This window comes from Idiomarina aminovorans (assembly GCF_023155095.1).
GTDB lineage: Bacteria > Pseudomonadota > Gammaproteobacteria > Enterobacterales > Alteromonadaceae > Idiomarina > Idiomarina aminovorans.
The window spans coordinates 461,374-514,719 of sequence record NZ_JAKNDA010000001.1 but is presented as its reverse complement, the minus strand read 5'-3'; the positions used below and the strand labels follow the sequence as shown (position 1 = coordinate 514,719).

Annotated in this window: 71 protein-coding genes (2 of these 71 cut by a window edge); 21 read left to right on the top strand and 50 right to left on the bottom strand. The window is 47.2% G+C overall.

Annotation, left to right across the window (positions count from 1 at the left end; all coding sequences use genetic code 11):
• From L8G48_RS02620 to L8G48_RS02480, 29 genes are all read right to left on the bottom strand, one after another.
• On the bottom strand, positions 1–354 hold the 5' portion of the coding sequence (locus L8G48_RS02620; protein WP_248263059.1) for a hypothetical protein. It extends 141 nt beyond the left edge of the window; only the first 354 of its 495 coding nucleotides appear in the window; its start codon is at positions 352–354; the stop codon falls past the left edge of the window.
• Positions 318–803 carry a type II toxin-antitoxin system HicB family antitoxin gene (locus tag L8G48_RS02615; protein ID WP_248263058.1) on the bottom strand — a complete coding sequence of 162 codons (486 nt, stop codon included), beginning with the start codon at positions 801–803 and terminating at the stop codon, positions 318–320. Before L8G48_RS02615 ends, L8G48_RS02620 begins: the two co-directional genes overlap by 37 nt.
• A complete protein-coding gene (locus tag L8G48_RS02610; RefSeq protein WP_248263057.1) occupies positions 800–1,057 on the bottom strand; it encodes a type II toxin-antitoxin system HicA family toxin in 258 nt (85 codons plus the stop codon). Before L8G48_RS02610 ends, L8G48_RS02615 begins: the two co-directional genes overlap by 4 nt.
• Before the next feature lie 106 nt (positions 1,058–1,163).
• The gene (locus L8G48_RS02605) at positions 1,164–3,812 is read right to left on the bottom strand and encodes a coiled-coil domain-containing protein (protein ID WP_248263056.1); all 2,649 of its coding nucleotides are present in this window, start codon (positions 3,810–3,812) and stop codon (positions 1,164–1,166) included.
• A 1-nt stretch (position 3,813) separates the two neighbouring features.
• Positions 3,814–4,101, bottom strand: coding sequence for a hypothetical protein (locus L8G48_RS02600; protein ID WP_248263055.1), 288 nt, complete (start codon positions 4,099–4,101; stop codon positions 3,814–3,816).
• Positions 4,102–4,172: 71 nt separating this feature from the next.
• Entirely contained in the window at positions 4,173–4,502 is a 330-nt protein-coding gene (locus L8G48_RS02595) for a hypothetical protein (protein WP_248263054.1), read from the bottom strand.
• A gap of 11 nt (positions 4,503–4,513) precedes the next feature.
• Positions 4,514–5,440: a hypothetical protein gene (locus L8G48_RS02590; RefSeq protein ID WP_248263053.1), complete on the bottom strand. Its 927-nt coding sequence runs from the start codon at positions 5,438–5,440 to the stop codon at positions 4,514–4,516.
• Complete coding sequence (locus tag L8G48_RS02585; protein ID WP_248263052.1) at positions 5,437–5,601, bottom strand: HI1506-related protein; 165 nt, start codon at positions 5,599–5,601, stop codon at positions 5,437–5,439. Before L8G48_RS02585 ends, L8G48_RS02590 begins: the two co-directional genes overlap by 4 nt.
• On the bottom strand, positions 5,598–6,038 hold the full coding sequence (locus tag L8G48_RS02580) for a phage tail terminator protein (protein WP_248263051.1): 441 nt from the start codon (positions 6,036–6,038) through the stop codon (positions 5,598–5,600). The genes L8G48_RS02585 and L8G48_RS02580 overlap by 4 nt, the downstream gene beginning before the upstream one ends.
• Entirely contained in the window at positions 6,028–6,552 is a 525-nt protein-coding gene (locus tag L8G48_RS02575; RefSeq protein WP_248263050.1) for a phage virion morphogenesis family protein, read from the bottom strand. The genes L8G48_RS02580 and L8G48_RS02575 overlap by 11 nt, the downstream gene beginning before the upstream one ends.
• Positions 6,553–6,966, bottom strand: a complete 414-nt coding sequence (locus L8G48_RS02570; protein ID WP_248263049.1) for a gp436 family protein — start codon at positions 6,964–6,966, stop codon at positions 6,553–6,555.
• A complete protein-coding gene (locus tag L8G48_RS02565) occupies positions 6,966–7,247 on the bottom strand; it encodes a Rho termination factor N-terminal domain-containing protein (protein WP_248263048.1) in 282 nt (93 codons plus the stop codon). Before L8G48_RS02565 ends, L8G48_RS02570 begins: the two co-directional genes overlap by 1 nt.
• Positions 7,248–7,279: 32 nt before the next feature.
• Positions 7,280–8,200, bottom strand: coding sequence for a hypothetical protein (locus L8G48_RS02560; RefSeq protein WP_248263047.1), 921 nt, complete (start codon positions 8,198–8,200; stop codon positions 7,280–7,282).
• 14 nt (positions 8,201–8,214) lie between these two features.
• Positions 8,215–8,574, bottom strand: coding sequence for a capsid cement protein (locus L8G48_RS02555; RefSeq protein ID WP_248263046.1), 360 nt, complete (start codon positions 8,572–8,574; stop codon positions 8,215–8,217).
• 6 nt (positions 8,575–8,580) lie between these two features.
• Positions 8,581–9,729, bottom strand: coding sequence for a phage protease (locus L8G48_RS02550; RefSeq protein WP_248263045.1), 1,149 nt, complete (start codon positions 9,727–9,729; stop codon positions 8,581–8,583).
• A 73-nt stretch (positions 9,730–9,802) separates the two neighbouring features.
• Positions 9,803–10,357, bottom strand: coding sequence for a hypothetical protein (locus L8G48_RS02545; protein ID WP_248263044.1), 555 nt, complete (start codon positions 10,355–10,357; stop codon positions 9,803–9,805).
• Positions 10,358–10,368: 11 nt separating this feature from the next.
• Positions 10,369–11,085 (bottom strand): phage head morphogenesis protein, encoded by a 717-nt coding sequence (locus L8G48_RS02540; protein WP_248263043.1) that lies wholly within the window; start codon positions 11,083–11,085, stop codon positions 10,369–10,371.
• Positions 11,086–11,088: 3 nt separating this feature from the next.
• Entirely contained in the window at positions 11,089–12,573 is a 1,485-nt protein-coding gene (locus tag L8G48_RS02535) for a DUF935 domain-containing protein (RefSeq protein WP_248263042.1), read from the bottom strand.
• Positions 12,573–14,159, bottom strand: coding sequence for a phage terminase large subunit (terL, locus tag L8G48_RS02530; RefSeq protein WP_248263041.1), 1,587 nt, complete (start codon positions 14,157–14,159; stop codon positions 12,573–12,575). Before terL ends, L8G48_RS02535 begins: the two co-directional genes overlap by 1 nt.
• Positions 14,159–14,659, bottom strand: coding sequence for a hypothetical protein (locus L8G48_RS02525; RefSeq protein ID WP_248263040.1), 501 nt, complete (start codon positions 14,657–14,659; stop codon positions 14,159–14,161). The genes terL and L8G48_RS02525 overlap by 1 nt, the downstream gene beginning before the upstream one ends.
• 15 nt (positions 14,660–14,674) lie before the next feature.
• A complete protein-coding gene (locus tag L8G48_RS02520) occupies positions 14,675–15,169 on the bottom strand; it encodes a hypothetical protein (RefSeq protein ID WP_248263039.1) in 495 nt (164 codons plus the stop codon).
• On the bottom strand, positions 15,166–15,582 hold the full coding sequence (locus L8G48_RS02515) for a M15 family metallopeptidase (protein WP_248263038.1): 417 nt from the start codon (positions 15,580–15,582) through the stop codon (positions 15,166–15,168). The genes L8G48_RS02520 and L8G48_RS02515 overlap by 4 nt, the downstream gene beginning before the upstream one ends.
• Complete coding sequence (locus tag L8G48_RS02510; protein WP_248263037.1) at positions 15,582–16,265, bottom strand: hypothetical protein; 684 nt, start codon at positions 16,263–16,265, stop codon at positions 15,582–15,584. Before L8G48_RS02510 ends, L8G48_RS02515 begins: the two co-directional genes overlap by 1 nt.
• Positions 16,258–16,611, bottom strand: coding sequence for a Mor transcription activator family protein (locus L8G48_RS02505; protein ID WP_248263036.1), 354 nt, complete (start codon positions 16,609–16,611; stop codon positions 16,258–16,260). The genes L8G48_RS02510 and L8G48_RS02505 overlap by 8 nt, the downstream gene beginning before the upstream one ends.
• 21 nt (positions 16,612–16,632) lie before the next feature.
• Positions 16,633–17,001: a RusA family crossover junction endodeoxyribonuclease gene (locus L8G48_RS02500; protein WP_248263035.1), complete on the bottom strand. Its 369-nt coding sequence runs from the start codon at positions 16,999–17,001 to the stop codon at positions 16,633–16,635.
• Positions 16,988–17,173, bottom strand: coding sequence for a carbon storage regulator CsrA (gene csrA / locus L8G48_RS02495; RefSeq protein ID WP_248263034.1), 186 nt, complete (start codon positions 17,171–17,173; stop codon positions 16,988–16,990). The genes L8G48_RS02500 and csrA overlap by 14 nt, the downstream gene beginning before the upstream one ends.
• Positions 17,174–17,350: 177 nt before the next feature.
• A complete protein-coding gene (locus tag L8G48_RS02490) occupies positions 17,351–17,986 on the bottom strand; it encodes a replication protein P (protein ID WP_248263033.1) in 636 nt (211 codons plus the stop codon).
• Positions 17,967–18,728: a hypothetical protein gene (locus L8G48_RS02485; protein WP_248263032.1), complete on the bottom strand. Its 762-nt coding sequence runs from the start codon at positions 18,726–18,728 to the stop codon at positions 17,967–17,969. The genes L8G48_RS02490 and L8G48_RS02485 overlap by 20 nt, the downstream gene beginning before the upstream one ends.
• Before the next feature lie 113 nt (positions 18,729–18,841).
• Entirely contained in the window at positions 18,842–19,444 is a 603-nt protein-coding gene (locus L8G48_RS02480) for a DUF8585 domain-containing protein (protein WP_248263031.1), read from the bottom strand.
• Positions 19,445–19,602: 158 nt separating this feature from the next.
• On the opposite strand from L8G48_RS02480, the gene L8G48_RS02475 reads away from it, so the two are divergent.
• The 5 genes from L8G48_RS02475 (at position 19,603) to L8G48_RS02455 (ending at position 23,510) form a co-directional block, all read left to right on the top strand.
• Positions 19,603–20,301: a helix-turn-helix domain-containing protein gene (locus L8G48_RS02475; protein ID WP_348983632.1), complete on the top strand. Its 699-nt coding sequence runs from the start codon at positions 19,603–19,605 to the stop codon at positions 20,299–20,301.
• 77 nt (positions 20,302–20,378) lie between these two features.
• On the top strand, positions 20,379–21,290 hold the full coding sequence (locus L8G48_RS02470) for a DUF6731 family protein (RefSeq protein ID WP_248263029.1): 912 nt from the start codon (positions 20,379–20,381) through the stop codon (positions 21,288–21,290).
• 1,255 nt (positions 21,291–22,545) lie between these two features.
• Positions 22,546–22,749 carry a hypothetical protein gene (locus L8G48_RS02465; protein WP_248263028.1) on the top strand — a complete coding sequence of 68 codons (204 nt, stop codon included), beginning with the start codon at positions 22,546–22,548 and terminating at the stop codon, positions 22,747–22,749.
• 108 nt (positions 22,750–22,857) lie between these two features.
• On the top strand, positions 22,858–23,130 hold the full coding sequence (locus L8G48_RS02460; RefSeq protein WP_248263027.1) for a hypothetical protein: 273 nt from the start codon (positions 22,858–22,860) through the stop codon (positions 23,128–23,130).
• Positions 23,127–23,510, top strand: a complete 384-nt coding sequence (locus L8G48_RS02455; RefSeq protein ID WP_248263026.1) for a hypothetical protein — start codon at positions 23,127–23,129, stop codon at positions 23,508–23,510. Before L8G48_RS02460 ends, L8G48_RS02455 begins: the two co-directional genes overlap by 4 nt.
• An 88-nt stretch (positions 23,511–23,598) precedes the next feature.
• On the opposite strand, the gene L8G48_RS02450 is transcribed toward L8G48_RS02455, so the two are convergent.
• Positions 23,599–24,342: a YajG family lipoprotein gene (locus L8G48_RS02450; protein ID WP_248263025.1), complete on the bottom strand. Its 744-nt coding sequence runs from the start codon at positions 24,340–24,342 to the stop codon at positions 23,599–23,601.
• The gene (locus L8G48_RS02445) at positions 24,311–24,622 is read right to left on the bottom strand and encodes a hypothetical protein (protein ID WP_248263024.1); all 312 of its coding nucleotides are present in this window, start codon (positions 24,620–24,622) and stop codon (positions 24,311–24,313) included. The genes L8G48_RS02450 and L8G48_RS02445 overlap by 32 nt, the downstream gene beginning before the upstream one ends.
• A 530-nt stretch (positions 24,623–25,152) precedes the next feature.
• Between L8G48_RS02445 and L8G48_RS02440 the strand changes: the two genes are divergently transcribed.
• The 9 genes from L8G48_RS02440 to L8G48_RS02400 are packed head-to-tail and all read left to right on the top strand — an operon-like array spanning position 25,153 to position 30,295.
• Positions 25,153–25,446: a hypothetical protein gene (locus L8G48_RS02440; RefSeq protein WP_248263023.1), complete on the top strand. Its 294-nt coding sequence runs from the start codon at positions 25,153–25,155 to the stop codon at positions 25,444–25,446.
• The gene (locus L8G48_RS02435) at positions 25,443–26,345 is read left to right on the top strand and encodes a RecT family recombinase (protein ID WP_248263022.1); all 903 of its coding nucleotides are present in this window, start codon (positions 25,443–25,445) and stop codon (positions 26,343–26,345) included. The genes L8G48_RS02440 and L8G48_RS02435 overlap by 4 nt, the downstream gene beginning before the upstream one ends.
• A 2-nt stretch (positions 26,346–26,347) precedes the next feature.
• A complete protein-coding gene (locus tag L8G48_RS02430; protein WP_248263021.1) occupies positions 26,348–28,042 on the top strand; it encodes a YqaJ viral recombinase family protein in 1,695 nt (564 codons plus the stop codon).
• A gap of 10 nt (positions 28,043–28,052) precedes the next feature.
• Positions 28,053–28,289, top strand: a complete 237-nt coding sequence (locus tag L8G48_RS02425) for a hypothetical protein (protein WP_248263020.1) — start codon at positions 28,053–28,055, stop codon at positions 28,287–28,289.
• Complete coding sequence (locus L8G48_RS02420) at positions 28,282–29,085, top strand: HNH endonuclease signature motif containing protein (protein WP_248263019.1); 804 nt, start codon at positions 28,282–28,284, stop codon at positions 29,083–29,085. Before L8G48_RS02425 ends, L8G48_RS02420 begins: the two co-directional genes overlap by 8 nt.
• The gene (locus L8G48_RS02415) at positions 29,082–29,348 is read left to right on the top strand and encodes a PapB/FocB family fimbrial expression transcriptional regulator (RefSeq protein ID WP_248263018.1); all 267 of its coding nucleotides are present in this window, start codon (positions 29,082–29,084) and stop codon (positions 29,346–29,348) included. The genes L8G48_RS02420 and L8G48_RS02415 overlap by 4 nt, the downstream gene beginning before the upstream one ends.
• A gap of 19 nt (positions 29,349–29,367) precedes the next feature.
• On the top strand, positions 29,368–29,571 hold the full coding sequence (locus L8G48_RS02410; protein WP_248263017.1) for a TraR/DksA C4-type zinc finger protein: 204 nt from the start codon (positions 29,368–29,370) through the stop codon (positions 29,569–29,571).
• A complete protein-coding gene (gene ssb, locus L8G48_RS02405; protein WP_248263016.1) occupies positions 29,571–30,074 on the top strand; it encodes a single-stranded DNA-binding protein in 504 nt (167 codons plus the stop codon). Before L8G48_RS02410 ends, ssb begins: the two co-directional genes overlap by 1 nt.
• Positions 30,075–30,094: 20 nt before the next feature.
• Positions 30,095–30,295: a helix-turn-helix transcriptional regulator gene (locus L8G48_RS02400; RefSeq protein ID WP_248263015.1), complete on the top strand. Its 201-nt coding sequence runs from the start codon at positions 30,095–30,097 to the stop codon at positions 30,293–30,295.
• A gap of 36 nt (positions 30,296–30,331) precedes the next feature.
• Here L8G48_RS02400 and L8G48_RS02395 read toward each other — a convergent pair whose 3' ends face one another.
• From L8G48_RS02395 to L8G48_RS02385, 3 genes are all read right to left on the bottom strand, one after another.
• Complete coding sequence (locus L8G48_RS02395) at positions 30,332–30,619, bottom strand: addiction module antidote protein (protein WP_248263014.1); 288 nt, start codon at positions 30,617–30,619, stop codon at positions 30,332–30,334.
• Positions 30,620–30,624: 5 nt separating this feature from the next.
• The gene (locus L8G48_RS02390; protein ID WP_248263013.1) at positions 30,625–30,768 is read right to left on the bottom strand and encodes a type II toxin-antitoxin system RelE/ParE family toxin; all 144 of its coding nucleotides are present in this window, start codon (positions 30,766–30,768) and stop codon (positions 30,625–30,627) included.
• 198 nt (positions 30,769–30,966) lie between these two features.
• Complete coding sequence (locus L8G48_RS02385; protein WP_248263012.1) at positions 30,967–32,169, bottom strand: tyrosine-type recombinase/integrase; 1,203 nt, start codon at positions 32,167–32,169, stop codon at positions 30,967–30,969.
• Positions 32,170–32,307: 138 nt separating this feature from the next.
• Between L8G48_RS02385 and sbcB the strand changes: the two genes are divergently transcribed.
• The 3 genes from sbcB to L8G48_RS02365 all read left to right on the top strand — a co-directional run bounded on the left by sbcB (position 32,308) and on the right by L8G48_RS02365 (position 35,391).
• Positions 32,308–33,771, top strand: a complete 1,464-nt coding sequence (sbcB, locus tag L8G48_RS02380; protein ID WP_248263011.1) for an exodeoxyribonuclease I — start codon at positions 32,308–32,310, stop codon at positions 33,769–33,771.
• Positions 33,749–34,588 (top strand): GMC family oxidoreductase, encoded by an 840-nt coding sequence (locus L8G48_RS02375; RefSeq protein ID WP_248263010.1) that lies wholly within the window; start codon positions 33,749–33,751, stop codon positions 34,586–34,588. Before sbcB ends, L8G48_RS02375 begins: the two co-directional genes overlap by 23 nt.
• A gap of 68 nt (positions 34,589–34,656) precedes the next feature.
• The gene (locus L8G48_RS02365; protein ID WP_248263009.1) at positions 34,657–35,391 is read left to right on the top strand and encodes a GMC family oxidoreductase; all 735 of its coding nucleotides are present in this window, start codon (positions 34,657–34,659) and stop codon (positions 35,389–35,391) included.
• A gap of 31 nt (positions 35,392–35,422) precedes the next feature.
• On the opposite strand, the gene L8G48_RS02360 is transcribed toward L8G48_RS02365, so the two are convergent.
• Together L8G48_RS02360 and L8G48_RS02355 are read right to left on the bottom strand one after the other, a co-directional pair.
• A complete protein-coding gene (locus tag L8G48_RS02360; protein WP_248263008.1) occupies positions 35,423–37,753 on the bottom strand; it encodes an efflux RND transporter permease subunit in 2,331 nt (776 codons plus the stop codon).
• Positions 37,754–38,926, bottom strand: a complete 1,173-nt coding sequence (locus tag L8G48_RS02355) for a WD40/YVTN/BNR-like repeat-containing protein (protein ID WP_248263007.1) — start codon at positions 38,924–38,926, stop codon at positions 37,754–37,756.
• A gap of 162 nt (positions 38,927–39,088) precedes the next feature.
• Between L8G48_RS02355 and L8G48_RS02350 the strand changes: the two genes are divergently transcribed.
• Complete coding sequence (locus tag L8G48_RS02350; RefSeq protein WP_248263006.1) at positions 39,089–40,438, top strand: DUF1329 domain-containing protein; 1,350 nt, start codon at positions 39,089–39,091, stop codon at positions 40,436–40,438.
• 74 nt (positions 40,439–40,512) lie between these two features.
• On the opposite strand, the gene L8G48_RS02345 is transcribed toward L8G48_RS02350, so the two are convergent.
• From L8G48_RS02345 to L8G48_RS02335, 3 genes are read right to left on the bottom strand one after another with little or no spacing between them, the layout of a single operon-like run.
• Positions 40,513–41,382, bottom strand: a complete 870-nt coding sequence (locus L8G48_RS02345) for an NAD(P)-dependent oxidoreductase (protein ID WP_248263005.1) — start codon at positions 41,380–41,382, stop codon at positions 40,513–40,515.
• Positions 41,383–41,384: 2 nt separating this feature from the next.
• Positions 41,385–42,173 (bottom strand): methyltransferase domain-containing protein, encoded by a 789-nt coding sequence (locus tag L8G48_RS02340; protein ID WP_248263004.1) that lies wholly within the window; start codon positions 42,171–42,173, stop codon positions 41,385–41,387.
• 17 nt (positions 42,174–42,190) lie between these two features.
• Positions 42,191–42,952, bottom strand: a complete 762-nt coding sequence (locus L8G48_RS02335) for a Nif3-like dinuclear metal center hexameric protein (RefSeq protein WP_248263003.1) — start codon at positions 42,950–42,952, stop codon at positions 42,191–42,193.
• 137 nt (positions 42,953–43,089) lie between these two features.
• Here L8G48_RS02335 and L8G48_RS02330 point away from each other — a divergent pair, with 137 nt between their 5' ends.
• Complete coding sequence (locus tag L8G48_RS02330) at positions 43,090–43,464, top strand: hypothetical protein (RefSeq protein WP_248263002.1); 375 nt, start codon at positions 43,090–43,092, stop codon at positions 43,462–43,464.
• 45 nt (positions 43,465–43,509) lie between these two features.
• On the opposite strand, the gene L8G48_RS02325 is transcribed toward L8G48_RS02330, so the two are convergent.
• The 11 genes from L8G48_RS02325 to L8G48_RS02275 form a co-directional block, all read right to left on the bottom strand.
• Complete coding sequence (locus L8G48_RS02325) at positions 43,510–43,767, bottom strand: DUF3912 family protein (protein ID WP_248263001.1); 258 nt, start codon at positions 43,765–43,767, stop codon at positions 43,510–43,512.
• Between the two features lie 83 nt (positions 43,768–43,850).
• Positions 43,851–44,378, bottom strand: a complete 528-nt coding sequence (locus tag L8G48_RS02320; protein WP_248263000.1) for a DUF3833 domain-containing protein — start codon at positions 44,376–44,378, stop codon at positions 43,851–43,853.
• A gap of 1 nt (position 44,379) precedes the next feature.
• Complete coding sequence (locus L8G48_RS02315) at positions 44,380–44,886, bottom strand: chalcone isomerase family protein (protein ID WP_248262999.1); 507 nt, start codon at positions 44,884–44,886, stop codon at positions 44,380–44,382.
• 4 nt (positions 44,887–44,890) lie between these two features.
• Positions 44,891–45,391: a DUF2878 domain-containing protein gene (locus tag L8G48_RS02310; protein ID WP_248262998.1), complete on the bottom strand. Its 501-nt coding sequence runs from the start codon at positions 45,389–45,391 to the stop codon at positions 44,891–44,893.
• A complete protein-coding gene (locus L8G48_RS02305; protein WP_248262997.1) occupies positions 45,391–46,629 on the bottom strand; it encodes an SAM-dependent methyltransferase in 1,239 nt (412 codons plus the stop codon). The genes L8G48_RS02310 and L8G48_RS02305 overlap by 1 nt, the downstream gene beginning before the upstream one ends.
• Before the next feature lie 21 nt (positions 46,630–46,650).
• Positions 46,651–47,373 carry a DUF1365 domain-containing protein gene (locus L8G48_RS02300; RefSeq protein WP_248262996.1) on the bottom strand — a complete coding sequence of 241 codons (723 nt, stop codon included), beginning with the start codon at positions 47,371–47,373 and terminating at the stop codon, positions 46,651–46,653.
• Positions 47,370–48,644: an NAD(P)/FAD-dependent oxidoreductase gene (locus L8G48_RS02295; protein ID WP_248262995.1), complete on the bottom strand. Its 1,275-nt coding sequence runs from the start codon at positions 48,642–48,644 to the stop codon at positions 47,370–47,372. Before L8G48_RS02295 ends, L8G48_RS02300 begins: the two co-directional genes overlap by 4 nt.
• Positions 48,641–49,372, bottom strand: a complete 732-nt coding sequence (locus L8G48_RS02290; protein ID WP_248262994.1) for an SDR family NAD(P)-dependent oxidoreductase — start codon at positions 49,370–49,372, stop codon at positions 48,641–48,643. The genes L8G48_RS02295 and L8G48_RS02290 overlap by 4 nt, the downstream gene beginning before the upstream one ends.
• Positions 49,369–49,803: a nuclear transport factor 2 family protein gene (locus L8G48_RS02285; protein WP_248262993.1), complete on the bottom strand. Its 435-nt coding sequence runs from the start codon at positions 49,801–49,803 to the stop codon at positions 49,369–49,371. The genes L8G48_RS02290 and L8G48_RS02285 overlap by 4 nt, the downstream gene beginning before the upstream one ends.
• The gene (gene phrB / locus L8G48_RS02280; RefSeq protein ID WP_248262992.1) at positions 49,796–51,202 is read right to left on the bottom strand and encodes a deoxyribodipyrimidine photo-lyase; all 1,407 of its coding nucleotides are present in this window, start codon (positions 51,200–51,202) and stop codon (positions 49,796–49,798) included. Before phrB ends, L8G48_RS02285 begins: the two co-directional genes overlap by 8 nt.
• Positions 51,203–51,205: 3 nt before the next feature.
• A complete protein-coding gene (locus L8G48_RS02275) occupies positions 51,206–52,138 on the bottom strand; it encodes a YbgA family protein (RefSeq protein WP_348983631.1) in 933 nt (310 codons plus the stop codon).
• A gap of 147 nt (positions 52,139–52,285) precedes the next feature.
• On the opposite strand from L8G48_RS02275, the gene L8G48_RS02270 reads away from it, so the two are divergent.
• Together L8G48_RS02270 and L8G48_RS02265 are read left to right on the top strand one after the other, a co-directional pair.
• Complete coding sequence (locus L8G48_RS02270; RefSeq protein ID WP_248262991.1) at positions 52,286–52,864, top strand: LON peptidase substrate-binding domain-containing protein; 579 nt, start codon at positions 52,286–52,288, stop codon at positions 52,862–52,864.
• Between the two features lie 88 nt (positions 52,865–52,952).
• Positions 52,953–53,346 carry the 5' portion of a sigma-70 family RNA polymerase sigma factor gene (locus tag L8G48_RS02265; protein WP_248262990.1) on the top strand. 227 nt of this gene lie beyond the right edge of the window, so 394 of the gene's 621 nt are visible here — the first part of the coding sequence; its start codon is at positions 52,953–52,955; the stop codon falls past the right edge of the window.

Here is a 53,346-nt window from a genome sequence, read left to right as displayed (position 1 = left end):
ATTTGACGCATCAGCAAACTCTTTGGGAACATTATAAACATGGTCAAACCCAACTCGAGCTTCAAACACTTTATTGAGATCAGAAAAATCTTCGTCAGAGCTCTCATCTAACTCACCTAGTAATCCTCTTACTCGAGCTTCCCATTCGACCACTAAGACACAGCTTTCGCCTTTTACCATGAAATTAAACTTTCCCATGTTCAGGCCGAGGTCGAGACTCATAGATGCATTATCTTCTTGAGACTCAATTATTTCTCTGTCATATTCAAATGCAGAGCTATTGACAAACATGTAAACATGCTTGAATCCAGACAGTTTTAGTGGACTTTTAATTCTGGCTTGCTTCTTTTCCATCCCGCTCCACCTTGTTCGTAGTTTCCTTTGGGCTCAATAACTTTGTTTTCTGTCTGAGTCCGTGTTTCTTTATCAAAGTGATAGTGATGATTAAACACTTGGTTTTTATGAACACCATCATGTTTCACGTAGTCCGAGCAGGCTCGGATAACATAATCATTTATACTGATGTCTTTTGCGCGAGCTTTGATTGCAACTTCCCTATGCAAATCTTTTCCGAGTCGAACATTTAAGGTACCAGAGAATGGTTTGTCAGGATCTTTCCCTACTTCGTTGCAGAACTCTAAATAGTCATCAACGGCTTTATGAAAATTCTCACGCAATTCAGGAAAGGTCTCGCCAAAGTATACGATTTTGTCGCGCACATGAAGTACACTACCAGCCAAGCACTCGTCTTCCACAGAAGTTTCTGCAGTGCCGTAGTAGCCTTTATATTCGAGCAAGCTCATTGTGAAATTTCCTTGATTCCGAGTTCTTCCAGAAGGTTAACAACTTGGTTTATGAAATACTTTTTACAGTCTTTCTTCGGGTGAGGATCAGCTAAGATAATCACCACATCATATTCTGGGTGATATGCTTTGCCGTGGTTTCCCCCACCGTAAACCTTAAAACCAACAGACTCTAAGACCGAAACGACGTCCTTAAATTTCATCGTTTTGGGGCGCTCGAGTAGCTTATCGAGCTTTTTCTGTTTAGCTGACATTAGTATTTACCATACAATCCAAGTTTGCAACTAAAAAGTAGTACCACGCTAAGCGTGAGATGTATTTATTACGTTACACGGTTGTTGGAAATACCACAAGATTGCTTTATCCCGACGCCTTCAACCTCTGGTAAAGCGGCCCCCCATTACTGAAGTCGTCGTAGAGGTCTTGTTTAAACTTTTCGTTTGCCCGTTCCATTGCCTCTTCTACTTCAGTTCCAACGCCCGCCTCGGCGTTGCGCGCATCAACCTGAACATGCTGAACGATTTGAACGGGACGAGAAGAGCTACCACCCTGACCACCATTCGACTGAGCGCGTTGCTGTTTCATCGCACCAATCATAAACTCGAAATTCTCACGCTGCGCCGGGTTCATAACCATTTCGCCACGCTTGAGCATCCATGTGCCCTCATTGGCTGCCGGTACTCGGCCGATGCCATCGTGAGCCATGCCAGTTATACTCAGACCTTTCGCCGTAGAAGCGGCCGCTGTCATTCCCGATATTGCGCCGGCAGAGTTCCCGCCCATAGTTGCCAAGCTGGCCATTGTCGCAGCTGGAGTGTAAGCAGCGGTTAAAGCTGCTGCAGTCGACACTCCCGCAGCTGTATTGGCCGCAGCCGTGGATGCGGCAGTTGATTGCTCGATTCCTGCAAGAATAAGCTTCTTAACGCCAATCTCAACAAGTCCGGAAATAACAGTTTGCAGAACACTTTTGGCCAAGTTCTGCATTAGGTCACCAAAGTCTTTGGCTTCCAAAACTGATGTGGCCACCGCATCGCCCATTCCTGCAGCAAAACGATCAAATGTCTCTGACCACATGGCATCGATTTGCGATGACATCTCACCGTTAATACGCGCCATTTCTCCCGCATGGCGTTGCTGCTCCAGCTCAATCATTTGGTTGATCCGCATGCGTTTTTCGACTTCCGATTCGTCACGGAAACCGCCCTGGCCGTCACTAACTTGCAAAGTAGACATGAGGCTTGGGTCTTGCTGTGCTGCAGCCAGATTATTCATATTGTTGGCGTGTTGATTTACAGCAGCCATGCCCGGCGTTAGCTGTTGAGTTAGAGAGCCAAGGGAGTTCTTCATGTTTTGGCGCTCGCGCTCTAATTCGAGATCCTTTTCCTTCTTTTGAATCAGCTTGTCACGAACAGCTATCAGGTCTTCAAGGTTCTTCATCTCTTCGCTGTCTAACGACACGCCAAGCTTACGAGCCATGCTCAATCGCTCGTAGGCAGCCTCGCCTTCCTGCAGCTTATAAATCTGGTCGGTTAGTGAAAGTGTGACTTTTCCGTATTCCTCAGCCTGCGCCTTGATAGCTTTGTTGAGGTTGTCTAGTGAATCAGAGGATTTTTTGGATGGCTTTTCTAGATCTTTAAGTTTCTCTTTTAACTCCGTGACTCGTGCATTTAGCTCATCAATACTGGATTGTGAGTGGGTAGCCGCGTCACCAATGTTTTCTAAACCCCCAGGCTCCAAACCTATGTATTGTTCAAAACCCGCTCTCTCTCCATCATTCTCAGCAAGAGTTTTCTGGGTGTAATTTAGTCGCTTTGCAGCTTCTATTTCATCTTCGATCTCAGCTATACGTCCTTTTATCTTGATTCGAGCACTCTCACGCTGAGCATTTGTCATATTCTCGAAGCTTTCAGTTAGCCCATCAATCTGCTCTTTAAGAGATTTTGTTGGTTCTGTTGCATTATCTGCTTCTGAAGCAAAATCATAAATCGCCATAGCAGCCAATGCTGCTATACCAACTGGTCCACCCAACATTGCCATGCCTCGTGAGGCAAAACGTGCTGCTGTTCCAACAGCGCGCAACCGAGTAGCTGTTGTGGCCGCGATGCCATTCATTGAGGCGTAACGTGCTGTCACCTGCTGCTGGTAAGCCATGTGCATAATGAATGCCTGGCTGGCAGTTCCGATTGAGCCAGCCATACGTGCAGCAAAAACCGCAGCTATGGCTTTACCAACGTCAATTATTTGCTCGCCGTTCTCGTCCACAAACTCAGTCAATCCGGCCAACGCTTCGGTTGCAACATTAACTCCGGAAGCAATAGCCTCACCCATGCCGCCTTTTTCTAACGTCCGGACTGATCCAATCCATTGGTTATTGAACTTAGCCAATGCGTCGTTAACACCGCCCAACTGGTTCTCTATGTAACCACCAAACTCATTCTGACCGAGCGCTGTCATGTATTGCTCTATGGCCTGAGCACTATCTTCAACAAGCTGAGTGGTACCACGGAAGCGAATAGCAATTTTATCGCCTTCCTTTTGCGCCTTAATGCCGAATTCGTTTAGTCGCTCAAACTGCCCCATGGTCGCATCGGCAACAGCTTCTACGAACTGTTCCAAGCTCTTACCTGTGGCACCGGCTGTATTCATGTAACTTAGGATCGCATCCTCCGACGGATTCAAACCTACGTTACGCAGCTGAACAAACGCTCGTGTGACCTCCTGGACGTTTGCACCAATATCCGAAGCGAACTTATTGAGCTGGTCAAACTTACGACTGCCGGCTTCCATTCCTCCCATGGCGACACTGAGCTGAGAATTTAAGCGTTCGACTTCTTTCGTGGTTTCGAATATCGCACGAGCAGTAGTGGCGGCACCATAGGCACCAGCTAATGTACTGGCAACGTTAACGGCCGTGCTTTTGAATTTATCTAATTCAGAGCGCCCTTCACGAGTCGCTTTTTTAAGGCCTCGGTTATTACCAGTAAATAAAACGGACAGTCGCATCGGCATGCTATTTCTCCAGGCGGCTATTGAGCTCTCGGGTTACACACTTGGTCAAATACCGAAGGTGCTTGTATTGCTCTGGGGTATACTCTCGTGCTGACATTTGTGCATCAGCTTGAATGGACGCGATATCGATACCGGTACAAACGCCCTGTACATATTCAAACTGGTCATCAATCGCTAAAAACCATTGAAGTACAGGCCAGTTCTCTTCGATGACAAAGCAGTCCTCGTCGGCTGAGTTTGCCTTTAGATAGTTCTCGATATCTTCATCAGTCGCGCCAAAAGCTCGCATTTCTGCTCTCAGCTCCCGGCGCTCCTGTTCATTGACGGTGGGACCATGCGCCCAATAATGGGCCACCGCTTCTAGTTTTTTGCCGCGGTGTACCCGAACATCAGTTCATTATAGGTGCGCAGAAATGCGGTTCGTACAAAGGTGTATTCGCACATTTCGACCAGCGCTGCCTCAGAAAACGGAACGTCATTACCGCTTTCATCCTCAACACCATCCCAGCCAATAACCACGTCTTTCAGCAGCTCTAAGTCATCAGAGCGTTTTTCAGTGCGTTCCCGATAATCTTCATGTTTCATCACCTGAAACTTAGCTGTGAATTCCTGCGGCTTCTTATGACCTGGCACAGATACCGAAACCGTTGCGTCTGACTTAATGGGTGCTTTTGCTAATTTAAATGCCACTGACTTACTCCTTATTTACTCTCGATGACAGGATCATCAATAAAACGAAACGGTACACTCAGAGTTAATTTACCCTCACGGTCGCCGTAGGTTGGTTTGCCCAGCTGGATAGCAACGGACGTGATAGAGACAATGTTGCCGGCTGTCAGACCGTGGGTGATTGAAACCGGCAGCTGCGCATTGGCTGTTGCAATAGAGAATGGGTCAAACTCGCTTAATGCTGGCGCTTCAATCACAAACGTACCGTCGGGCTTCCAGTCGGTAATATCGATTTCTTCATCGATAGTATTCTCTGAATAGCTGACCTCGTTGTTTTCCTCATACTCGAACTCAAACATCGGGTATTCGGTACCATCGAGCATGAACGTGGTGTTCTCATGGCCAACTTTCAGCGGAGTCTGAAAGCCTGAGAAATCAGGAGAGGAAGGCATACCTGTCTCGACCACGCCACCATACAAACCCGTAATTTCAAACGTAAAGGTCGGCAGTTCACCAACTTTTAACGATGCACCACTGGTTGCCCGAGCTCCCAGAAGCTTGTGAAGTGAGCCATCGTTGTAGTAGTAGAAGGTGGCATCCGGCTCTGAGTTATCATTAATACGGGTATAAGTGACTTCGGTTGTACCGACCGTTGCAGTGCGTCCCGCACATTGCAGTACAGCCTGATACTTAACCGGCGTGATAGCATCACCTGAGCCTGCAGCTTCAACGCTTCCACTGAGCTTTACGTGGATGCCAGACATGATCATCGGTTTACTGCCCGACTTACCATCGTCCAGCTCACGCTCTATTTCTTCACCCTCTAATGGCGTGATTTCAAGCCCGGTGGTTTGGATTGCCTGACCTGAGCCACCCAAATCAATGAGGTCGGTACCGTAAGGATTGGTTCCGTCATTCGCCAAGCCTACAATCAGCTTTTTCTTCGTTCTGCGGCTCATTTGTCACCACCTTTTTCTTCTTTGATGTGCTCTACCGACAAACGCTCGTCGGCTTCAATTTGCGCAAGCCTGGCAGCGGATAGCTGCTTGAATTCGTTCTTACCTTTTTTGAAATCAATGCCTGCGCGCCGGCATTTAACTTCAGCGGTCACAATGATCATGATTGCCCCTCGTACATTGTTTCGGTGATGTACTCTTCCATCCAGAAGACACCCCCTCGTTTAAATTCCAGTAAGTTGCCCTCAACCAGAGTGATAGGCTCGTAATTGTCATCCGGGGTCCAACCCATAAGGGCACCGCGTATCTGCTGCTTCATAAACTCCAGTCGTTTCGTAACGCCCTTACCCATTCGGTCATTCACTGCCCGGCACACGATAAGTACGCCGAAGCGCGGCCGCATAAGTTGGCTGAAACGCCCGGTCGTGCGCTCGTTAGGCTCAGCACCATCGGATACAGGCACTACAAAGGCAGCGTCTTTCTTAACCGTATTGGCATCGACAATGGTCTGCGGGTCTATGACCTGGTCAACGCCGCTGAACAATGCTTTACCTTCAAACTGTATCGCCTCAAGACGCTGTTCAATTTGTTCAAGTAGCATTGCCTTGTGCTCCTAATTCGCGCATATATTGACCGAATACCCGGACAATTTTGCGTTGTTGTGGTCGTTCAATACCAAGGAAAGGACGTGCCTCGATGTTCATTTTTCGTTTATGACTCTTAACGGTCTGGTAAACGCCGGTACTGAGCTTTCGACCGAATGCCTGGTTGATAAGCCGTGTATGCGTTGGCACCGTAACCGCTTTATCAACACCCTCTTGCTGCGCGGGACCGTAATCAACATTGGTACCCACTTCGGTGCTATCGCTGGTTGCGCGAAACGTCAGGCTTCCCTGTAGTCTTCGCGTATCACGCAAAGGCTGACCACCACGCAGAACCGGTGCCCAGGCATTACCTCGCGGGGACTTGCCCCGCCGAAATCCCATATCGAAGTCGGCTTTTAATGCCGCACCCACGCGACGGAAAAACGCTTTACGCTGATTGCTGCCAAGCCGGTCGAGAGCCTGCCGTATTCGCAATAGCTCTTTCTCGTTAAACTTGGTCTGAACCTTCATTTAAAAATCATCCAGAGAGCTGCGCGTAAAGGTACGATTACCGGCATTGCTCGAGGTCGTTGCGTAGAAGACTTCCTCCTGGTTATCGATACCGAGTGACACATCACCCTTCACGACTTTCTTAAGCCAGGCGACAGCATCTTCGTACCGCTTGCGGACTTCCTCACTGACAGCATCGTCCCAAAGGCGGAAACGGGTAATATCGCAGCAGATGGTTTTTAAATAAGGATTCGGGTCTGTCAGAGGCAGCGCGTAAACAGAGCCAAGATAGGTATTCATTTCAGCGGATGCATCACTTAATGCAGAATCCACTTTCTCCTGGTCGAATTCTTCAGCAGTATCAGAAGGAGCCAGTTGCTCCAGCTCCTCCTGACCAAACCGAGTGACCATGTCAGTCGCTTGTGCATAACCCATTACTGGTCTGCCTCAAGCTTTTCGAGTGCTTCGACCAAGTCAGCTTTTTTCATACCATCGGCACCTTCAATGCCTTTGGCAGTCGCAATGGTCTTAAGCTCATCGACTTTCAGGTCATTTAACGTGCGCTGCTTTTGCTCCTGCTCTTTAACAGCTCCGGCAGCGCGTAACTGTTCAGCAACCTCTGCCGACACACTGACAGGCTCATCAGTGACAGGTACCAACTTGCCGTTAATGCGTGCCGGCATGGCCAGCACGATATTCTCTTTAGTTTCACTCATAGCGTTCTCCAGTTAGGGTGAATGAGCGGCGCTTAAAGCACCGCGTTGAAGTAGTAGCCCGCTTCTTTAGCGACCAGTACTTCTTTCACCGATTCACCAACTCGAACACGTACACCGCCGCGTAAGCCGATATCACCATCTTCACGCGTGGCCGCAACGCGCTCACCGTGCTCTGCGGTCAGTGAAAACGTCACATCGTCACGCAACCCTGCAATTGGGTTGATGTACAGTAACGAAGCACCGCCTGACCATAAGCGTGAAAGGCTCATGTCCTGACCCTTGTTGGCCGTGTTGTAACGGCTGGCTCCAACCATGATGTTCTCAATTTCGAACAGCTGACGGATGAACTCCCAGGGGACCATGCCAACGTCACCGGTTGAGCCGTTAAAGGCTTTAACCAGGCTTGCGTTACGACGCATAGCGGTGGCTTCCTGTTGCCCTAATATAAGGCTGTTAGGACGTACCAGCGGCGTATCCAGTGCATCACTGATTTGTTCAATCAGGTTTGAGCCTGCGTCATTCCACTTGTCGGTACCGCTTAGGGTTTCCGTGTGGTTGTAGTTGCCAGCGCTCATGACCATGTCAGCCACACGCTTTTCACGGCTTAGAGCCAAGAGCTCAGACAACTTCATGGTTGCGCGACCCTGAGGGTCAATCGCCGGGTTATTGCGCGCTTCTTCGATGTCAGCGTTAGGAATTGGATCTTCCAAGCCCCAGTCAACGACTGAGTCAGTACGTTCAGTAGCGCCGAACTCAACTTCGTTTGGACGCGACTTACGGCCGACCAGCGTGTTAGGAATAGTGAACGTGTCCTTTGCCTCGAACTCAGTCCACTTAAAGTTGTTAGCGCCAACAGGTGTGCGTGGCGACACCTGGTCAGCAATGAATTGCGCATTCTTATAGCCCAGCGCAATTGCCGTTAGATTGGGCTGTTGTACAAATGGTGTGCTCATGACTTAGCTACCCCTTAACCTTTCTGAATTTCGATGCTGATGATGTCACCAGCGGCGTTAGCAGCCGTTAAAGCACGACCGATAGTTGAGTCGGTGCCTGCAGCTGAAGCAACACCACGTCCCTGGGCATCAACGGTTACCCGCGCGTTCTTAGTAAGAGCAGCACCCGCTTCAACTTCAACGATGCCTGTGAACGTCACATCAATGCGCTGACCGGCTTCGATGTTCTGTGGCTCTTCGCTAACACCAATCAATGGATCTGCAACATCCGTTGCAAGAGCGACTTCGTTATCGCCGGCGGCCAGTTTTACAACTCGATTTTTAGGGATGGCCGTGGCGGCGATAAACTGCTTGATCAAACCTGAGTTTTTCATCTGCGTTTACTCCGCGTCTTTAGATAAATGGTTAACCGCCTCGGCAATAGAGACATTGCGGCCGGCCTTACGTTGTTGCTCCTGATACTCGACTGCTTTTGCAGCTAAGCTCTGAGCCGTTTGTGGTTCATCACCACCATTTTCGTCGCCTGAATGCTCGTTGAAATCAACGACAGGCTTACGTTCTTCCAGGGACTTCAAATACTCCGACTGGGCATCCAGACCTTTTTGGTCATCAGCTTCGCCAAAGTCGACAGTCTGGTCGCCCAAGCGCTCAGCAAAGGCAAGAACCTTTTCACGCTCTGCCGGAGTGACCTTTCCGTCTTTCACCAACGCATCCACCTTGGCTGTTAACGCTTCTTTGCGGCGTTTACTTTCAGCTTCAGTAAATGAGGTAACCTTCGATTTCAAAGAGTCGTTTTCATCAGCAAGCTTTTGCTTGTCCGACTCCAACTGAGTGTTCTGGCTCTCGAGGTCGTTGACCTTGGCCAGTGCTTCATCAAGTTTCATATCGTGCTCCGGGTCAGTTTCGCTTTCGCTAAAATCAGTCACCGGAGAGTCGTCTGCCTTGCGGCGCTCTTCCGCTGACGTTCGTAAATCATCAATGAGGTAATCCGGGAGGGTTTTGTCGGCTTCGTCTTTGCTGAATTTGTCGATGATGAACTCACGCATGGCTTTAAATACCTGCGCGATAGTCGACATATCCATAGCGGTGCGCCAGTCTTCTTCAAACTCGACCACACCCTCTTCCTCTTCCGAGAAGTCAACTGCGGCAAGTCCTTTAATAGCCGGCGGCTGGGCACCGAGAAAGCCCACATGGCGTAGGTACAAGTTACCCGGGCTTGGGTTATTCGGTGCATCTGGTAAGTAAAAGCTGGCGCTGACCTTTTTGAATGCGCCTTTCTTAACCATTTCGGCAAAGTCTTCGTTTACCTGGTCAGGAATAGCGTCAAGGTTCCCCTCGGCAAACTCCATAGACTTAACCCAGCCGTAAGCCGGACCATTATCTTTAGGATGACCAATAACAATTGGTGCTTCATGAACGGATGGGCTGTAAGACTCAGCAGAGCCCTGTAGCTTATCTTCGGAGAAGTCCAGGGTCGCACCATTAGAGCTCGTATGCGTCCCGGTTTTAAAAATATTAATTCGTTTCATACACGGCAATCCTCTATGACTGCCGTGATTGTCAACCTATGGGGATTAGGTGACTACCCGTGTTTTATTCCGCCTAATAAAGAAGTGAAGTCAAATAAAGACTTAATGCCCAAACACCTATAATTAGAGGGATTAGAACATCAAATATCGCATACACCACATATCGGGTGACGACTATTTTCGGGACACTACTTTCAACCTCGTTATACCTTGCAGTAAATTTTTTTATCGGCTGATAAAGGTGAGTTTGAGATTGTCCTCGTTTATTTATATTGGTGATATCTTCAATAGCGGGCTTTAGCTGTTCAATTATCAAAAAAGGCTTTAGCCCATCGCGTTGGTTGAAGTATTCAACATGCCTAACTACCCAATAAACAAAATAGTACAGCACTAAAGGACCAAGGTAGAACACTGCGGTTTCTTTAGTGAGTGCCTCCTTAAACCTTATAAAAAATAGCGTTGTTATGGATACGTTGGAATCAAATAGGACGATTACTAGAACTGACCATGCCAGCAACTTCATCTTCAACGCGTCAACAGCACCAGAAGTAAATGGGAGATTTGTCCACTGAGTCAGCTTTTCCTCTTCGTGACTCACTGGTTTATTACTATCATCACTAAATCCCATAATAAAAGTCCCTAAACAAAAGTCGGATCCACTCCCTGTGGGTGAGCTATTTCCCGCCCATCCGCAGCCGTATGTACTTGCCAATTGGCTGATGGCGGCTGTGACACCTTTAAGCCGTAATCCTGCAAGTCCTGCCAGCTTAGCTGAATGACGCCACAGCGGCAATTGTACCCATTGGGTGGGTAATGACTCTCCCAGAAAGAGTGGTCGGCAGGCAGAACAATACCGTCCCACTGAGCGTGTTCAGGTCTAACGCGGGAGTCATCAACGGCATCGTACATGAGGTACGGCATGGTACTCATGTTCTCTTCAATCGACTCCCACTGACCTTTTGCGTAAGCGCTTTGAAGGTTAGTTCGGAATATCGTTTCGAGACGGCTGGCACTGCCAAGACGAGCTTCGATTACCTGGCCACTGTATGGGTCAAGAACATCACGCTTACCCCACCAACCGTGTCGTTGTAGTGCAGGCGTTATCTTATCGGCAAAGTCATCAAAGGTGGCGCCCGAGTCAATGACCTTGGTCAGTTCCTTTTTGACAAAGTCGAGTAAGTCACCATTCATCAGTTTAGCGACAGTAAAGGCAACATCGTGCTCATTACGAACCATCTGGTCCCATCGAAATGAGCGTGACAGCCCTTTCGACATGAACAGCTCTAAGGCTTCCTCTGCGGTTAACTCGAACTGCGCTGCTGCTTCGTAGTAATTGACGATGCCGTTTATTTGCATAGCTTACCCAGTGTTCTTAGTGTAACCACGCATACGTGCCATGATGTTGGCATTACGGACTCGCTCAACGACTTTATTGTCCGGGTCCTGCTCGGCTAACTCATCAAGCCGTTTAACGAACTCTTCCTCACTGCCGGCTGTCTGTGCGAACTCAACAATTTTCCGAACCAATGACCCCACTGCTTGCTCAGGATTCGTTGAGAGGTATTCACCGGCATCCACCATGTCACGCTGGTCACGACGGTGCTGCACTCGCTTCTGTGTCAGTGGGGAGACTTCGGAGAATTCAGCACCCATCGGCTCTACCTGATTACCAAACGGCATTGAGGGTGCCATCTGGCGCTTACGCCACCCGGGGCCATAGGTTTCTTTGACGTAGTCCTCAGTCGGCTCATACCCGAGCTGGAATATTTTGTAGTCGCGCTCAGCAATCTGCGCTAAGTCTTCCTCAGGCTCGGTTTTACGCCAGACTTTTGGAGGCTGCGCATTGGCAAAGTTAAGCAGGATAAGCGGTTCAATGACCTGCTTGTTAAAACTGTCGCACACCATATCCGCATCAGCTTTTATGATATCGTCTTTAACACCTTTGTGAACCTGTGCCTGGGACATACTGGAGCCATCATCAGTGGTCATCGTCTGCGACAGAATGATTTTAGAGATAGCGCGGTCCATGGCACCCTGTAGCTGTGCATAGTCAGCGGTACCACTGCGGGAAGCTTCGACCAATTCAATGACCATGTCTTCCGGAACGACTACGCCACTATCGGCCTGAATAGCGTCTAAAACTGCCAGTGCCTGGTCACGTTGCTTGCGGTCTTTAATTTGTGCACTTGGCAGCTTAGCTGTGGCCGTAGGCATCCCGAACTTCTCAAGGAATATGAGCCAGAATTTAATACCATTACGTTTGAAGAATACCGGCCAGTAGAGAGAATGAGCCAGCCCTTCCCCATAGGGGTTATCATCATGGTCTGCGCCGTGGCTGAATACCCAGAACTTATTAGCCGGCATGGGAAGAGTCTTACTGTCTTTTTTCAGCAACAGGTCATTGGTGGCACTGAAAGCAAAGCGGCCGCGGTCACGAACCTTAACCTGATTGACAGTAATGCGACTCTCTTCCTGGGCAAACATCAGCTCAGCCACACTCCAGCCAAAGTGAATGGCGTAGAGCATCTTATCGGTCAGCTGGTCAAAGCCAATATGGCTCAACATATCCTCAACGAACAGAGCAGCCTCTTTATCCTGAGCACTTTCACTTGCTGGCGTTACCTGATATTCAGACTGGGTCACGGCAGTGCGTCGCTGCTGAAAACAGCTTTTTACCTGGTCATCACGCAACAGATCCTTATAAATATTAAGCTGCCCGTTCCCCTTCGACTTTAAAATGGAGTCCGGATTGTCGATCATGATTTCAATGAGCGCCTTGGCCATCTGCTTGCCATGGTCGACCTTTGATAACTCTGTAAACTTCGGCTTTTTCGCATCAGCCATTATAAAAATCCTCCAAAACGGCCACGACCACCACCGGAGCTCATATCACCTAAACCTAAATCACCGGCATTGCTTGTATCTCTACGTCCGGTGCTTGCGGAAACAACGTCAATCGTTCGACTGCTCGCCCATTCCAAATACTGTGTTGTGCTATCCACCTGGTCATCATGTGTTGCCAGCGGGAAGCCGAATAGCTCTGATTCATAATCAATTAGCCAGGGCTCATGCTCTGGTAGCCAGACACGCCCGGCTTCAAACTGTGAGCTGACACGTATTGCCCGGTTCAGCTTGCTGCCATCCGGCTCTATCGCAATAACCGGCATCACTATTTTGTTCGGGTACTGCGAGAGCGTTACGCCCTGCCTCAGCTCCTGAATGAGCGACTGTCCGGACGCCTTGTCTTCAATGAGTACCGCATCGGCTCGCCAGTTCATGTAATAGTTCGCCACAATGCGTTTCAACTCCGGATATTCGACCCGGTCACGCCACACATGAAGCAGGTAATGGCCCTGCTCTACTTCGCCCCAGATACTCAATACACTCGGGTCGTTATGTTGCTCCGGTTTGTAAGCGGTATCCAGGGACATAACCAGACGCATGAATTCAGCCGGTCGTGTGTTGTACCGCTTAGGCCAGATGCGTTTGATGATGGAGCCTTCGAGCGGCTTCGGCCTCTGCTGATACAGTGACTCCCAGTTACGACTGCCCTGAGATAGTTTCTCCTGAGCCCAGTGCTCCGGAGAGAACCAGTCCGTCCATAACCATTCACCAATCTCACGGCCTAACGGGTCGTCTTCACGTTCACATTGCGCCTGCAGACAAACGACATACCACTCTTCGCCGTCCTTCGCAGTGACATAGCCACTCTCACCATCCCAGTCATCGGGTAATATGCGCCCGGCTAGGTCGTCCTCGTGCCAGCGAGTCTGTATCAGTAATATCCAGCCGTTAGGCTTTAAGCGAGTACGCAGGTCAGAGGTATAAGCCTCCCATGTTTTCTCGCGTATGGTTTGGCTGTCTGCCTGTTCACGACCTTTGACCGGGTCATCAATCACCAACCCATCAGCACGGTTCCCGGTAATACCTGAGAGAATACCGCCGCACATATAACTCGACTGGTTCTTCAGTGACCAGAATTCCAGTGCCCGGTTATCCGGTACCAGCTCCGTGTTGAACACCTCACTGAACTTAGGGCTCTTGACGACCTGTCGTACCTTGCGCGAGAACTTCAGCGACAGGCTTGAGCCGTAACTGGTACTGATAACCGACTTACCCGGGTTCCGACCCATGTACCAGGTCGGAAATACCACTGTTCCGTAAGTCGACTTTGCAGAGCCCGGCGGCATCATCACGATGACCCGCTTCTTCCGGCCTGCCTCGAGGTCCATCATCGTATTGTTAATGAGCTCGTGATGCTCTGCCGGCGTCACGCTATCGGGATAGAATTCTTCACAGTCCTCATCGTCGTTAAGCGGTGCTCCCGGAACATCGATATAACGACAGTAAGCATTGAGGTCGTCACGCGCTCTCAATGCCAGTTTGCGCTCAAGTAGCGCCAGTAACTCCTGCTTGGCCGACAGCGACATTACCCCAACTTAGCCAGTAACTCATGGATCCGTGCGTCAATTTCATCGGGTGCGATTTGCTTGTACGGCTCATCACCATCAGGGTTCGTCGGTGCCAGTTTGGTTGGCGCATCGAGGCCAAGGAGTTTACTACGGCGTTCAATGATATTGAGCATAACTGTCATGTAACGCGGGTCTCCGGTTTGCGGTGGACCGTCGGACTTTTTGCCTTTCTCGAGTTCCTCAGCTTCCGGACTGCCACATGAACGTTCCCATTCACGCCAGAGTGATGCTTCCATCAAATCCAACCGAGCCAGTTGCTCCTCACGGTGCGCATCAAAGTCACGAACTGAGCTCTGACGCCAGCGCTTACGCACCTCTCTCAGGTCGTATTTAACCTGGTTCATCGAGAGCCCACGCGCATCTGCGATTTCATACATTCTGAAACCCTTCAGATACATCTCAGCAATACTAGCCTGGTCACGCATGACCTGGTCAGGAGTGCGTTTTGTCGCTGCCATCGTCTGGTTACCTCGTTACTTCTGCGCGCGCTGCTTCATAAACTGGGTCATAAACGGCATGACGTTTTTCACGGCACGCTCACCAAACAGGAAGCCCAGCACCAGTATGTTGATGACCCAAAGCGCTGATTCCTGCTGCTCGCTTAAGCCTGACCAGTTACCGTTGAACCACTGAATATCCATGTACATGACAAGCCCGCCCCACACAGGACGCTGACAGCCACGCAGGAACACGACAATGCGCCCGAGCCAGCCGAACTGAGTTAGGTCTTTTGCAGTACCTTCGAGGTCACGAATACGACTGTTGAATTCTTCATCCTGCTCAGCCGCCAAAGTGAGTAGTTCAACTTCTCGCTTATGTGATTGGTCTTTAATGGCTATCTCGAGCTGCGCCTTCTGTTCGGGTGTCATGTCGGGCGGGAAATAGGCTTGGATACCATCTACAATCTTCCCGCCTAAGTCACCTAAGTCGCCTGCGAAAAAGTCTGTTACCTTGCTCAAAAAGCTCATACGCTCACCAGTTCAAAGTGTGGTCCATCAAGAAAGTCATGGTCACTGGAGTCACCGTCGCGGTCCCAGTCACCACCCCAACGCAATTCAACATCAAGCTCTTGTGCTGCCTGCAGCATGGCATCGGCCACACAGCGGAACACGCTGAATTCATCCCAGGGGATATCCCCATTCACCCACGGCCAGAGGTCTACGGCGTGACTCAGTCCGTCCTCTTGCGGTAGATGTTTGCTGTTCATGGTCTTAGAAACACCCTTGCGCACGTTCTCGCGCTGCTCCTCGATACTCCGTATGCCGGCACCGACAATGAAGTCCACCCGGCTGATTTGAATAGCGCGGGTAACGACAATGCAAAGCTGCGGGTGACACTGCTTAAGGTTGGAAAGGCTTCTGTTACTCAGGCGGTATGACATTACTCGACCTCCTTGCCGCGGTAGTTCTGACCGGTCAACTGGCCGTTAAGTCCAATCAATGTGCGTTCGGCATCGTAAAAAGCAGTTTTAAGAGCTCCTAGCACGGTCGAGAGCATGGCGCTGGTCTTGTACCGGTGGTCGGTCGCTATCTGACTTTCTTCGAGTGTGCCGATGGTATGGGTGATAAATCCAAGCGCGGGGACGTTCCAGGAGCGAAACCGTTCAATCACGATTTCAGGTATCCCCTGGTCCCGGAATTTATGTTCATAGTCTGCAACGGCTTTGCTCAGCGTGTCGGTGGCCTTGCGCTGCCAGTCAGCATTACTATCAGCGCTCGACAGCTCTTTGATGTTGGCTTCCAGATGCTCGGTCATGGTGCTGATAAGGATTTTCAGCATGTCACGGTACATCTCACTGCGGATTGGGTATTTTTCAGGAAACGGAATGCGGTCAATACCAAGGCGATTCCAGTAATTGCAGACCAGGAACAACCGGTGCTCATGGAGTGAACTGCCGTCCTGAACGTATTGCAGCTCAGAAGCCTCACTAGCTTCTTTCGGAGGGTAGCGGTTATCCATCCACCGGTTAACGACCTTCCCCATGACAGTAACTGCCGCAACTGCTAATGCAGCAAGCCAGCCGTATTGCTCGCCAACCCTGAACAGCATTTCCGTTTCAAACATTGTAACCATGCCTCTCGCGTAAGATCTTCTTGATATGCTTTGCGTGTAGCCGGTACTTTGAAGCGAGCTCAGTGATTGTTCTACCCGTGTTTTGTTCCCTCTCGATGGCTTCGTTACGTCTCATACGCCAGAGAATGGTCGGCACGTAGACATCGAGGCCACCACATTCGGCACTGAGTTTTGCAGCTGCTGTTCGACCTATCGCTGCAATTACCTCGTCTTTCGGCTCGACGTGAACATGCAGATACGAGCCACCGAACCGGGCTTCGAGTTTGAGTAACGGAACCTCCCCTATGATTTCGATTAAGTCCTGTTCCCATACGCTGTTTGTTTTCGTTGTTGTCACGGGGCATCTCTCCTGCTTTAGTCAGTGGTACGGCTCAATGGTTATCTGGGCATTACCGCCTTTGGTCACGGTGCCAAATTCAACGGTCAGGCGTTTTATCAGGCTGTCGTCGGTTATGACGTTGGCGTGTGTGAGCGCATCCAGTAGCGCTTTGTTGTAGTTATCAATATCGCGTCGGTGGTTACTCGGAGCGTTCAGGGTAATGTTGACTGCCAGAGGTTGACTGAGTCCTTTACAGGCTCGTTGGGCTCGACACTGCCAGATGACCTCTTCACGGTAGGCGCGCCCCTTCTTGCTGATGAGCGTCCGGGGCTTACCGCGCCAGATGATATTGCGCCAATAGGTATTGACGCTTGGTGGGAATGCCAGTGTCAGTTTAAGCGGCGTCATCGGGCGTATTCTCGTTCTGAATTCGCAGGTAGATTTCTTCCCGAAAAACTTTGACGTCATTCGGCGCATTGACGCCAAGTTTCACCTGGTTGTCCTTAACACCGATGACGGTCACGGTTATGTCATTGCCGATATTAATGGTTTCACCGGGCTTTCTGGTCAGTAATAACATGTTGCTGGTCCTTTTGAGTTTAAGAGAGTGGCGGCATTTCCAGCCCCTGGCGCCGCCTTTCCAGTTATCGTTCTACTCACATCGGCTGTTACACGTTACTCACGGTTGTTCCGCGTCAGTTGCTCACGTAGTGCGGTGAGCTGCTACCTGCCATCCACGGCCGTATAGCGCGACGTGTCACGCGCCCCTTCCTGCATCCGCTCCTGGTGGAGTGTCTTGCTGGTTATCTTGCTTAAATGGATTGATTCCAAAGCGTTTCAGTACGTCTCGGGCATCATTGATGCTGAGCTGTTTACCCATTTGCTCGATACGGCTGCGCTCTTCGGCGTGTCGTGGTAGCCGGTTCTCATGGCTACCCAGTTGACCGTTACGCGCCAGTTCAATCAGTCGGGTGTATTCGGTCTCGCAGCGCTTTCTGAACTGGTTCAGGCTTATCTGATAAAACTCATAACCGATGCGCTCGCTCAACCGTCGTGACACCTCGTGACTGAATGGATACTGAGCATTGCGCCAGCGCCCTTTCGACTCTCTAACTTCGTGCATACAGTCATCCAGGGACGGAATGCCCAGCTCCTCAGCTGACGGTTTGCACATCTCAACAAATTCGGCCGGTGTCGGTGTGAAGCGGCTCGGTGCGTTACCGGCTTTCAGGCTCTCAATGCCCCGGCTCAGGCCTTTGCGCCCTATTTCGTTTTTAATCAGCTGCTCAGCGTACATGCGCATGGTGTCATTTGAGTACTCACCAAAGCGCGAAGCAAAGTCGTGACAGCAGACGCCTAGCACTGGCACCAGCTCAGAATTGAGTATCGTCATCAGATTCGTCTGTCTGATCGTAATATCCGGTTGCTGCCAGTCGCTCCGAGTGCTCTTTGGATTGGCGCAAGAGCTTCGCTGTTGGGTTTTCCGGACGCTGGTTGCCGCCAGCTCCGCTACGGGTGTTGCGTTGTTGTTTGGTTGCATAGACTTTCTCCCTTGCTATCCAGGCACGCCATTCGGCTAGCCAGTCAGGTTGGCTTCTGGCGGTGCTGTGATGTTTAGCGTGGAATCGGAAGTGGTCGAAGATGGCTTCGATTTCTTCCGCAGTGGTTTGAGCCGGGCCATGAAGTTTGGCCTGTTTTAAAAATTCAGAGGTGAACGTTAAATCAGACCCCGTCGTCGCGCCCGCGCGCGTTAGAGAGAGATCTTTATCGGAAGTAACAGAGGTGTGGCGGACATCCCATGGCGCACCCTTGGCGCTCATCGTGGCGGTGTTGGTATCTTCAGCCCTTGTATTTACTGGGTTTTGCTGTGGCGCAGATAGTGGCGCACCTCTCATGGCGCTCCCTTGGCGCTCCTCATTTGAACGGAGTGATTCCGATGAGGCGTAAACAAGCCGGAAAACCATGTTTTCTTTGAGGTGGTTCTTATGCTGGCGCTCTATCCAACCATATCGCTCCAGCTTTCGCAGCAAACGCTTTATCTGGTCGTTGGTCGGCGAGTACGGTGTCTCACGACTCCCCCGCTCAGGATTAAACTCAAGGTGCTCACGTATCGACTGATACGATATCCTTCGCATAATCCCGACGATGGCCGTGTCATAATCCATGTGCCAACGCAGATATAAATACAAGGACCGTTCGCGGTCACTGATGTGACTGTCAGCAAACAAGGCCTGGTACTCGTTGCGGTTCATAGCCGTTTGCCACTGTCCAGTTCATCAAACTGCTTGATGAGGCACATCGCTGTACTCACCACATCCATCAGCTCTGAACGTGTTTCATGTGCTTTGGCTAACTCCGCCTCACTCAGCTCGTTATCCGCCAGCACTTCGCTCAGTTTATGAATGGCTTCCCCCGTTTCCTTAACGAAACTGCCGAGGTCCGCCAGACGGTTTGTTTCCCCGGGTTTTTCCATCGGAATGAAACCGTATCGCTCACACAGCACCCGGGCACAGGTTGAACGCTCAGGCTCGGGTAAGGCTTTAACCAGTGCTTCCTCCAGCTCACTGGGTATAAACAACGGATATTCGCCATGCGGTGTATGCACAATGCGCTGAATACGCTTATGCGCCGCCTGTAACCCCTTTACCGAATCCACATCAAACGGTTTCAGCTCCCGGTTACGTTCCCACACCGTTGCGTTGTAATTCAGCACGACAGTTTCAACGTATTGCTTGAATAAAAGGCCCCGGCGGTGAATGGCTGCGCTGACGTAATAGCGTATGACCTGTGGCCTGCTCAGACCCTGCTCGTGGATTTGTACCTGATCGGACGTTCGTCTTGTTGGTGACACTTTGTAGACTCCCTGTATACATGTTGCTTGTTAATCGAGTTGCTGCTCGATGCCTTAATGTAAGTTTTGTGAAGATAAGTTGTCAACTTTATTTGAAAGTATTGTGAAGTTAAATGTTTGTATCTTAGCTTTGAGAGATATTTTAGTAAGGGAATATAATGAGTGACGGCAAGATGAATCTAAGAATTAAAAAAGCTCGAAAAGAAAGAGGCTTGAATCAGCGTCAAGTAGGTTCGATGCTTGGAATTGCCGCGAACAACATTTCATTTTGGGAGCGAGGTATTAATAAACCAAGCACTAGAAACCTAAAAAAACTAGCCGACGCCCTTAACGTCTCCATTGACTGGCTCGAGCACGGCGATAAGAGCGCTGGCCCTGAGTACATCCCACCGGCCAATGCCTGGGAACTCCCCGAAGATACCGACCTGTCTAACGCGGAGTACCGGGATATTATGGTCCCCCGCCTGGACGAAGTCTCGAAAGACAATTACCTGGGCGAAGCTAACTACAATCAGCTGTTCCCGGTTCGTAAGGAGCTGCTGCAACTGTACGACCTTCAGCCCCGCCACCTTGGCGCTTTAGTAATGCCTGATACATCCATGGAGCCGTCGATATCGAAAGGCGATATGCTACTGGTGGATACCAGTGTCACAGACATTGAGCGCGACAAACAGCGCATCTACGCCCTGGTTAAAAACAAGACTAGCCTTGTCATCTGCCGGGTTGATGAAGATTTTTCCGGCAAACTGATGTGGGTCGACTCCCGCGGCCGCCATAGTGCAACCACGATGAGTGATGGAGAGTGGGCTCAGTATACGATCGCCGGACGTGTGGTTATGCGGACTGGGGCTTTATAGAACTACAAATACTTGTCACGGGATCTGGAACACGGTAAATTGGAGCCATAAAAATAATAAAAAGCCAGGGAGGCTTTATGGCATATCGCAACTACAAATTTAATTTCTATAGTTCAACCTACTTGACCTCGAACGCAGGTCGGCCTGAAAAAACTTTGGGTAACCGATTCGCTGAAATATTACAACTAAAAGAACAAGGCCCATATTATAAACAAATGGGAGAATTCACGTACGAGGTTCGCAACATTGTTGAAACTGGCTATGGGTATAAGGGAATTATCGGCAAGCACAGAAATATTGACTTGCCCCCAGCGGCGTCCGTTGGTGGCGATGAAAGAGAGCTAGAGTTAGAGGAAGGGGAGAATATTCTCGAAAAGTCTCACTTCACTTTTTATTCCAACATGAACGTGCTGATACTACAAAACAACATCATGTGTATCGGCAACGCTAAATTGGGTGAGCTTCTGGCTGAACCTGAATACACCTGTAGCCTCAACCCGGTAATAAATCCAGCCGACATTAGAAAACTTGCCCAAGGCAATATGATGTTGAAGCATGCAAAATTGCGAATAGCAAAACCTCGGAACCCTGAGTTGCTAGAGGGTATAGAGCACGATTTCAACAACAATATTTTTCAAATGCTTGCACATTCGAACACGGCCAGTTTAAATTTAGAGCTCCGGGGCAACGCTAGAAGTGGCAACCCAGAAGATAAATATCTGGATAGCCGTTTAAAACGTGCATTAAGTGAAGTTGTGACTACCTTCGACGTCTCAAAGTGCGAGGCTATGCTTGAAGAGATGGATACCGGCATAAACCACCCGATTGATCTTATTGCGGATAGGGTTGTTGCTGAAAAGCGTATAGAAGTAGACGGCCGTAACGCCAGCTCATTTTCTATTTTTCGAGCAATGGAAGAAGCCAAAGAAGAACGCAACGATGATTTAGAGCAATATATGGGTCGAGATGGGCAAGAACTCATCAACTAGGGTTTTGAAATGATAAAATCCAAACCTTATTTTATTTTTTCATTAGTATTCTCCGGACTAATTTGCTGGTTCGCTTGGGAGCCTATTTCTGCGCTAAAACCAACAGCGGTTCAACCAATATCATCAGTTGTCGCAACCGTCTCTGGAATTTTATTGGGGTGCGTGATTGGCGCAGTGACTTTATTAATTTCCTCCGACACAAATAGGCTTATTAGAAACATGCGGTTAACTGGGGGGCTTCAAAAATTAATATTCAACCTTAATCAGACTATGCTCTTTCTAATTGCAACATGTGCGATCTTCCTAGCAGTCCTGTTCATCCCAAAAGAATTAACTATATTTTGTGTAAAGGCTTATTCGGTAGTGATGGCGCTAGGTGTTTACACAACTACGATGTCATTTTTATTATTTCTGTATTCTTGGAATAAATTCAAACAGGTCGCGACCAATATGTGATTAAACACAAATATAATGAGTCAACATGAAGCTCAAGGAACCGAGCAACTGGTAACCAGATTGGCTTCACCGATACTAACAAACATCACTCTTCTTCTAGCACTCCCTGCAATTTGTCATTCACTTAGTAGCGTAACTGTTGATTTGCGCTACCTTATTCAAGTTCCTTTATAAGAAAATTCGTAGGTCGCTCGAAATACCCCGACCTATGGACCCAACACCTCCGAAACCTGCGCAACAATAGTGACTCCACTCACCTACCGGAGGAACTATGTTGACTAATAGAGCTCTAGCGCCAGCGTTTACCCCTCAAATTAGCCACCTAATCGCGGCAAGGTTAGTAATTTTATGGGTCATCATAGTGCTTCCACACACAAGAAGGAGGCAGTCATGAAAAGACACGAACGCAGACGCGAACGTAAAAGCAGTAATGTTGTAGTTTTAGCATTCATCGTTATCGGTATTTGCATTCTTGCTTCAATAGCATAACCACGCATTCGCGCTACTGGCCAGGGACCCGCTCTTAATTAGTAAAGAGTTTTAATCCCGACCGGTAGCGTGAATTTTAGAAAATGGTTTCATACCTCCACCACTCAACAACTGGAGGTATTAAAAGCGACTTTAAAACGTCGTTTAACGGAAAGTATTGTTAAAGTTGAAATTATTTTTGCGATTGCGCTCCAGCCCCATTTATTTATGGAATCATTGGGGGGCGCGTTAATTAAAATTTGAGCACGGCTGGGTTTGGCCACCCAGCTTTTTATCCGGATGAACGCTCCCTAAATTAGGGACTAAGAGAATGAAAGATGTTCAAAGCGAAGTTTACTATGTAGTTTTCACCGACAGGCAGACGGGTCTTGTCGGCGCTAAGAACTACGTTGATTATGAGACTGCGGCTGAAGAAGTAAAACTCATGCTGGCTCGAAAAGGCTATGCTTACGTAAAAATCACTGACGAAACGCCGTTCACTAGCTTTGACGGTAGAACGCATCGCGGTTTTTAAATGAATTAGCCGGCGTCAACACTGGCGCCGGTTATTGTGTCTTGCTGTGTCTATCTGTATCATCTAATCTACAAATTGGTGGTGGCTAATTAACTTGAAGGGATTTCAATGCCTGTATTCCTTGTGTGTGGAAGTGATAAACCTAAAAAGCTGGAAAAAGTTATATCAGAAAACTTTGCCGACAAGTATTACAAAGTAGCTGATGACCAGTGGTTTATAACATCAGAAAAAGGCACGACAAAAAGCGTTGCAGAAGAGCTTTCGCCAGATGGAAAGAACGGTGGCTTTATCGTTATACCAGTGACCAACTTCTGGGGCTTTCATGATAAGTCCACCTGGGAGTGGCTTGAAGTCAATATGAACAAAGGAATTGATTCATGACTCAACAGTATCCTCATGGCCGCGATAATAGGCAACAACCTCAAACAGGTGCTACCGGCACGCCTACTCATCACCAGCCCGGACATGACTTTACTCTGCAAACTATAATGGAGCTTCAAAAGTCAGTTGGTAGCCTGGAGTCTGAAATCAAAGGGTTGCGGGAAGCGCAAACGAACACGCTTAACAGAACAGAAAAGGCGTGTGACAAGCTTGAGAGCGTCGATAAAAAGCTGTACGCAGCTGGTATAGTCCTAGTAATCGTTTTGGGTATCGCTGGCTGGATGTTGAATGTAGCTTACGATCTTAGCAAAGATACTTTGAAAGCAGTTGTAACCCAGCAGATGGCCTCAGAAACAACCTCAAATAACAAACCGGAATAACTCTCCCCTAACACCCGCATACAGTGCCGCCCTGCCGGCGCACAGTGCTTTGTGATCCTTGCTGGCGCCCAAGCGGGCGCCTTTTATATTAATTGAAATTGCTTATAACTCGGTATTTAATCTTCTGGTTAGTGGCTTCGACAACTTCTATTTGAGCGCCCTGATATCCGATGATATTCGATTCCGAGAGGTCGTATTCGACTTCGTTCCGAAAGGCGTCTCGTACCATGTTTGAACTAAACTCGCGATAGCCAACGTTTATCTTATCACCCACCTTTCCGTTATATATCAGCGTTTGCTGAAAAGAATCAGGCGTAACAACCTCTTCCATAGTTTTTTCGAATCGGACTTCATCATCGCAAGAATATGTGTCCAACCAAGTTACCACGCAGAATTCATTATCATTCTTATCAACCATTACGGCTTTCTGCATGTCCGCTAAAGCAGATTTTTCAATTCGACCTGCCCCGTTACCGGCGGTTATTTTATAATAAGATGCCTTATCATCTTCGCCCTGCTTCAAGAAGTAACCCGGGAAAATCGTATACGCTAACTTTATTTGCTCCTGCTCAAGCACTTTTATTGCTTCAGATTCGACATACTTGCCTTGTGACAGCATTTTGTCGCCAACTCTCGCCACTGCGACTGAGCCCACTTCAGGAAAGCTTAAGTCGGCAGTCTTTGGTGCATAGTTATAGGTTGGTGAAGCGCAGCCCGCTAACATTAGAGTTACGCTAATAGCAAAAAGTAATCCATAGGTCTTCATGTTAATTAATATCCCTGCTTTATTGAATAGATAATTAAAACGCTTTGTAACCTTCTTCAAACTCAAATTTGGATATCATTCCCGATTCGAGTACAGCGCAGGAGTAGCTATAATTACTCCAGGCTCCATAACCGTTTTGAAGCTTAGCCTGCCCTTCAATGATTATCTTGTTACTTTCAAACTCGCCATACGTGTAGCCCTTATCGCGAACCTCAGTCGAAATAATTTCAGCCTGATACTTTGCTTTTCCGTGAACCTTGTCGTGACATGATTCAATTTCGGACTTGTAGAAAAAGTCACAACCCGTTAGCAGCATTGCTAACACTACTATCCCCAGTAAGCGCATTTCACACTCCCTCGCAAGTAACAAATAAATAACACCTCAATAATGCCCGACACAGACCAGAATTGGAAGTCGCTAAAGCGTCATGAGAGATACAAAGCGGCTAAGTATGCTTAACAATATCGTGCAGGAACTACTATGGAAAATATTTTGATAAGTTTTGGTAGATTTAATCTTGACACTTCAATTACCATAACCTACATTAGTACACACAGCGACACAGAAAGACACAAAGAGAATATGAAAAGTCTTTCAGGCGCTAGAAATGAAAACGCCCCGCAGGCGGCAACCTAAACGGGGCGATACCCAGCAAGCTGGGTTAAGCAACATGTTTTTCGGCTGGACCGAGCAGCAACTCGGAAAAGCCTAGGGAGGCAAATATCACCAACGAGACGTTGGATACTGCCAACCAAACAACGTTATTAAATCGGCTTGCGCCGAACTAACAACAATCAACTGACCGGGTTAATCCAGTCAGCCAATAGTCAACTGATTGGAATGTCCCAATCAGCCAACAAATGGAGTATAGCAACATGGCTAATACCGCTCAACAATTACCTGACGTCCGTCAGAGTACATTGAACGACCTTATTCGACAGGTCAGTAATCATCACGCCGCCCTGCTTCGCACGCGCCAGTTCTGTGGCCAAATTCTTATCGATGGATTCGCAATGCGCGTCAAGGTTGAAGAAGACGACGCCATATTATTGGTTCGCAACGTCGAATTTGACGACCCGCTGGCCATTGAACGCCTGAAGTCCATTATCAAAACCCTGCAGCAGCTTATGCCGGTAACCGCAGCCTTCACTAGCGGAGGTGCAGCATGAGCGAGCAATTAGCGCAATTCCAAAATCAGGCGCCAGCAGAGCACCGCAATACTACCGACATGGTCCTGGACTATCAGGCCATGGAGCAGATGAGCCGTTTAGCCGACATGATGGCCAACGGTCGGGCAACGGTACCTCAACACTTGCAGGGCAATCCCGCCGACTGTATGGCGATTATCATGCAAGCGGCACAGTGGCGCATGAACCCGTTTGCGGTTGCGCAAAAGACACACGTTGTCAGCGGAACCCTAGGTTATGAAGCACAGCTGGTTAACGCCGTTGTCTGCTCCTCTACCAAAGTTAAGGACTCGTTCCACTACGAGTGGTTCGGCGACTGGACAAAGGTTATTGGCAACTTCCAGACCAAGACATCTCAAAAAGGCAATCAGTACCAGGCGCCAGCATGGACGGCCGCTGATGAAAAAGGTTTAGGTGTTCACGTATGGGCAACGCTCAAAGGTGAGAACGAACCTCGCGTACTCGAATTACTGTTGTCCCAGGCACAGGTGCGTAACTCTACCCTGTGGGCATCCGATCCCAAACAGCAGCTGGGTTACCTCGCCGTTAAGCGTTGGGCCCGCCTTTATGCACCTGACGTTATCTTGGGCGTTTACAGCTCTGATGAATTGCACGAGCAGGCAGCCACAGAGCGTGAAATTAATCCCCGCGAAGAAGCCGCCGCAGGTCGTCCGGAGCGAGAAGCTTACCCCGACGCTGACTTTAAGAAAAACTTTCCGCAATGGCGAAAAGCGATCGAGTCACGCAAGCGCACAGCTCAGCAAATCATCGACATGGTGAGCTCTAAAGCTGACCTGACGGATGAGCAGCAAGCACAAATCAAGGCGGTTGAGAGTCAGCCAGCCGAAGACAATGAGCAACCAGCACAGGGAGACGAGTGATCATGAAAATTTTAAATTTAGTTCAGGGTTCGCCCGAGTGGGATGCGGCGCGTGCTACACGAATGACTGCGTCAGAAGCACCAGCAATGATGTCAGCGACTAAGAAGATGTCACGCAACGAGCTGCTGAAAGCCAAGTCACTGGGTACCGAAAAAGAAGTCAGTGAGTACGTACAGAAGTTCCTGTTCGATAAAGGCCACGAAATGGAGGCCGCTGCGCGCCCTATCGTTGAAGAAATCATTGGCGAAGAGCTGTACCCCACTACCGGTGAAACCGAAGACGGTGTTTACCTGGCATCGTTCGACGGCATGACCATGATGGGTGATGTTCTGTTCGAGCATAAAATGTGGAACGAGTCGCTGGCTGAAGCGGTACGCAACGAAAAACTACCAGCTGAATACTACTGGCAGTTAGAGCACCAGCTGATGGTTGCTGATGAAGCCGAGAAGGTCATCTTTGTGGTATCGGATGGTACTAAAGAGAACTTCGAATATATGTGGTACACGCCTATTCGTGGGCGCCGCAATAAACTGATTAAAGGCTGGGAGCAGTTCAAAGCTGATTTGGCTGAGTTTGAGCCGGCCCCGGCAAAAGAAGAAGTTGTTGCCGAAAAGCCGAACCAGTTACCAACATTGATGATAAGTGTTGATGGCGAAGTTAAGAGCAGCAACCTGGCTACTTACAAGGAAACCGCCCTCGCCTTCGTTAAAAGTATCAGCACGGACTTACAAACAGACCAGGACTTTGCGAACGCCGAAGAGCTGGTTAAGTTCTGCAAAAAAGCCGAGGACGAGCTCGAAACGGCCAAGAAACATGCTCTGGCACAAACGCATAGTATTGATGAATTATTCAATACCATCGATGAGCTGAAAGAGCAGCTGCGCGGCAAACGCCTGAAGCTCGATAAACTGGTTAAGTCACGCAAAGATGAGATACGTGCTGAACTGAGAGCCAACGCTTGCGAGAAGCTACAAATCTATGTAGACGGCCTGAATGAAAAGCTAGAGGAAAATCTCATACCTGACGTCACGCCTGATTTCGGCTCTGCCATGAAGGGTAAGAAAACTGTCGACAGCTTACAGAATGCCGTTGATGACGAACTTGCTAAAGCGAAGATTGCAGCAAAGGACTGGTTCCACACCCTACGTGAGAACAAGTTTATTTACTCCGAACTTGCAAGTGACGATGTGAAGTTCCTATTCCCTGATTTTCACCAGTTACTACTGAAAGATTCAGAGAGCTTCAGAGCTATGGTGAAGTCCCGTTTAGCTGAGCATAAGGAAGCGGAGGAAGCCAAACAGAAAGAAAAGCAAAAGTCCGAGCAGCGTGAGCACGAAGAAGCGCCTGCCGAGGAACGCCCTAACCCGGTTACCTCAAGTAACCCTATTCGGGGTGACCATACGCCAACGGATAATGAAATTATTCAGGCTGTGGCCTATCAGTTTAACGTGTCCCAGGGCAAAGCCACATTATGGATAGCCGGCATGAAGATGCACCAAAGCAGTGACAGTGCCATTTCGTCACTGGCTAACTTCCTTATCGATAAAATTGCTGACTCCACTAACAAGCGTGACCTGGAGGACGCAGGCAAGGAAATATGCATGGCTAAAGACCGTAATTATCTGAGTGAAGCGGATTATGAGGCCTTACAAACCTCCTATCGTGCTCAGAAGTCAACAACCCGTAACGCGGCGTGAGGTGACGATCATGAAAAACAAAATGATGGACTTACACAACCACCTTTTCGCCCAGCTTGAACGGTTAAGTGATGAAGACCTGAAAGAGGAAGAACTTAACCAGGAGCTGAAGCGTGCTGATGCGGTCTCTAAGGTTTCTATGACCATCGTTAAGAATGCTGAGGTATGCCTTAAAGCTGAGCGCATGCGTGCAGATGGTTTAATTGAGAACTCTCCGGAGATGCTGGGGGTTAAAAACGATGGCTAGATTCATCTATCAACAGCACCACATTAATTTCCTGCGTGAGACCTATGTTGAATACGGTGTGGCTAAAACCGCCCGCCTTTTCAACGCAGCTTTCGGTCTTAATAAGTCGCAGGCTCAAGTAAAAGCGGCCTTGAAAAATCACAGCATTACCTGCGGTCGGAAAACTGGTGAACTGAATAAAGGCAAATTGCGATCGTTTACCCAGGAGCAAAAGCAGTGGGTTGAAATTGCTTACAAACAAATGAGTCTGGAAGAAATGACTCGTGAGTTTAATCAGCATTTCGGCACCAACAAAACAGAAATGCAACTTAGGTGCTTTACTCGGAACCACAAAATACGTTCAGGTCGTACGGGCTGTTTTGAAAAAGGCCGCGAGCCAGCTAATAAAGGTATTAAGGGTTGGCAGGCTGGTGGCCGCTCTACCCTAACTCAGTTCCGGAAAGGAAACGTTCCCCACAACCACCAACCAGTTGGAACCGAAGTGATTGATAGAGACGGCTACCGGAAAGTAAAGACTGCGGAACCCAATCAATGGGCTTTTGTTCATCGCCTGGTATGGGAACAACACAACGGATCCATTCCAAAAGGTAAGTTCATTCGGTTCCTTGATGGGGACAAAGAGAACTGCGGTATCGAAAACCTGACGCTGATCGACCGCGGTGCTCACGCCATTATAAATCGCTGGGAGAGACCACTAGGCGAAATAGAGCCTGACGTCCGCCCTAACATCATTGGAATAGCAATGCTCCGCTCTGCCATAAGCAGGCATCGCACTCAGTCAAAGGAGGAGTCATGAAATACCTTTTCATCGGCTCTCAATCTGAGCGGCGCTTCGAGCTTCTGCTAAGTCTGACACGCATTAATAGCGACGATGTAGTTGCAGCTTTATACGATCACTTGGTTAAGGGCGCTACTGAGAGTTCAGCAGCCATTATCAATGGTATATCAATGTCCAACTTCAACCGGGCATTCAAGAAATTAAACGACGTGGCTGAGGCTGTTGAGCACATTAAAGAAATCGACTTTCGCAAGCTGAATCAGTTAAGCGATAACAAATAGAACAATACTTTGGTGATTTATGAGTGATTTAGTAGATAACGCAAACGCAACTGCAGAGTACCTGGCTGGGCTCGCCGTTAAAGATGCTCGAGCGAAAAAACAAGGACCTAAGCCAACCGGCCATTGCCTTAACTGTGGTGAAACTCTGAATAATGCGCGTCGCTGGTGCGATAAAGACTGTGCCAGTGACTGGGAAAGGCTCAACGCACGAGGATTCGCATAATGGCCAGCAGAGGCGTTAATAAAGTTATTTTGATTGGTAATTTGGGTGCAGACCCTGATGTTCGCTACACGCAGAACAGCACTCCCATTGCCAACCTGTCAATTGCGACAAGTGAGTCCTGGAAAGATAAACAAACCGGCGAGCCTCGCGAGCAGACTGAATGGCATCGATGCGTAGCCTATCGCCGGCTGGCAGAAATTGCCGGAGAGTATTTAAAGAAAGGTTCGAAAGTCTACGTTGAGGGGCGTCTGCAGACTCGCAAATGGACTGGCCAGGACAACATCGAGCGTTATACCACTGAAGTGGTGGTCAACGAAATGCAAATGCTCGATGGCCGCAACGACAACCAAAGTGGCAATGCGCCAGCTAGTCCAGCCCCGGCACCGCAACCACAGCGCAGCGGCTTAGGAAGCAGCATGCCGTCAGGCCAGCAAAGCCCTAGACGAAAAGAACCTGAGCCCTTTAGCCCGGGTGATGACTTTGACGACGACATTCCGTTTTGACTTTTACTAAAGAGGTAAATATGATGCAACAAACAGTACAAGACAACCGCGACATTGAGGTTATGACAGTGAAAGAAGTCTGCAACCTACTTCGCATTTCACGCTCAACATTTTGCCGGGTTACGCAGAATCATGACCGCTTTCCCGAGCCAATACCTGGCACAGGCAAACGGTTTCTATACCCGGCCAAAGAAGTCAGGAAATTTGCTGGGCTGCAGTGATGGATAGGGCTGACTCTAAATCAGCACTATAATAGCTTAAGCGGCGTGGTGTGTACTAAAGTTAAAGTTCAACGCCTTCATCACTTTAAATATGGTATCCCAGCGAGGTTTAGTTGTACCTCTCAGTGATTTGTATAGACTTTCACGGTTCAAGCCAGAAGCTTCTGATACATCAGTAACGCCGTGTTTTTTAACTAGCATACCAAGTGCTTCGATGAATGTATTTGGATCGTCGTCAGCAAGGCACTCTTGCAAGAACGTCTCTACTTCATCTTGCGTTTCCATATAGTCAAATGGATTAAATTCAGTTGTATGTAATGCCATAACTGCTACTCCAGTTCTTTCAATAATTCTTTGGCTTTCTCAATATCTTTACTTTGTGTTCCTTTATGGCCACCGTAAAGCAAAAATATTACTTGGTTATTTCGTACCGTGTAATAGACTCGGTAGCCTTTACCAACGAAAATTCGCATTTCAGATAGACCATCGCCAACCCCCCCCGACTGTCTCCGAAGTTACCACTTATAGCTCGCGTTATACGCTTTGCTATTGCCATCATGGCTTTTCGATCTTTCAGTTGGCTCATCCATTCATCGAATGGATCCGACTTCCTAACCTTGTACTTCATAATTTATATTGTAGCCCACAGGCTACACCTGTCAATTTTTATTTTAAACTTGAACCACTCTTTGAGCGGCTTTCTCTGCTGCATCTGTCACTAGTTGATACCAGGTATCGTAAGCTTCGTGTTGCTTATCTATCCAGTCATGGCGGTTGTAAACAGCTAAAACACCGCCAAGGCTGTGACCTAAAATCTTCTCAACGATATGAGGCTGAATACCCTTCTCTGATAGTCGTGTTGCTAGCGACCGTCTGAAGTCATGAACACGCCAGTCATCCATCTTCAACTTGGCTCTTAAGCGGCGAACTGCCCGCTGTATTGCATGAGTTGTTATGGGCTTTTTAAAGTCATTATCCATTGAGCCAAAAACATAAGTTGGGCTTGGGGCTGACTTCATAGCGTTGATTAACTGGAGCATCTCATCGGTTAGAGCTCTTCGAATCGCGACACCCGATTTACTTCTTTCTTTTGGCAGCGTCCAAATTCGGTTGTCAAAATCGAACTCATTCCACTTCGCCTCACGCACTTCTGAGTTCCTTGCGCCAGTGAGAAGTAATAGTTTAATGCTGTTTCTTACGGCCAGAGACAGCTTCGTATTTTCAATGGCCATCCAAATAAGGCCTACTTCATGAAGCTCAAGAGTTCGATCCCTTCGACTATTGCTTGTACCCACTGTACTCACCTCTAGATTCATAACCGTTGGCTGATTAATAAGCTCGCGGCGCATACACCAACCCAGGGCGCGTTTTGTGACCTTGAGAACCACTCCGGCATTATAAGGAGACGTCTTTTCAGCAATGCCGTCAAATAGGCTTAGCCATTCATCCATCCGGATACGCTCAACAGGGATCGAATAGCGACCTTTTAAATGCTTCTCAGCGATACTCGAGTAGTTCACCCGCGTGCTATCCTTCAGTTTGCGTGCTACGTGCTTATTCAGCCATTCATCAATGCATTTATCGAGCGTCCATTCGCCACCGGAGTAGCGTGAACGGGCAGCGACTTTGGGATCGCCGCCTTCTTGCAGCACTACAGACAATCGTGTAGCCTCATCTCTAGCTGCTTTGAGTGCCAGCAAGGGGTATGAGCCAAGCGTAATGCGTGTGTTGCGGCCACCAATACGATAGCGAAATTGAAAAGAAATAGTGCCCTTATCCGTTACCCTGGCATAAAGGCGATTGCCAACTGAAATCTCTTGAGTTTTCTCCGGAGGATTCTTGGTCCAGCTCTTTAGTTGTCTGTCTGTAAGCATAAATATCCAAAATAGCACGCAGGCATCAATTTATAGCACGCTAGTAGCGTATAGAATTTTGCAATAGAAGAAAACCAGAGAAATAAGCAAACAACTAGCGACACAGATAAACACAGTAAAAGCCAAGCGACATGAGACATGCAGCCATATTCAGACACTAAAAACGAACAAGAGAATCAGCCGACCTTTTACTGGCACGATTACGAGACATGGGGCGCTAATCCGCTAGTGGATCGCCCTGCACAGTTTGCCGGGTTGCGTACCGATACTGACTTTAATGTTATCGGCCGGCCATTAACGCTTTACGCTCAGCCAACACCGGACTTTTTGCCAAACCCGGAAGCCACCTTAATTACCGGCATAACACCACAATTGGCTATGAAGCAAGGCATTAGCGAAGCGGCGTTCAGCAAAGCCATAGCCGACGAATTTCAGCAGCCCAATACCACCATTATTGGATACAACAATATTCGCTTTGATGACGAAGTCACCCGGCTGTTGTTCTATCGCAATTTTTACGACCCTTATGAATACAGTTGGCAAAATGGTAATTCGCGCTGGGATTTAATTGATGTGGTTCGTGCCTGCTTCGCCCTGCGCCCGGAAGGTATTAACTGGCCGGACAATGCTGACGGACAACCGAGTTTAAAGCTGGAACATTTGAGTGTGGCCAACAACATTGAACATGGCAAGGCTCACGACGCCATGTCAGACGTATACGCCACCATTGGGCTGGCTAAACTTATCAGTGAAAAGCAGCCCAAACTGTGGCAGTGGGCCTACAGTATTCGGCGCAAACAAAAGCTTTTGGATTTATTCAACTGGCAGGCCCCCGAGCCGTTAGCGCATGTCAGTGGCTTTTACGGTACGGTCAATCGTTATTTATCCGCTATTTTACCGCTAGGCTTTCACCCTAAGCAGAATAGTAACGTTATCGCCTGGGACTTACGTGTGCCTCCCATGGATTTTGCTGACAAAACAGTTGAAGAATTAACGGCGTTAACCTACACCAGCCGCCGGGAACTGGAAGAGCAAGGCCTGACAAAAAGCGGATTACAGAACATCTACCTGGGCCGCTGTCCGTTTTTAGCTCCCATAAAAACGATTTCGGCAGAAGCGGCTAACAACGCGACGCTGGATACAGCCGCCATAGAGACAAACGCTAAGTGGCTGCAGGAAAACAGTGATTTTCGTGACAAGCTAATGCAAGTTTTCGAACAAACCAAAGAGTTTGCACCCAGAGCCGATGTAGATCATCAGATATACGACGGCTTTTTCTCGCCTCAGGATAAGAAGCATATGGAAATCATTCGCACGTCGGAGCCGCAACCGCTGGCCGGACTGGAACTGGACTTTCAGGACAAGCGCATGGCGCAATTATTACTGCGTTACCGGGCGAGGAACTACCCTTCTACGTTGACTGACAAAGAGTTGAATCAATGGCGTCAGTTCTGCCAGCAACGGTTACTTCAGCCACCTGAGGGCATGTTATCAGCCGATGATTTCGCCCTAAAACTGGAAGACTTAGCCGTTCGGCATCAGGAAGATACGCATAAACTGCGCTTATTAAAGTCACTGTATGACTACGCCGCGTCACTCTAATTCTGCAGGGTCATTTGATTACATTATAGTCGGTGCCGGCTCTGCCGGCTGCGCTCTTGCAAGCAGATTAACCGAATGCGGTCGTTACACGGTTTTATTACTTGAGGCCGGCGTTTCACACGGTGGGCTGTTCTCTGATATGCCCTCAGGCTTTGCCCGCTTTATGCACAGCCGCAAGTTCAACTGGCTGTACCGGAGCGAAAAAGAACCACAGCTGACCAATGCGAAAGGCTGTTATACGCCCAGAGGTAAAATGCTGGGCGGCAGCAGTGGTATTAATGCCATGATTTATACCCGCGGCCTTCCCAGTGACTACAATGCCTGGGCTGAGCAAGGCAACCATGGCTGGGGCTATAATGACCTGCTGCCCTATTTTATAAAAAGTGAAAACAACAGCCGTGGACGCTCAAATTACCACGGCGACAGCGGACCTTTAGCCGTATCCGATGTCTCCCCTTACTACCCGGTGTCGCGCCGTTTTTTAGAAGCCTGTGACGAGTACGGTTTACCCGCTAACCCAGACTTTAACGGTTCCCGCCTGGAAGGCCATGGACCTTTCCAGTTTACAATAAAAAATGGCCGGCGATGCAGTGCCTACCACGCTTACCTTAAGCTTGCACTGGAGCGCCCAAACTTAACCCTGCTGTCCGGTTGCCTGACCGAACGGGTGATATTTTCAGACAAAACAGCAACCGGTGTTTGCTATCAGCAAGCGGGTCAACGCTATACTGCCAACGCAAAAAAAGAGGTACTGCTGTGTGCCGGCGCCTTTAATTCACCGCAGATATTACTGCGGTCGGGTATAGGTCGGGTATAGGTCCGGCTTCAGATCTGGCAAAAGCAAAGATCCCTCTGGTTCATGAGAACGCGGCGGTTGGCAAAAATTTGCAAGAACATGTCGATATTAGTATCCATTGTAAAAACAAAGCCAAAGATGGCCTGACGCTGACACCCTGGAACCTTATTAAGCTGTCCGTACCGTTTGTAAAGTACTGGCTGACAAGAAAAGGTCAGCTGGCGCATTCAATTGCGGAGGTAGGCGCTTTCTACCGCTCGTCAAGTGCGGTTAATGAGCCCGATATTCAAATCCATTTATTACCCGTTATGTTTAACGACAGTGGCTATGACTGGAGGCCAACGTTAAAGCACGGTTTCACCTGCCATGTATGCCTGTTACGCCCTGAGTCACGCGGCGAGGTAAGTTTAAACCCTGACAAACCGCTGAGTAAGCCACGAATCACTTACGGTTTTTTAAGTAACCCAAAGGATCAAGAAGCTTTACTTAATGGCGTTAAGAAAGCGATTCAAATACTAAACCAACCCGCTTTAAGTTCGCACAATGGCGGATTCATATGTCCCACAATCGACACGAGCGACGCTCAACTTCTGGAGCAAATTAAATCGAGAAGCGGGCTCATCTATCACCCGGTAGGCACATGCAAAATGGGACCAGACAACGACTCTGAAGCGGTTGTCTCTCCAGATTTAAAAGTACGGGGTGTGGAGAAACTGCGAGTAGTGGACGCCTCTATTATGCCGAAAGTCATCAGTGGCAACACCAACGGTGCCACTATCGTTATAGCAGAAAAAGGCGCCGACTTAATAAAAGCCGACGCCTGATAGATTAACGGATTAGGGTTTAAATAAGGGGTTACGCCTTTTTATTTCCTACTCTGAATAAACGCGCCAGTGCCGGAATTAATATCAACGCGCCCAGCATATTCCAAAGGAACATAAAGGTCAGCAGAATACCCATATCCGCCTGGAATTTAATCGGCGAGAATATCCAGGTGGCGACGCCAATGGCCAGGGTTAATCCTGTAAAGCCAACGGCCTTACCGGTATTGTCCAGTGAATACTTGTAAGTGTCATGCAGTGACATACCCTGCTGCAAGCCCTCTTTTACTTTACTGTAAATATAAATGCCGTAGTCGACACCAATACCTACCCCAAGCGCAATAACAGGCAATGTCGCGACTTTAATGCCAATACCCAGCACCGCCATTAAGCCCTGACTCATCACCGTGGTAAAGGCCAGCGGCAACACAATACAGGCTACGGTTCGCAAGCTGCGGAAAGTGATAAAACACAACACAATAACCACGCCATAGACCCACAGCAGCATCTTATTCTGAGCCGCCTCTATAACTGAGTTGGTAGCAGCTTCAATGCCTGAATTACCGGCCGCCATTAACAGTTCTAAGCCTTCCTGCTGATAGTTCTGATTAAACTGATTGACTGCTGTAACAACATTTTTAAGCGTTTCCGCTTTATGGTCATCCAGATAGATAATTACCGGTGCCATTGAACAGTCATTGTTAATCAAGCCATCAGGAATACGGCTTAACGAAGCGTTAATAACGTACTGGTTACGATTTAAACTAAACCACTTGAGATTACCTTCATTAATACCAAACATACCCATTTTGGATACATAAACCACCGACTTAACGTCCTGAACGCCGCTGGTGTTTTCCATATGCCAGCTAAAGCGCTCCATGGTCTCAAGGTTGTCATAAGCAATACACTGTTCTGGAGCCGATGCCGCCATTACCACGAAAATATCGGTACTGGAACTGTAGTTGTCTACAATGAACGCGTTGTCCTGATTGTAACGACTGTCAGGCCGAAGTTCGGGCGCGCCTTTGTCCAGGTCCCCTATTGCCATATTTTGGCTGTTAACCAAGCCCCAGCCCAGCATCACAAGCGCGACAACTAAGGCGGAGTATGCCCACTTTGGCTGAGTAAATTTCGCAAAGAAGTCGAATAAAGGATGGCGTTCGCCTTCAATTTTCTTCTGGTAAGCAACCCCTTTACCGGATATGCCAAGGTAAGACATCAGAATAGGCAGCAAACCAAGATTAGTCAGTACCACTACCGCAACACCAATACTTGCGGCAATTGCCAGTTCTTTAATGACCTCTATGTCTATGACCATTAACGTCGTGAAACCTATGGCGTCACTGGCTAAGGCTGTTAAACCGGCAATATAGAGCCCTCTGAATGCAGTGCGCGCCGCGGCCACCTTATCCATACCTGCGACACGGTTGATACCAATAGCATTAATAATTTGCACGCCATGTGACACCCCTATGGCAAACACAAGGAAGGGAACCAACATAGAGTACGGATTGATACCACTGCCTATGAGCTCAATAATTCCCAGCTGCCAGATAACCGCGATAATTGAGCAACTCAGTACCATAAAGGTACTACGCCAGCAACGGCTGTAGAAATAAAGCATGATCAAAGTAATGCCGATGGCCAACAGAAAGAACAGACCGACTTGTTCAGCCCCTTCAATAAGATCACCAATAAGCTTGGCAAAGCCGGTCATATGAATATCAATTTTATCGCTCTGGTATTTATCACGAACCAGAGTTTCCAGTTTCTCGGAAAACTCTTGATAATTCAGCTTTTCGCCAGTTTCAGGGTTAATCTCATCAAGCGGAATATAAACAATGGTTGATTCAAAATTGTTAGCGACCAAGTTGCCTACTTCGCCGGATCGCAGAACGTTAGTTCTTAACTTCTCAAGGGAGTTTTCACTACCATCATAACCATCCGGAATAACGGGACCGCCAACAAAACCTTCTTCCGTAACTTCCATCCAGCGAACGTTAGGCGTCCACAAACTGCGAAGCCCTGAGCGGTTTACACCGGGAATAAAAAAGATTTCATCGGTAATTTCTTGTAACTTCTGCTGAAAGTCAGCTTCAAAAATATCGCCTTCTTTATTTTCAACAGCAACCCTCACAACATTACCCAGACTGGCTAAGTCATCCTGATAATCAAAATAATTTTGAATAAAAGGATGATTGGTCGGGATCATTTTTGTCAGGCTGGCATCGGGTCGAACCTGCGATGCGTGATAGCCCAAAAATAAAGTCAGTAACAGGAAGACAATTAGCCAGGGAGCCCGTACCGTGAATAATAATTTCTCCAGCAAACCTGCTGATTTATTCGCATTCGGATTATCCATTTACTGCGCTCCTTGTTGCTTTGCTAATGCTGCTTCCCCGGTGATTTTTGCTGGCCAGTGGAGTAAGCCACTGCGGCCCGTCATAATCCATTCGCCTTCAGTAACTTCTATAACATCAGTCATAACCGAACCGCTAGGGTGCGTTTTATTCTTAACATTAAGCTGCTCGTCAACTTCAAGAATCGTTCCTGAATGTCCAACCATCAGTTGAGTTCCCGCCGCAGTGCTGGTCCCCGCGGACAAATTAACGGTTGTACCGGTATTAATGGTAGTGAAGCTCTGGCCTTTATCGTCAGACACATAGGCGTTTCCGCGCAAACCATACATCCAGATATTGCCGGCCGCATCAAGATGCCCGCCAAAAAGAGAACCGCGATACGGTGAATTTAAAGTCTGCCAGTTGATACCGCCATCATAACTTGCAAAGGCCAAACCAGCTTCACCCACTATATAGAGGTTATCACCCCGGCCAAAAATTGTGTTTAGATGGTAACCACCGGGATTTTCCAGTTCGCCTGAAATAACTTGCCAACTGTCGCCACCATTTTCAGTTTTCAAAAAAGTACCGTATGCGCCTATTGCCCAAAGCGTTTTACTGTTCTTAACGTAGAGATCTAAAAACGGTTTACTTGGACCTTCTTCTTCAGCTACTTCAATATTACTGATTTGAAATTGTAGCTCTTCAATCTGAAATTCGAGCTCAGCAATGGCTTCATCATCATTTGTGGATTCTACTTCTTCCTGTAAATTCGATATGCGATTCTCAAAGTAGCTCTTTTCAAGCTGCATCAGTTCATATCCATCAAGCTGACGCTTCCAGGTTTTACCGCCATCGTCTGTATTTATAATGACACCGTGATGTCCAGTAGCCCAGCCGTTCTCAGGGTCAGAAAAGGCAACACTGGTTAGTAATACACTGGTGTCTACCTTTGCCTGCTGCCAATCGCTCTCTTCTTTCCAGAGAATATTGCCATGCGCTCCTACTGCCACCATGCGAGGCCCAACGGTTGTCACCTCAATAAGGACTTCACTTTTAATTTTGTCTGATGACAATGCTGGTGCACTGATTACGTCGTAATCAGTCATTGTTGATGTGTCGACTTCCTGTGCAAGCACGGTGGTGCTAAAAATAGCCCCCAACAATACCCCTAACGGGCTTAAAGACAAGCGCATGGAACCTCCTTGGTACAAAAAATGTCATAGGATTGTATAAGCTCAAGATTATTTGAAAACCTTTTTTCGTTAAATTCGTGCTTTTTTTCGTTAAAGTATTGCTTGAGAGGTCAGTCCTCTGGCAAAGTGATGTTGGAAAATAGAACAACAAGGAAAATTATAATGAATAAACTGATGCTAAAAGCTGGCGTATTTGCCATATCGGTGATCTCCGCAAGCGTTGCGGCTAAAGTATCACCAGAAGAAGCCGCAAGGCTGGGTCAGGACTTAACGCCTATTGGTGCTGAAAAAGCAGCAAACGCTGATGGATCGATTCCGGCATGGGATGGTGGTTACTCCGATCACTCGGTTGAAGTTGTTCGCGGTAATGACCCATTTGCTGACGATAAACCTCTATTTACCATCACTCACGACAACCTAGATAAACACAAAGAACACTTGAGTGAAGGTCAAATAGCAATGTTCGAAAAATATTCGGACTATAAGATGATCGTGTACCCAACCCGTCGTTCAGCGACTTACCCGGACGAGTTGTGGCCAAAAATCAAGTCAAATGCAGAGCAGGCCGAAATGGTCGCCGGTGGTTATGGACTGGATAATTTTGACACAACAATTGCTTTCCCTATCCCTCAAAATGGTTTAGAGGCCGTATGGAACCACATTACGCGCTACCGTGGCGGTGCTGTCACTCGTAATGTTGCTCAATTCCCGGTTCTCTCAAACGGCAACTACAACACCGTTGAATTAAAAGAAACACTGGTATTCCCGGAATACCTTGAAACGGGCCGTCAGGAAGCTGATGACAATGTTCTGTTTTATTTTATGCAGGAAGTTGAAGCGCCTTCCCGGCTAACCGGTACGGTATTGCTTGTTCATGAAACCATTAACCAGGTAAAAGAAGGCCGCCGTGCGTGGATATACAACGCAGGTCAGCGCCGTGTCCGACGTGCGCCTAACGTATCTTACGACGGACCGGGTACTGCTGCTGATGGCTTACGCACCTCTGACAACCTGGATATGTATAATGGTGCTCCCGATAAATACACCTGGGAGTTAAAAGGTAAAGAAGAAGTTTACATTCCTTACAACAACTTCAAAATCATGGATCCTGAGCTCAATTATGACGAGATTATTAAAGCCGGTCATATGAACCAGGATTTAATCCGCTATGAGAAACACCGTGTCTGGGTTGTTGAAGGCACCCTGAAAGACGGCGAGCGCCATATCTACTCTAAGCGTACCATGTACCTGGATGAAGACACCTGGACGGCTTCACTTGTTGACCACTATGATGGACGTGGTGAATTATGGCGTGTGGGTGAAGCACTGAATACTCAGTTCTATAATCAGGACGTTCCATGGATGGCTGCAGAAGCGCTGTATGACTTGAACTCTGGTCGTTATATTTCTTTAGGCTTAGGCAATGAAGAAACCCCATACATGGAATGGGATATTTCGCCAAGCCGTGATGACTTCAGTACTAACGCGTTACGCCGTAAAGGCTTCCGTTAAGTTTTATACTTAGCTGAACAAACAAAGACGGAGGCATTTAATGCCTCCGTCTTTGTTGTTACTACAAGGCTAACTCACTTCTCCAACCGAGCTAATAAACTCGATGTATCCCAGCGGTTACCGCCCATGTTCTGAACATCCGCATAAAACTGATCAATCAGTGCTGTAGCTGGTAAAGAAACCCCTTGACGGTCAGCCTCCGCTAACGCAATTTTAAGATCTTTTCGCATCCAGTCGACCGCAAAACCATGTTCATAATGACCATCCCACATAGTTTGATAGCGATTTTCCATTTGCCATGACCCGGCAGCTCCCTGACTAATTGCGGAGACAAGCTTGTCGGGATCCAATCCAACTTTACGTGCCAGTTGAAGTCCTTCCGACAACCCCTGAAGCACGCCGGCAATACAAATTTGATTAACCATTTTTGCCAGTTGCCCACTGCCGACAGGCCCCATCAATTGTCGCGTTTTTGCAAAACATTGAAACAGTTCATCTGCAACTTCGAACGTTTTCGGTTCACCACCAACCATAGCCGTCAATACACCGTTTTCTGCTCCGGCCTGACCGCCCGATACCGGCGCATCAAGAAAAGTGCCCTGTTTTTCTTTTACTGCATGACCGAGCTCTTTTGCCAATTCTGCTGAAGCCGTCGTGTGGTCAATAACCACTGCGCCTGGACTGAGTTCAGCTAATAAACCTTCATCGCCATAAAAAACACTGCGAACATCGTCATCATTACCAACACAGACCATCACAAATTCGGCGGTCTTGACCGCTTCCGCGGGAGTTCCGGCATAACTTCCTGAAAATTCACTGACCCATTTCTTAGCCTTACTCTGAGTGCGGTTAAAAACCTTTACCTGATGACCCGCTTGTTGTAAGTGCCCTGCCATTGGATAACCCATGACTCCCAGGCCAATAAATGCACACCGCTTTCCCATAATCACTCCTTCTTAGCGTTTTGTTTTTCAATAAGCCAGTGCTGATAGCGTCCAAGTTCCCGATAAGGTGACATCTGGTTATATTTCATCTCCAGCGCAAGCAATTCATCGAATCGCTGCTGGTCATCCAAATTACGCAAATAGTCATGGAAACACCGAACACCGGTTTTTTGTTTTATCATTAACCGCTGTTGCTGCAACCAATCCTCGACGTGCTCTGGTACCGCCGGGTTCCCCGGACTTAAGCGCACCGTTTTCTTAACGTTCAAGCCGCGCTCAATGTAGTCAAAGTTTCCATAAATGGCATTAGCAAACAATTTGGCATGTTGGTTATAGAACATTAACGAAAGTTTACCGCCAGGTTTTAATAGTGATGCCAACTGTTCAATAGCCAGCTCAGTGTCGGGTAACCACTCCAGTACGGCATGACAAAGAACAATATCGTACTGAGTCAATGGTTTTTGGTTAACCAGATCAGTTAAGCTTGCCGAAATATACTGACATTGCTGATTCACGCCAGCAGCAGCATGTCGACGCTCTGCCTCTTCAACCATTTCAGATGAGAGGTCGGAATGCACGACTACAAACCCGTTCTCCTGAAACCATTGATTCACCTGGCCTAACCCAGCCCCTACATCTAACACTGAACACGGTTCACTGGCTAATAATGGGGCTAAATCGCGTTTAAGCACCTCTATACGCAGTTGACCTTTACTGGTGTCGTAAATTGATTTAGAGAATTTTTGACTGATACCGCTAAAGTCGCCGCGTTCTTGTTTCTTTTTATTCATCGAACGTTTCTTTGTCATTAGGCCGGACTATCAATATCAATGAATTGAACATCAAGCCCGAAATGACTTGCCAAATGCTCACCTAATGCTTTGGCGCCATAACGCTCAGTGGCATGATGACCCGCCGCAAAAAATGCTATACCCTGCTCGCGGGCACTGTGAATGGTTGGTTCAGAGACCTCTCCGGTAATAAAAGCATCCACACCTAACTGAGCCGCTCTGTCAATAAAACCTTGTCCACCGCCGGTGCACCAGGCGACTCTCTTAATATCGTTTAAACCATCGACCCGGCAAACTAAACGGCGTTGCAAACGTTGCTCTAACAGGCTGGAAAAATCTTCACAAGACATCGGTTCAGTTAAACGTCCAGTTACTAACGGGCAAGCAGGATCAGATGGCTCCACAGCACCTTCAAATTGCCAGCCCATCAGTTTAGCCAGCTGAGCGTTATTACCAAGCTCGGGGTGAACATCAAGCGGCAAATGATAAGCGAATAAATTAATGTCATGCTTTAACAATTGCTGTAAGCGCCTTTTCTTCATGCCGACAACTTCGGCAGGTTCGCCTTTCCAAAAATACCCATGATGAACTAATATCGCGTCCGCCTTTTCATCGGCAGCTCTGTCAACTAAGGCCTGGCAGGCAGTGACACCGCTAACAACTCTTTGTATTTCCGGTTTGCCTTCCACCTGAAGTCCATTAGGACAATAATCTTTAATGTCTTTGCTGTTCAGAAGTTGATTCAGATAACTCAGTAACTCGTTCGTACCTATCGACATATTGAAAACCAAAAATAACTGTCTAAATAGCTGCAGTTTACCCGAAATTAGACAATAATCCGAAAAAACGGTATAAACAAAGAGTGAAGTATTTTTATACAAATATTTAACCCAACCTTGAATAAAGGAACATTTGAATGAGCAATCTGGATAAAGAAAAGGTACTTGCGGAATATACCGAGGCTTATCAAAAGGCTCACGGTAAAAAACCTAAAATTGAAAGTAGCAACGGCTGGTACAGTGTTGATGGCGGCAAAAATGTCCGTCTGACGCAGCTAGCTGACGAAACAAAGGCTCTCGGTAAGGAAAAGAAAGCAGCGCCGAAAAAGTCTGAGACTAAAAGCGCGGAACCTAAAAAGCCGACGGCAGAAAAATCGAGGGCTAAGAAACCGGCAGCTAAGAAGTCCTCAGCTAAAAAGTCCAGCTCCGGCGGTTTAACGGCAAAAGAGTTATGGAAACAGAAATTAGAAAATAAAGGAAGTGACTGCCGACTGCCCAGAGGCAGCGTGTAATCAGTCAGTAATAACCAAAAAAGCGACCAACCGGTCGCTTTTTACTTATAAAACATCAGGATTTTTACCCGCAACACGATCAATGGGTATTCTAATTTTACGATACCGATGTACCAGAAAGTCACTACGTTTAAAAATAACCTGTTCAGAGCCAAAGTCGGCCTGAGAAATCAGAAAACGCTCACTATCCATTGATTTTGCTATTATTCCTAGCTTTCCCTGATGCGGACCTCGTTTAATAAAAACCGTCTGCCCTTGTATACGGGGATTGTTATAAGAAAATGTCGGATAATTAGTCGCCACTGCTGCTTCCCTAAACCTTTTAACGGTTTACCAATACCAGGATTATACTGATATTATCGGTCGCTGACAGAGATTCTTGATATTTATTTCTTACCGATATAAAGCGTTATCTCACCAACCGGTAAACCCCATTTAGACATATCAGTGCGATTGATCATATTGTTCTCATCAATAAGATACAGCCAGTCATCCAGCGTTAACACCAAAGGCTCGCCGTCCACTTCAACCTCTAACTGGTATTCCCAGTTAAGCACATTTCCGGCAGTGGTTCCCTTCGCTACACCCTCAACGTCGTCTGCACGGCCTTCATAGCTATTAGGCCCTGTTTTTTTGATGTGCCAGATTCGCTGTTGTTCGCGTCCATCGGCGTAAGTAAAGTGTTCATCTAAAACGCCTTCATTTCCATCCCAGGTTCCTGTCATCGTCACTTCAAACCGTTCAATCACTTCGCCGCTATAATCCTGAACCATACCGTAAGCAACGAGTTCACCATTGAAAAACTCTTCAAGTTTGAGTTCCGGTTTTTGTGACTTATAAGCATCGATTCCGGTTGAGCACGCTGACAGTAAACTGAATAAAGCGATAAACCCTAAAACCTTTAAAGCCTGCATTTTATTTCTCTCCAATTAACGCTTTTCGTTCAGATTCAAAACGACTTTTTTCTGACAACCAAATTGCCAAAAACTGCTCAGTGAAGTGTTTATCTTCAACCTCGCCCAATAACTTATCACCCTGATAAAAAGCAGCCGTCCCATCAGACTTTTCAACTAATAACAGACAGTCGCCCTCTTCAATATCCGGCCAGATAGAATCAAGCTTTGCCAGCCACTTTGCATGATTGTCGCTGTTAAGGCCTAATTTCTGCCATTCCTCTTCTGTGGTTTCAATTAAGTCTTTTGCTTTGATATCGCGCAGGTATTCAAGTAACAGCGCCTGGCGTTCTTCTTTTTTGTAAGTGCCGGACGGGCTATAAAGCGTCGCATCGTACACATCCCAGAAATAGACACTGAGCCTGGTTTCACCTACCCTTTTGAACTTTTCGGGTACTGAAGTTGTGCAGTCAGCAGCCAATAAATTCAGGCTAAAAAGTGCAAGAACAACAGTTAAAATATACCGCATAAATCTACACTCCCCGCTGCCTCTTAGTGGACATGGAAAAGACAAAATAGGCCATCATTAAACCCCAAACCACTACATAACTGGCTACGACTATCGGCATTGAGTCAATAGTCGCGGCATTCAGTTTTATACCTGCAACGTAACTGATCGGGCCGGATATAGCCCCAAGCAGTACCGCAAAAACAGGTTTAGGCGCTAGCCAGTCTAATGCCACTGGAGCCATCGATGAAAAGCCCAGCCAAAGCATGACCAACCACAAAGGAAAATATCCGCCGGTAAAGTCGATAAATCCCAGACTGATGACAATAGCCTCTAACAACAAGCCTACGGCAAACAAGCGTAATATTAAGGTCCAGCTGACTTTGGCCACGGCAATACTGTAAAAAAACTGCAAGACCAATAAAACACCACTAAGCACAATATAGTGTTCGCGGCCCCATACTGCACTCAACCACAATGCATTGAACAGAACAAAACTGACAATTTTATGCTGGATAGAAGTCATCAGTAAGCCTGCGATTTGCTAGCGGTAACCTGAACAACGGACACTCGTTGCTCCAGAAAGCCACCCTCACAATAGCTGAAATAATAGTTCCATAACCTAGAGAAACGTTCATCGTAGCCAAGCTCCTCAAGCTCTTGCTGCTTAGCGTTAAAACGCTGCTCCCACGCTCTTAACGTTTTGGCGTAACTGAGACCAAAATCATGAACATCCCGCACAATTAAGTCGGTGTAACGCGTAAACAACTGAGTCATTTGGCTTAAAGAAGGAAGAAAGCCACCCGGAAATATATGTTTTTGAATAAAATCAACCGAACGAGCGTAAGACTTGGCTCTCTGATCGGCTATGGTAATAGCCTGCAGTGACATTCTACCGTCTTCTTTCAGTAGCTTATTACAGGTCTTAAAAAAGGTCGGTAAGTATTCTTTTCCTACCGCCTCAATCATTTCCACAGAGACCAGCTTATCGTACTGCCCTTCTAAGTCACGATAATCACGTTTTAGCAGTTCGACTTTGTCTGACAGGCCGGCAGCTTCAACTTGTTTTTTAGCGTACTCGAACTGCTCATCAGAAATTGTCGTTGTTGTAACCCGGCAACCATAATGTTCTGCGGCATAAATTGCCAGGCCACCCCAGCCTGTGCCTATTTCTAATAGATGATCTTCGGTTGTTAAATCAAGCGAATCACACAGCCGCTGCATTTTATTAATCTGAGCTTGCTCCAGTGAATCTGCCGGAGCTTTAAATAGGCCACTTGAATACTGCATTGCATTATCGAGAAACCGGGTATAAAGCTCATTGCCAAGGTCATAGTGCGCCGAAATATTCTTTTTTGCCTGACCTTTATGGTTACGGTTACTCCAGTGCTGGTATTTATTAAATGGAAAAGTTAACCAGGCAAGGCGGGTTTCCAGCTTGTCTAAAGCCGGCAGGTTTCGCGCGAAAACACGAATAACCGAGGTTAAATCCGGGCTGTCCCAGTGCTTATCAATATAAAGCTCGGCTGCGCCGATACTACCGCCGGTTACCAAGCGACGATAAAAGCAGGGATCTTTTACATCAATTTCAGCGTCCAGCTCTTTATCGGAATGCCCGAAAGTTTCGATTAACGTACCTTTTTCTTTTATCGTCAATCGCCCATATTGCAGATGGGCTAATAGTTTAAACGCAATAGTACGAAAAAGCTTATCCAATACACCATACTGAATAGGCGCTACCATAGTTGTTTCACCACTGGACATACAAACTGCCTTCTGATTATTTTAGTTACCAGGGTTTCCGTAAAATGGAACCCGCTTGATAAATAGCTTTAACGCCTGCCAATAAATGCCTCCAATAATTTTTAGAGCCATAACAGGTACTGTTCTTAATACGCGGTAAACTTCACTACGGTTTAGCGGGTAGCGATTTAATTTCATACCCGCAACAAAGTCTTTTTGTTGCTGATGAGCACTCAAAGTCATATTTAAACGGTCGCCGGGAGGATCTATCTGCCAGTGATAGGTCATATCCATCGGATTAAAAGGTGAAACATGAAACTGTTTAGTCGTTTCAGGAGACTTCTCCGACAGGTCAACTAAGTAGTAATGCCGTTGCAGCCAGGGTGTATTGCTGACTTCAGCTAACATGTGAGTGTATTCGTCGCCGTTCTGACGAAGGAAATACAAGTTAATGGGACTGAAAAAAATACCAAAGGTGCGTAAGTTACCAACAAACAGAACATCGCCAGTTAGGCTTTTACCGGCAAGCGACGACATTTTTCTTAACGCCGCCTGCTGTAAGCTACCCTGTTCATTTTTCAGGTAATCTTTACGACGAAACCATAATGGTGCGAACCCCTCGCAAGATAACCACCGGCTGATTGAACTGACCTGCTCAAGCTCAGATAAGTCGATGCACCATTGTTGGAGACGGTAATTAAAAGCATGGTGCTTGGGCCGATGTCTTACATGAAAAACATCGCCCCAGTAAATGGCACTTTTCATGAGTTTTCAATAGCCACTGTATTAAACCGATTAACCACATCAATAGCGCTTCTTACGCCGTCTTCATGAAAACCGTTATACCAGTATGCACCAACAAAGTGAGTATTGTTTTTTCCACAAATTAACTCTCGCTGCGCTCTGGCTTTTAAAGAATCCACTGAGTATTGTGGGTGGTCATAACGAAACGTTTGAATAATCTCTTCAGGGTCAATCGCGGTCGTATTATTCAGAGTCACACAGACCGTTTTATCGCACTGTAATCCCTGCAATATATTCATATTATAGGTGACTGAACTCGGCTGTGCATCCGTAGTATCGTCCTTGCGCAGTAGGTAATTCCAGCTTGCCCAGGCTCTGCGATTTTTCGGAAGCAAGTTCTCATCGGTATGCAAAACAACGTCATTCGGACAATATTTAATTTTTCCGAGTACCTGTTTTTCCTCTTCTGTTGCGTCACTGAGTAAAGCCAACGCCTGATCGCTGTGACAAGCCAATATGACTTCGTCAAAATACGCTTCTTCACCATTACTGAAAATTAACACGACTTGTTCACTTTGACGTTTAATTGCGACAATCTTACTGTTTAATTTAATATTTTCCTTAAAAGGTTCTGTAAGCATTGGTATGTAAGCACGGGAGCCGCCAATTAACGTATGCCACTGGGGTCTGTCGCTGACATTCAGCAAGCCATGGTTATCGAAGAACCGTAAAAAGAAGCCAAGCGGGAAGTCTTTTGCATCGGCCAGGCTTGCCGACCAAATGGCTGACACCATAGGCAGTAAATAATACCGGGAAACCGAGTCAGGAATACCATGTTGAATCAAAAATTCATTTAAAGTGACATTATCCAGTTCACTTAAATCTCCTTCCAATGCACTTTTTGCAGCAGTGTTAAACTTTAAGATACCCCGCAATAACCGGTAAAACGATACACTAAAAAGATTTTTACGTTGTGCAAACAAAGTATTCAGATTGTGACCATTGAACTCTAAACCAGATTTAGGATCGCGTACACTAAAACTCATTTCGGTATCACGCCAGACAACTTTTAAGTCGCTCAATAACCGCTTGAACCTCGGGTAGGTTTTATCGTTAAAGACAATAAACCCTGTATCAACCGCAAACATATTTCCATTAATTTTGATGTCGCTGGTATTAGTATGCCCGCCTATATAATCGTTTTTCTCGAAAACACTTACTTGGTGTTCACGACTCAAATAATAAGCACTGGTTAATCCCGCAATTCCACTTCCAATAACGGCGATTTTCATTTTGACTGCTTCCTTGCCATTTGTTCTGATAATTTAACTTGTATGCTTTCGGGCAAAATTGACATCAGTTTCAAAAGTGTACTGAACAACCAGGGGAACGCAATATCGCGTTTATTCTTTTTAATACCATTAATAATCGCTTGCGATGCAAACTCAACATCAACACGCATTGGCATTTCAAAATCGTTGGCATCTGTCATGGGCGTTTTCACAAAGCCAGGCGATACTGTCTGAACTTTGATGCCTTTAGGTTTTAAATCAACTTCCAGACTTCTTGCAATGTAATGCATTGCAGCTTTTGAGCCACCATAGGCCTCGGCTTTGGTGAAAGGTAAAAGTCGAGCCAGACTATCAACGATGACCAAATGCGCTGAATGATTAAACTGTGGCAACAAAGCTTCAATGCAGTTCATGGTGCCAAATACATTCACTTTAAAAACTCGCTCAAACATACCCGCGTCAAAGTCTTTCACATCAAGGTACTCGCACAAACCAGCGCATAATATCGCAATATCGACATTTCCAACTTTTGTTACTGCGTCTTTCGTTGAATTTTTGTCGGTAATGTCAAAAGCACTGCAGGTTATTTTGTCAGGATACTGACTTTTCACTTCTGACAGAGCGTCGTTGTTACGCCCGCAAACAGTAACTTGATGACCGTCAGACGCATAATCCAGCGCTAGCTGACGACCAATACCTGAAGATGCACCGGTAATTAGGACTTTCATTCGTCGGTCAACCTCTGTTTAATTTTATCAATTACATAACCAACCAAAGGAACATGTTCATAAAGCATCGCGCCGAGATCATAATAGTCGCGTTGCTCTCTGATTTTGCCATTTTCAAAGGTTAAATAAGAAACTCCCGGCAAAATAATTTCCATTCCACTGGCAAGTTTCGGGTGCGCATAGCGCATCTGCCAGGCAAGGAATGCCTGCTCTTTACCAACACATTCGTCATCAAATGCAAAATGACAGTAGTCAACATTTTCCATGGTATGCTTCAGGTACTTCCTAAAATCTTCCAGACCAACGACATGTTGTATTGGATCAGTAAATGAAATTTCGTCATGGTACAGCTCGTCCAAATCATCCAGATTTTCGGTTTTAAGCTCGTCGTAGAATTCTTTTAGTTTTTCGACTAATTCACTGTTATCCATGTTTCACCTGCTTAAACGTTGTTAAGAATCGTTCTCGAGCAAACTTATGCTCAACCACGGGTTCGCAATAGTTATTGCTGCGTTGTTGCTGAAGCCAACTATGAGGCGAGTGAATATGCTTTGTTGGAACATCATCAAGCTCGTTTACCCATTTACGAATGTAGTTTCCGTCAGGATCAAATTTCTCACTTTGTCTAACCGGGTTAAAAACACGAAAATAAGGAACGGCGTCTGTTCCTACCGAAGCGCTCCACTGCCAGCCACCATTATTTGCCGGAAAACTCCCGTCAATTAAATGCTGCATAAAAAAGGCTTCACCTTTTCGCCAGTCAACTAATAGATCTTTTACCAGAAAGTTAGCTGTAATCATCCGTAAACGGTTGTGCATCCAGCCGGTTGATGTCAATTGACGCATTCCGGCGTCAACAATAGGATAACCAGTACGACCTTCGCACCAACGCTGAAACCCTTCTTCATTGTCTAACCAACGAATATTGTCTGTTTCAGTCTGAAAGCTCTCACCTTTTGATAAGCGTGGCACAAAATACATAAGGTGCTGATAAAACTCTCGCCAGGCCAACTCTGTAAGCCAGGTATCCGCCCCGCAAGGCAGACCAAATGGAAATTCAGGTGAAAATTCGTGCAGCGCGCGTGCTGCTGTCTGGGGACCTATAACACCAAGAGCCAGGTAAGCAGACAGTTGTGATGTGCCACTTTCCGCCGGCACATCCCGAGCTTGCTGGTAGTCTTCAACACAGTGCCCGATAAACTGTCCCAGCTTGCCCAAAGCTTCCTGCTCGCCAGCTGGCCAGTGAGATGAGTCTTTTCTCGCCACGGGACAACCGGGAAGCTCGCTGGCGGATGTCGGTGAAAACGGACCTACCTGAACAGGTTCACTATCATTCATTTCATTGACTACCTGACGCCAACGTCGGTTAAACGGCGTAAACTTTTTATAATAGTCACCCTGCTGTGTTCTGACCTGTCCTGGCGCAACCAGCAAATTACCATGGTGCGTAACCAGTTCAATGTTATCTTGACTGAGTACTGCATCAACCGCAGCATCTCGGCGTTTTTCATCTAACGTATACTCCGCATTAATATGAACCTGTTCAATATTATTCCGCCGACAAAACTCTCGTAATGCCCCGGGCACCTGACTAAATTTTGGCACCAGCTGCACTTCCAGCTGAATCCCTTTTTCAGATAAGCTCTGCTGTAAAGCTTCCAAATTACGCCAAAGAAAATCGACCTTTATTGGGGCCCAGTTGTGTTCTGACCAAGTTTCATGGCAGACATAGAAAATTGCCACTGGGGGCTGCTCAGTATTACTGGCACTGAACAAAGCCGGGTTATCTAATGTTCGTAAGTCGCTACGAAACCAAATCGCTTGTCGCATTGTTTAAAGTCCATAACGTAGTTTTAAATCATCAGGGTAAGGTGTCAGATACCACTGACCGGCCAAGTAATCTTTGGGAAATTCACGCAGGTAATGCCGGATCAAAGTTAAAGGCGACATCAAGGGTAAGATGCCATCATGATACTGAAGAATAATTTGGCTCAGTTCTTCACGCCTTTCATGATCAAGGTCAGCTTTGAAATAACCCTGTATGTGTTGCAGCACATTAGTATGGTTCTTCCGCGAAGCGGGTTTAGATAAAGCATCCATAACGTCAGTGATATAGTGTTCTGCAAAAGCTTGGTCTATAACGTCTTTTTCACCGACACGTTTACCCAACTCACGGTAGCGCTGTTGGTTGTGTGCTAACAGAAGTAATTTACAGCGTTGGTGAAACTGCAAAAGTTGATGTTTCGTCGGTTTTTGCATCATTTCTTTCCACTGGCTGAAAACGTACACCCGCATAACAAAGTTTTCGCGCAAATGAGGGTCATTGAGTCGCCCATCCTCTTCCAGAGGTAAGGCCGGATTGCTCTGTTTCAGACGCGCAGTAAAAACTCCCATCCCCGCCTTTTGCGCATGTCCTGTTTCTGGATCGTATAGTTTAACCCGTTCCATACCGCAGCTTGGCGACTTAGCACAAAGAATATAACCACTCAGCTCATCAACTTTCACCTGAATTTTGTCGGCAAACGCCGCCAGTTCCGACGTTACATTTTGTCCCGTCTTAGGCACGACAGCTTCAACATCTTTGTGTTGCTCCAGCCTTATCGTTGGCCTTGGCACCGGCATGCCAATACCAACTTCAGGACAAAAGCGAACAAACTGAATATGCCGACTCAATTCATCGACACAAAAGGAAGATTTCTTGTGTCCGCCATCAAACCTGACTTCATCGCCCATTAAACAGGAGCTGATACCAACTTTAAGCTTCACCGTTTTTCCCTTATAAAAATTCTTTGATAGTAATGTACTGCATATCGTTAAAAATAGTTTGTCATTTGGCGCAATAAAAAGATCCAACACGACCCACGCTAACGTAATATTTTGAAACGTTACACATTACTGACCAAATGAGGTTGTATGCAGCAGTATCAGCAGTTACCGCTATTTCCGCTCACCGCACATATAATGCCGGGCGGTCGCATGAAGTTAAAAGTATTCGAACTTCGCTATACTCGGTTAGTAAAAGATTGCCTGAAAAACGACAGCGAGTTTGTTGTTGCTATGTTTAATAACGAGTACGCCGCTACCTCGGACGACTACCTTCTTACTTACGCCACCACTGTAAAAATCATTGACTTTGAACCCAGAGATGATGGTTTGTTAGGCATAACTGTGGAGGGTAAAAATAGGGTCAGAATTGACGAACACTGGTCCGAAAACGATAAATTAAGATTTGGTAAAATAGAATACTTAGAAAACTGGCCTGAGTTACCACTGGATGTCGCTTCCAATAAATTGAAAATTCGGCTACAGGAAGCTTATGAAACTTACCCTGAATTATCAGAACTGCTTCCGGATCTAGGTTACGAACAGCTCGACTGGATTTGTTCACGCTGGCTTGAAATTTTGCCACTGGATGTTTACACCAAACAAGAACTTATTCGTTGCGAAAACTGTCTTAAAGCGAAAGAATATCTGTTAGACTTAATCCGTTGATTGAACAAACATTCTGCCACTTGGGTGATCCAGTTTTTGCGACACCCCGTAATAGTTAGTACTTTGTGCGAAAGTATCAGGTTTAACTATGCAAATGGTGTCAGGAAGAACATCGAAACGGGGGTCTATGACTACCACCCAGACAGATGCGGCTGATAAAGCAGCAGCGCTGTTGACAGAGATAGCAGAAAACAGAAGTCGTGCCGCCTTTAGTGAAATTTTCAGGCTTTTTGCGCCCAAACTGCAATCTTACGCTACAAGACAATTCGGTAATGAACAAACGGCTATGGACTTGGTCCAGGAAACCATGACTAATGTCTGGCATAAAGCTCATTTGTTTAAGCCCGACCGAGGCTCGCCTTCTACCTGGATATTCACCATAGCGCGGAATATCCGTTTTGATTTGCTTCGTAAAAATAAAAAACGTAAAGACGACATTAGTGCCGATGAGCTTTGGCCTATTCTGTCAGAACAAAACGATA

What these genes read in the sequence shown, in the direction of transcription:
- L8G48_RS02445 (WP_248263024.1), bottom strand. Translation starts at nt 24,622, where the DNA reads ATGCGCTTACTGGGGATAGTAGTGTTAGCAATGCTGCTAACGGGTTGT.
- L8G48_RS02590 (WP_248263053.1), bottom strand. Translation starts at nt 5,440, where the DNA reads ATGAGCCGCAGAACGAAGAAAAAGCTGATTGTAGGCTTGGCGAATGAC.
- L8G48_RS02545 (WP_248263044.1), bottom strand. Translation starts at nt 10,357, where the DNA reads ATGGGATTTAGTGATGATAGTAATAAACCAGTGAGTCACGAAGAGGAA.
- L8G48_RS02615 (WP_248263058.1), bottom strand. Translation starts at nt 803, where the DNA reads ATGAGCTTGCTCGAATATAAAGGCTACTACGGCACTGCAGAAACTTCT.
- L8G48_RS02540 (WP_248263043.1), bottom strand. Translation starts at nt 11,085, where the DNA reads ATGCAAATAAACGGCATCGTCAATTACTACGAAGCAGCAGCGCAGTTC.
- L8G48_RS02350 (WP_248263006.1), top strand. Translation starts at nt 39,089, where the DNA reads ATGAATAAACTGATGCTAAAAGCTGGCGTATTTGCCATATCGGTGATC.
- sbcB (WP_248263011.1), top strand. Translation starts at nt 32,308, where the DNA reads ATGCAGCCATATTCAGACACTAAAAACGAACAAGAGAATCAGCCGACC.
- L8G48_RS02415 (WP_248263018.1), top strand. Translation starts at nt 29,082, where the DNA reads ATGAAATACCTTTTCATCGGCTCTCAATCTGAGCGGCGCTTCGAGCTT.
- L8G48_RS02420 (WP_248263019.1), top strand. Translation starts at nt 28,282, where the DNA reads ATGGCTAGATTCATCTATCAACAGCACCACATTAATTTCCTGCGTGAG.
- L8G48_RS02355 (WP_248263007.1), bottom strand. Translation starts at nt 38,926, where the DNA reads ATGCGCTTGTCTTTAAGCCCGTTAGGGGTATTGTTGGGGGCTATTTTT.
- L8G48_RS02360 (WP_248263008.1), bottom strand. Translation starts at nt 37,753, where the DNA reads ATGGATAATCCGAATGCGAATAAATCAGCAGGTTTGCTGGAGAAATTA.
- L8G48_RS02430 (WP_248263021.1), top strand. Translation starts at nt 26,348, where the DNA reads ATGAAAATTTTAAATTTAGTTCAGGGTTCGCCCGAGTGGGATGCGGCG.
- L8G48_RS02270 (WP_248262991.1), top strand. Translation starts at nt 52,286, where the DNA reads ATGCAGCAGTATCAGCAGTTACCGCTATTTCCGCTCACCGCACATATA.
- L8G48_RS02465 (WP_248263028.1), top strand. Translation starts at nt 22,546, where the DNA reads ATGAAAGATGTTCAAAGCGAAGTTTACTATGTAGTTTTCACCGACAGG.
- L8G48_RS02475 (WP_348983632.1), top strand. Translation starts at nt 19,603, where the DNA reads ATGAGTGACGGCAAGATGAATCTAAGAATTAAAAAAGCTCGAAAAGAA.
- L8G48_RS02510 (WP_248263037.1), bottom strand. Translation starts at nt 16,265, where the DNA reads ATGTTTGAAACGGAAATGCTGTTCAGGGTTGGCGAGCAATACGGCTGG.
- L8G48_RS02300 (WP_248262996.1), bottom strand. Translation starts at nt 47,373, where the DNA reads ATGAAAAGTGCCATTTACTGGGGCGATGTTTTTCATGTAAGACATCGG.
- L8G48_RS02345 (WP_248263005.1), bottom strand. Translation starts at nt 41,382, where the DNA reads ATGGGAAAGCGGTGTGCATTTATTGGCCTGGGAGTCATGGGTTATCCA.
- L8G48_RS02305 (WP_248262997.1), bottom strand. Translation starts at nt 46,629, where the DNA reads ATGTCCAGTGGTGAAACAACTATGGTAGCGCCTATTCAGTATGGTGTA.
- L8G48_RS02610 (WP_248263057.1), bottom strand. Translation starts at nt 1,057, where the DNA reads ATGTCAGCTAAACAGAAAAAGCTCGATAAGCTACTCGAGCGCCCCAAA.
- L8G48_RS02490 (WP_248263033.1), bottom strand. Translation starts at nt 17,986, where the DNA reads ATGACGATACTCAATTCTGAGCTGGTGCCAGTGCTAGGCGTCTGCTGT.
- L8G48_RS02535 (WP_248263042.1), bottom strand. Translation starts at nt 12,573, where the DNA reads ATGGCTGATGCGAAAAAGCCGAAGTTTACAGAGTTATCAAAGGTCGAC.
- L8G48_RS02580 (WP_248263051.1), bottom strand. Translation starts at nt 6,038, where the DNA reads ATGCTACTTGAACAAATTGAACAGCGTCTTGAGGCGATACAGTTTGAA.
- L8G48_RS02485 (WP_248263032.1), bottom strand. Translation starts at nt 18,728, where the DNA reads ATGCGAAGGATATCGTATCAGTCGATACGTGAGCACCTTGAGTTTAAT.
- L8G48_RS02520 (WP_248263039.1), bottom strand. Translation starts at nt 15,169, where the DNA reads ATGAGCTTTTTGAGCAAGGTAACAGACTTTTTCGCAGGCGACTTAGGT.
- L8G48_RS02400 (WP_248263015.1), top strand. Translation starts at nt 30,095, where the DNA reads ATGATGCAACAAACAGTACAAGACAACCGCGACATTGAGGTTATGACA.
- terL (WP_248263041.1), bottom strand. Translation starts at nt 14,159, where the DNA reads ATGTCGCTGTCGGCCAAGCAGGAGTTACTGGCGCTACTTGAGCGCAAA.
- L8G48_RS02295 (WP_248262995.1), bottom strand. Translation starts at nt 48,644, where the DNA reads ATGAAAATCGCCGTTATTGGAAGTGGAATTGCGGGATTAACCAGTGCT.
- csrA (WP_248263034.1), bottom strand. Translation starts at nt 17,173, where the DNA reads ATGTTATTACTGACCAGAAAGCCCGGTGAAACCATTAATATCGGCAAT.
- L8G48_RS02525 (WP_248263040.1), bottom strand. Translation starts at nt 14,659, where the DNA reads ATGGCAGCGACAAAACGCACTCCTGACCAGGTCATGCGTGACCAGGCT.
- L8G48_RS02315 (WP_248262999.1), bottom strand. Translation starts at nt 44,886, where the DNA reads ATGCGGTATATTTTAACTGTTGTTCTTGCACTTTTTAGCCTGAATTTA.
- L8G48_RS02550 (WP_248263045.1), bottom strand. Translation starts at nt 9,729, where the DNA reads ATGAAACGAATTAATATTTTTAAAACCGGGACGCATACGAGCTCTAAT.
- L8G48_RS02390 (WP_248263013.1), bottom strand. Translation starts at nt 30,768, where the DNA reads ATGCGAATTTTCGTTGGTAAAGGCTACCGAGTCTATTACACGGTACGA.
- L8G48_RS02570 (WP_248263049.1), bottom strand. Translation starts at nt 6,966, where the DNA reads ATGGGTTATGCACAAGCGACTGACATGGTCACTCGGTTTGGTCAGGAG.
- L8G48_RS02385 (WP_248263012.1), bottom strand. Translation starts at nt 32,169, where the DNA reads ATGCTTACAGACAGACAACTAAAGAGCTGGACCAAGAATCCTCCGGAG.
- L8G48_RS02515 (WP_248263038.1), bottom strand. Translation starts at nt 15,582, where the DNA reads ATGTCATACCGCCTGAGTAACAGAAGCCTTTCCAACCTTAAGCAGTGT.
- L8G48_RS02585 (WP_248263052.1), bottom strand. Translation starts at nt 5,601, where the DNA reads ATGATCATTGTGACCGCTGAAGTTAAATGCCGGCGCGCAGGCATTGAT.
- L8G48_RS02565 (WP_248263048.1), bottom strand. Translation starts at nt 7,247, where the DNA reads ATGAGTGAAACTAAAGAGAATATCGTGCTGGCCATGCCGGCACGCATT.
- L8G48_RS02605 (WP_248263056.1), bottom strand. Translation starts at nt 3,812, where the DNA reads ATGCCGATGCGACTGTCCGTTTTATTTACTGGTAATAACCGAGGCCTT.
- L8G48_RS02460 (WP_248263027.1), top strand. Translation starts at nt 22,858, where the DNA reads ATGCCTGTATTCCTTGTGTGTGGAAGTGATAAACCTAAAAAGCTGGAA.
- L8G48_RS02410 (WP_248263017.1), top strand. Translation starts at nt 29,368, where the DNA reads ATGAGTGATTTAGTAGATAACGCAAACGCAACTGCAGAGTACCTGGCT.
- L8G48_RS02285 (WP_248262993.1), bottom strand. Translation starts at nt 49,803, where the DNA reads ATGGATAACAGTGAATTAGTCGAAAAACTAAAAGAATTCTACGACGAG.
- L8G48_RS02310 (WP_248262998.1), bottom strand. Translation starts at nt 45,391, where the DNA reads ATGACTTCTATCCAGCATAAAATTGTCAGTTTTGTTCTGTTCAATGCA.
- L8G48_RS02440 (WP_248263023.1), top strand. Translation starts at nt 25,153, where the DNA reads ATGGCTAATACCGCTCAACAATTACCTGACGTCCGTCAGAGTACATTG.
- phrB (WP_248262992.1), bottom strand. Translation starts at nt 51,202, where the DNA reads ATGCGACAAGCGATTTGGTTTCGTAGCGACTTACGAACATTAGATAAC.
- ssb (WP_248263016.1), top strand. Translation starts at nt 29,571, where the DNA reads ATGGCCAGCAGAGGCGTTAATAAAGTTATTTTGATTGGTAATTTGGGT.
- L8G48_RS02375 (WP_248263010.1), top strand. Translation starts at nt 33,749, where the DNA reads ATGACTACGCCGCGTCACTCTAATTCTGCAGGGTCATTTGATTACATT.
- L8G48_RS02395 (WP_248263014.1), bottom strand. Translation starts at nt 30,619, where the DNA reads ATGGCATTACATACAACTGAATTTAATCCATTTGACTATATGGAAACG.
- L8G48_RS02330 (WP_248263002.1), top strand. Translation starts at nt 43,090, where the DNA reads ATGAGCAATCTGGATAAAGAAAAGGTACTTGCGGAATATACCGAGGCT.
- L8G48_RS02470 (WP_248263029.1), top strand. Translation starts at nt 20,379, where the DNA reads ATGGCATATCGCAACTACAAATTTAATTTCTATAGTTCAACCTACTTG.
- L8G48_RS02340 (WP_248263004.1), bottom strand. Translation starts at nt 42,173, where the DNA reads ATGAATAAAAAGAAACAAGAACGCGGCGACTTTAGCGGTATCAGTCAA.
- L8G48_RS02320 (WP_248263000.1), bottom strand. Translation starts at nt 44,378, where the DNA reads ATGCAGGCTTTAAAGGTTTTAGGGTTTATCGCTTTATTCAGTTTACTG.
- L8G48_RS02560 (WP_248263047.1), bottom strand. Translation starts at nt 8,200, where the DNA reads ATGAGCACACCATTTGTACAACAGCCCAATCTAACGGCAATTGCGCTG.
- L8G48_RS02335 (WP_248263003.1), bottom strand. Translation starts at nt 42,952, where the DNA reads ATGTCGATAGGTACGAACGAGTTACTGAGTTATCTGAATCAACTTCTG.
- L8G48_RS02290 (WP_248262994.1), bottom strand. Translation starts at nt 49,372, where the DNA reads ATGAAAGTCCTAATTACCGGTGCATCTTCAGGTATTGGTCGTCAGCTA.
- L8G48_RS02425 (WP_248263020.1), top strand. Translation starts at nt 28,053, where the DNA reads ATGAAAAACAAAATGATGGACTTACACAACCACCTTTTCGCCCAGCTT.
- L8G48_RS02455 (WP_248263026.1), top strand. Translation starts at nt 23,127, where the DNA reads ATGACTCAACAGTATCCTCATGGCCGCGATAATAGGCAACAACCTCAA.
- L8G48_RS02600 (WP_248263055.1), bottom strand. Translation starts at nt 4,101, where the DNA reads ATGCGAGCTTTTGGCGCGACTGATGAAGATATCGAGAACTATCTAAAG.
- L8G48_RS02575 (WP_248263050.1), bottom strand. Translation starts at nt 6,552, where the DNA reads ATGAAGGTTCAGACCAAGTTTAACGAGAAAGAGCTATTGCGAATACGG.
- L8G48_RS02435 (WP_248263022.1), top strand. Translation starts at nt 25,443, where the DNA reads ATGAGCGAGCAATTAGCGCAATTCCAAAATCAGGCGCCAGCAGAGCAC.
- L8G48_RS02555 (WP_248263046.1), bottom strand. Translation starts at nt 8,574, where the DNA reads ATGAAAAACTCAGGTTTGATCAAGCAGTTTATCGCCGCCACGGCCATC.
- L8G48_RS02500 (WP_248263035.1), bottom strand. Translation starts at nt 17,001, where the DNA reads ATGACGCCGCTTAAACTGACACTGGCATTCCCACCAAGCGTCAATACC.